Source organism: Isoptericola sp. GX10416, from assembly GCF_056590155.1.
This window is the reverse complement of sequence record NZ_JBWPVO010000016.1, coordinates 1-57,671: the sequence shown is the minus strand read 5'-3', so window position 1 is coordinate 57,671 and position 57,671 is coordinate 1. Positions and strand designations below refer to the sequence as shown.

Annotated in this window: 47 protein-coding genes and 1 pseudogene; 34 read left to right on the top strand and 14 right to left on the bottom strand. The window is 72.8% G+C overall.

What is annotated here, in order from left to right:
• Positions 1-12 precede the first annotated feature (12 nt).
• Positions 13-732 (top strand): FadR/GntR family transcriptional regulator, encoded by a 720-nt coding sequence (locus ACWAT2_RS17780; protein WP_402377742.1) that lies wholly within the window; start codon positions 13-15, stop codon positions 730-732.
• An 18-nt stretch (positions 733-750) separates the two neighbouring features.
• Here the strand turns inward: ACWAT2_RS17780 and ACWAT2_RS17775 are convergent, their stop codons facing one another.
• Both ACWAT2_RS17775 and ACWAT2_RS17770 read right to left on the bottom strand, forming a co-directional pair.
• Complete coding sequence (locus ACWAT2_RS17775; RefSeq protein WP_402377740.1) at positions 751-1,974, bottom strand: AGE family epimerase/isomerase; 1,224 nt, start codon at positions 1,972-1,974, stop codon at positions 751-753.
• 145 nt (positions 1,975-2,119) lie between these two features.
• Positions 2,120-3,136, bottom strand: a complete 1,017-nt coding sequence (locus ACWAT2_RS17770; RefSeq protein WP_402377737.1) for a LacI family DNA-binding transcriptional regulator — start codon at positions 3,134-3,136, stop codon at positions 2,120-2,122.
• Between the two features lie 317 nt (positions 3,137-3,453).
• On the opposite strand from ACWAT2_RS17770, the gene ACWAT2_RS17765 reads away from it, so the two are divergent.
• The 4 genes from ACWAT2_RS17765 (at position 3,454) to ACWAT2_RS17750 (ending at position 13,007) form a co-directional block, all read left to right on the top strand.
• Positions 3,454-8,868: a rhamnogalacturonan lyase family protein gene (locus tag ACWAT2_RS17765; protein ID WP_402377734.1), complete on the top strand. Its 5,415-nt coding sequence runs from the start codon at positions 3,454-3,456 to the stop codon at positions 8,866-8,868.
• 94 nt (positions 8,869-8,962) lie between these two features.
• On the top strand, positions 8,963-9,988 hold the full coding sequence (locus tag ACWAT2_RS17760; protein WP_402377731.1) for a 3-oxoacyl-[acyl-carrier-protein] synthase III C-terminal domain-containing protein: 1,026 nt from the start codon (positions 8,963-8,965) through the stop codon (positions 9,986-9,988).
• Between the two features lie 59 nt (positions 9,989-10,047).
• Positions 10,048-11,403, top strand: coding sequence for a Gfo/Idh/MocA family protein (locus tag ACWAT2_RS17755; protein ID WP_402377729.1), 1,356 nt, complete (start codon positions 10,048-10,050; stop codon positions 11,401-11,403).
• A gap of 224 nt (positions 11,404-11,627) precedes the next feature.
• Positions 11,628-13,007: a Gfo/Idh/MocA family oxidoreductase gene (locus tag ACWAT2_RS17750; RefSeq protein ID WP_402377726.1), complete on the top strand. Its 1,380-nt coding sequence runs from the start codon at positions 11,628-11,630 to the stop codon at positions 13,005-13,007.
• Between the two features lie 93 nt (positions 13,008-13,100).
• On the opposite strand, the gene ACWAT2_RS17745 is transcribed toward ACWAT2_RS17750, so the two are convergent.
• Entirely contained in the window at positions 13,101-14,249 is a 1,149-nt protein-coding gene (locus ACWAT2_RS17745; protein ID WP_402377723.1) for a Gfo/Idh/MocA family protein, read from the bottom strand.
• Between the two features lie 25 nt (positions 14,250-14,274).
• Positions 14,275-16,212 (bottom strand): DUF6807 family protein, encoded by a 1,938-nt coding sequence (locus tag ACWAT2_RS17740; protein WP_402377720.1) that lies wholly within the window; start codon positions 16,210-16,212, stop codon positions 14,275-14,277.
• 290 nt (positions 16,213-16,502) lie between these two features.
• Between ACWAT2_RS17740 and ACWAT2_RS17735 the strand changes: the two genes are divergently transcribed.
• From ACWAT2_RS17735 to ACWAT2_RS17720, 4 genes are all read left to right on the top strand, one after another.
• A complete protein-coding gene (locus ACWAT2_RS17735) occupies positions 16,503-17,417 on the top strand; it encodes a carbohydrate ABC transporter permease (RefSeq protein WP_402377800.1) in 915 nt (304 codons plus the stop codon).
• Positions 17,410-18,366, top strand: coding sequence for a carbohydrate ABC transporter permease (locus ACWAT2_RS17730; RefSeq protein WP_402377718.1), 957 nt, complete (start codon positions 17,410-17,412; stop codon positions 18,364-18,366). The genes ACWAT2_RS17735 and ACWAT2_RS17730 overlap by 8 nt, the downstream gene beginning before the upstream one ends.
• A gap of 81 nt (positions 18,367-18,447) precedes the next feature.
• Positions 18,448-19,785 (top strand): ABC transporter substrate-binding protein, encoded by a 1,338-nt coding sequence (locus ACWAT2_RS17725; protein WP_402377715.1) that lies wholly within the window; start codon positions 18,448-18,450, stop codon positions 19,783-19,785.
• Between the two features lie 147 nt (positions 19,786-19,932).
• Positions 19,933-21,537 carry a UxaA family hydrolase gene (locus ACWAT2_RS17720; RefSeq protein WP_402377712.1) on the top strand — a complete coding sequence of 535 codons (1,605 nt, stop codon included), beginning with the start codon at positions 19,933-19,935 and terminating at the stop codon, positions 21,535-21,537.
• Between the two features lie 105 nt (positions 21,538-21,642).
• Here ACWAT2_RS17720 and ACWAT2_RS17715 read toward each other — a convergent pair whose 3' ends face one another.
• Together ACWAT2_RS17715 and ACWAT2_RS17710 are read right to left on the bottom strand one after the other, a co-directional pair.
• Positions 21,643-22,449: a MerR family transcriptional regulator gene (locus tag ACWAT2_RS17715; RefSeq protein WP_402377709.1), complete on the bottom strand. Its 807-nt coding sequence runs from the start codon at positions 22,447-22,449 to the stop codon at positions 21,643-21,645.
• 74 nt (positions 22,450-22,523) lie between these two features.
• Positions 22,524-23,006: a MarR family winged helix-turn-helix transcriptional regulator gene (locus tag ACWAT2_RS17710; RefSeq protein ID WP_402377706.1), complete on the bottom strand. Its 483-nt coding sequence runs from the start codon at positions 23,004-23,006 to the stop codon at positions 22,524-22,526.
• Positions 23,007-23,099: 93 nt separating this feature from the next.
• Between ACWAT2_RS17710 and ACWAT2_RS17705 the strand changes: the two genes are divergently transcribed.
• A complete protein-coding gene (locus ACWAT2_RS17705) occupies positions 23,100-25,367 on the top strand; it encodes an LLM class flavin-dependent oxidoreductase (RefSeq protein ID WP_402377703.1) in 2,268 nt (755 codons plus the stop codon).
• Between the two features lie 9 nt (positions 25,368-25,376).
• Here ACWAT2_RS17705 and ACWAT2_RS17700 read toward each other — a convergent pair whose 3' ends face one another.
• Positions 25,377-25,661, bottom strand: a complete 285-nt coding sequence (locus ACWAT2_RS17700) for a hypothetical protein (protein WP_402377700.1) — start codon at positions 25,659-25,661, stop codon at positions 25,377-25,379.
• A gap of 262 nt (positions 25,662-25,923) precedes the next feature.
• On the opposite strand from ACWAT2_RS17700, the gene ACWAT2_RS17695 reads away from it, so the two are divergent.
• The 4 genes from ACWAT2_RS17695 to ACWAT2_RS17680 are packed head-to-tail and all read left to right on the top strand — an operon-like array spanning position 25,924 to position 29,965.
• Entirely contained in the window at positions 25,924-27,390 is a 1,467-nt protein-coding gene (locus tag ACWAT2_RS17695) for an AAA family ATPase (RefSeq protein ID WP_402377697.1), read from the top strand.
• A gap of 12 nt (positions 27,391-27,402) precedes the next feature.
• The gene (gene mgrA / locus ACWAT2_RS17690; protein WP_402377695.1) at positions 27,403-28,464 is read left to right on the top strand and encodes an L-glyceraldehyde 3-phosphate reductase; all 1,062 of its coding nucleotides are present in this window, start codon (positions 27,403-27,405) and stop codon (positions 28,462-28,464) included.
• 14 nt (positions 28,465-28,478) lie between these two features.
• The gene (locus ACWAT2_RS17685) at positions 28,479-29,339 is read left to right on the top strand and encodes a PfkB family carbohydrate kinase (protein ID WP_402377692.1); all 861 of its coding nucleotides are present in this window, start codon (positions 28,479-28,481) and stop codon (positions 29,337-29,339) included.
• Positions 29,336-29,965, top strand: a complete 630-nt coding sequence (locus tag ACWAT2_RS17680; protein ID WP_402377689.1) for a nucleoside/nucleotide kinase family protein — start codon at positions 29,336-29,338, stop codon at positions 29,963-29,965. Before ACWAT2_RS17685 ends, ACWAT2_RS17680 begins: the two co-directional genes overlap by 4 nt.
• A gap of 360 nt (positions 29,966-30,325) precedes the next feature.
• On the opposite strand, the pseudogene ACWAT2_RS17675 reads toward ACWAT2_RS17680, so the two are convergent.
• The 3 genes and pseudogenes from ACWAT2_RS17675 to ACWAT2_RS17665 form a co-directional block, all read right to left on the bottom strand.
• A pseudogene (locus tag ACWAT2_RS17675) lies at positions 30,326-31,272 on the bottom strand (IS5 family transposase).
• Positions 31,273-31,318: 46 nt separating this feature from the next.
• Positions 31,319-31,654, bottom strand: a complete 336-nt coding sequence (locus ACWAT2_RS17670; RefSeq protein WP_402377686.1) for a hypothetical protein — start codon at positions 31,652-31,654, stop codon at positions 31,319-31,321.
• A gap of 332 nt (positions 31,655-31,986) precedes the next feature.
• Positions 31,987-32,460: an Lrp/AsnC family transcriptional regulator gene (locus ACWAT2_RS17665; RefSeq protein ID WP_402377683.1), complete on the bottom strand. Its 474-nt coding sequence runs from the start codon at positions 32,458-32,460 to the stop codon at positions 31,987-31,989.
• Between the two features lie 101 nt (positions 32,461-32,561).
• Between ACWAT2_RS17665 and ACWAT2_RS17660 the strand changes: the two genes are divergently transcribed.
• From ACWAT2_RS17660 to ACWAT2_RS17610, 11 genes are all read left to right on the top strand, one after another.
• The gene (locus ACWAT2_RS17660) at positions 32,562-33,362 is read left to right on the top strand and encodes a GNAT family N-acetyltransferase (RefSeq protein WP_402377680.1); all 801 of its coding nucleotides are present in this window, start codon (positions 32,562-32,564) and stop codon (positions 33,360-33,362) included.
• A gap of 175 nt (positions 33,363-33,537) precedes the next feature.
• Complete coding sequence (locus ACWAT2_RS17655; RefSeq protein WP_402377678.1) at positions 33,538-34,827, top strand: thiamine pyrophosphate-dependent enzyme; 1,290 nt, start codon at positions 33,538-33,540, stop codon at positions 34,825-34,827.
• The gene (locus ACWAT2_RS17650; RefSeq protein WP_402377675.1) at positions 34,824-35,852 is read left to right on the top strand and encodes an alpha-ketoacid dehydrogenase subunit beta; all 1,029 of its coding nucleotides are present in this window, start codon (positions 34,824-34,826) and stop codon (positions 35,850-35,852) included. The genes ACWAT2_RS17655 and ACWAT2_RS17650 overlap by 4 nt, the downstream gene beginning before the upstream one ends.
• Before the next feature lie 46 nt (positions 35,853-35,898).
• Complete coding sequence (locus ACWAT2_RS17645) at positions 35,899-37,338, top strand: dihydrolipoamide acetyltransferase family protein (RefSeq protein ID WP_402377672.1); 1,440 nt, start codon at positions 35,899-35,901, stop codon at positions 37,336-37,338.
• On the top strand, positions 37,335-38,990 hold the full coding sequence (locus ACWAT2_RS17640) for a carboxyl transferase domain-containing protein (protein ID WP_402377669.1): 1,656 nt from the start codon (positions 37,335-37,337) through the stop codon (positions 38,988-38,990). Before ACWAT2_RS17645 ends, ACWAT2_RS17640 begins: the two co-directional genes overlap by 4 nt.
• A gap of 17 nt (positions 38,991-39,007) precedes the next feature.
• On the top strand, positions 39,008-41,095 hold the full coding sequence (locus tag ACWAT2_RS17635) for an ATP-binding protein (protein WP_402377666.1): 2,088 nt from the start codon (positions 39,008-39,010) through the stop codon (positions 41,093-41,095).
• Positions 41,092-42,285, top strand: coding sequence for an acyl-CoA dehydrogenase family protein (locus ACWAT2_RS17630; protein ID WP_402377664.1), 1,194 nt, complete (start codon positions 41,092-41,094; stop codon positions 42,283-42,285). Before ACWAT2_RS17635 ends, ACWAT2_RS17630 begins: the two co-directional genes overlap by 4 nt.
• Positions 42,286-42,306: 21 nt before the next feature.
• Positions 42,307-42,801 carry a MaoC family dehydratase gene (locus ACWAT2_RS17625; RefSeq protein WP_402377661.1) on the top strand — a complete coding sequence of 165 codons (495 nt, stop codon included), beginning with the start codon at positions 42,307-42,309 and terminating at the stop codon, positions 42,799-42,801.
• Positions 42,798-43,679, top strand: a complete 882-nt coding sequence (locus ACWAT2_RS17620; RefSeq protein ID WP_402377658.1) for an HpcH/HpaI aldolase/citrate lyase family protein — start codon at positions 42,798-42,800, stop codon at positions 43,677-43,679. Before ACWAT2_RS17625 ends, ACWAT2_RS17620 begins: the two co-directional genes overlap by 4 nt.
• 50 nt (positions 43,680-43,729) lie before the next feature.
• Entirely contained in the window at positions 43,730-44,335 is a 606-nt protein-coding gene (locus ACWAT2_RS17615) for a thymidine kinase (RefSeq protein WP_402377655.1), read from the top strand.
• A gap of 52 nt (positions 44,336-44,387) precedes the next feature.
• Positions 44,388-45,137 carry a ThuA domain-containing protein gene (locus ACWAT2_RS17610; protein WP_402377652.1) on the top strand — a complete coding sequence of 250 codons (750 nt, stop codon included), beginning with the start codon at positions 44,388-44,390 and terminating at the stop codon, positions 45,135-45,137.
• Here the strand turns inward: ACWAT2_RS17610 and ACWAT2_RS17605 are convergent.
• Positions 45,124-45,795: an AIM24 family protein gene (locus ACWAT2_RS17605; protein WP_402377650.1), complete on the bottom strand. Its 672-nt coding sequence runs from the start codon at positions 45,793-45,795 to the stop codon at positions 45,124-45,126. The genes ACWAT2_RS17610 and ACWAT2_RS17605 overlap by 14 nt on opposite strands.
• A gap of 81 nt (positions 45,796-45,876) precedes the next feature.
• On the opposite strand from ACWAT2_RS17605, the gene ACWAT2_RS17600 reads away from it, so the two are divergent.
• Positions 45,877-47,043: an MFS transporter gene (locus ACWAT2_RS17600; RefSeq protein WP_402377648.1), complete on the top strand. Its 1,167-nt coding sequence runs from the start codon at positions 45,877-45,879 to the stop codon at positions 47,041-47,043.
• On the opposite strand, the gene ACWAT2_RS17595 is transcribed toward ACWAT2_RS17600, so the two are convergent.
• Both ACWAT2_RS17595 and ACWAT2_RS17590 read right to left on the bottom strand, forming a co-directional pair.
• Positions 46,930-47,871, bottom strand: a complete 942-nt coding sequence (locus ACWAT2_RS17595) for a helix-turn-helix transcriptional regulator (protein ID WP_402377646.1) — start codon at positions 47,869-47,871, stop codon at positions 46,930-46,932. The genes ACWAT2_RS17600 and ACWAT2_RS17595 overlap by 114 nt on opposite strands.
• Before the next feature lie 81 nt (positions 47,872-47,952).
• Positions 47,953-48,444, bottom strand: coding sequence for a tRNA (cytidine(34)-2'-O)-methyltransferase (locus tag ACWAT2_RS17590; protein ID WP_402377643.1), 492 nt, complete (start codon positions 48,442-48,444; stop codon positions 47,953-47,955).
• Positions 48,445-48,523: 79 nt separating this feature from the next.
• Between ACWAT2_RS17590 and ACWAT2_RS17585 the strand changes: the two genes are divergently transcribed.
• Complete coding sequence (locus ACWAT2_RS17585; RefSeq protein ID WP_402377641.1) at positions 48,524-49,636, top strand: alcohol dehydrogenase family protein; 1,113 nt, start codon at positions 48,524-48,526, stop codon at positions 49,634-49,636.
• Positions 49,623-50,690, top strand: a complete 1,068-nt coding sequence (locus ACWAT2_RS17580) for a proline racemase family protein (protein ID WP_402377640.1) — start codon at positions 49,623-49,625, stop codon at positions 50,688-50,690. The genes ACWAT2_RS17585 and ACWAT2_RS17580 overlap by 14 nt, the downstream gene beginning before the upstream one ends.
• A 45-nt stretch (positions 50,691-50,735) precedes the next feature.
• Here ACWAT2_RS17580 and ACWAT2_RS17575 read toward each other — a convergent pair whose 3' ends face one another.
• Complete coding sequence (locus ACWAT2_RS17575; protein WP_402377637.1) at positions 50,736-51,812, bottom strand: hypothetical protein; 1,077 nt, start codon at positions 51,810-51,812, stop codon at positions 50,736-50,738.
• 151 nt (positions 51,813-51,963) lie between these two features.
• Between ACWAT2_RS17575 and ACWAT2_RS17570 the strand changes: the two genes are divergently transcribed.
• From ACWAT2_RS17570 to ACWAT2_RS17545, 6 genes are all read left to right on the top strand, one after another.
• Positions 51,964-53,244 carry a hypothetical protein gene (locus ACWAT2_RS17570; RefSeq protein WP_402377634.1) on the top strand — a complete coding sequence of 427 codons (1,281 nt, stop codon included), beginning with the start codon at positions 51,964-51,966 and terminating at the stop codon, positions 53,242-53,244.
• An 84-nt stretch (positions 53,245-53,328) separates the two neighbouring features.
• Positions 53,329-53,547, top strand: a complete 219-nt coding sequence (locus ACWAT2_RS17565; protein ID WP_402377632.1) for a hypothetical protein — start codon at positions 53,329-53,331, stop codon at positions 53,545-53,547.
• Entirely contained in the window at positions 53,544-53,849 is a 306-nt protein-coding gene (locus ACWAT2_RS17560; protein ID WP_402377629.1) for a DUF7455 domain-containing protein, read from the top strand. The genes ACWAT2_RS17565 and ACWAT2_RS17560 overlap by 4 nt, the downstream gene beginning before the upstream one ends.
• 106 nt (positions 53,850-53,955) lie before the next feature.
• Positions 53,956-56,208: a chemotaxis protein CheA gene (locus tag ACWAT2_RS17555; RefSeq protein ID WP_402377626.1), complete on the top strand. Its 2,253-nt coding sequence runs from the start codon at positions 53,956-53,958 to the stop codon at positions 56,206-56,208.
• Entirely contained in the window at positions 56,205-56,615 is a 411-nt protein-coding gene (locus tag ACWAT2_RS17550; protein WP_402377624.1) for a chemotaxis protein CheW, read from the top strand. The genes ACWAT2_RS17555 and ACWAT2_RS17550 overlap by 4 nt, the downstream gene beginning before the upstream one ends.
• Positions 56,616-56,665: 50 nt before the next feature.
• On the top strand, positions 56,666-57,671 hold a 1,006-nt coding region (locus ACWAT2_RS17545; protein WP_480049161.1), incomplete at its 3' end, for a HAMP domain-containing protein.

The window sequence follows — 57,671 nt, the reverse complement described above, 5'->3', positions numbered from 1 at the left end:
TAGGATCGGTCCGTGCGCACTCACGAGAAGGTCCTCGCCAGCATCGAGTCCGACCTCGCCGCCGGTCGCTGGGCGCTCGGCGAGCGGCTGCCCGCCGAACGCGCGCTCGCCGAGGAGCTCGGCGTCTCCCGCCCGTCCGTGCGCGAGGCCATCCGCATCCTGGAAGCGATGGGCATCATCCGCACCGCCGTCGGGTCCGGGCCCGACGCCGGGGCTACCGTCGTCGACCGCCCTGCGGCCGGGCTCGGCGCGGCCGTCCGCCTGCACGTCGCCTCCGGCACGCTGCCCGTGCACGACGTCGTGGCGACGCGGGTGGCGCTCGAGAGCTGGGCCGTGCGGGAGGCGGCGGACGCTGCCGACGGGGCCGGCGCCGGGGACGCCGACGGCGGTGCCGCGGCCGAGGCCGACCGGCTCGTGCGCGAGATGTCGGTGCCCGGGCTCGCGGTCGACACGTTCGTCCGGCTCGACCAGGACTTCCACCTCGCGATCGCCCGGCGGGCGGGCAACCAGCTCGTCGAGGCGATCCTCACCGGCCTGCGCAGCGCGGTGCACGACTACGTGGCGCGCGGGATCGACGGGCTGCGCTCCTGGCCGGACACCGCCCACCGGTTGTGCGCCGAGCACCGGCAGATCCTCGAGGCCGTGACCGCGGGCGACGCGGACGGCGCGGAGCGGGCGACGCGCGACCACATCCTCGGGTTCTACCGCGAGACAGGGCTCGGCGCGGGCTGACCGGGCTCGCCCGGAGTCCTAGCCGAGCGGTCCTGCGCGGCGCGCCGACTCGGCGAAGGAGCCGGTCAGGGGCAGGTCTGGGACCAGCAGCGCCTGGACGGCGTGGTAGATGTCGGGCTTGCCCGCCCAGACCTCGGCGGCGGGGCGGTTCCGGGCATCGAGCTCGTGCCGCCACGACCCGCGCTCCTGGTCGACGAACCGCTGCCGGACCAGCTCCCACCAGGCCTCGGCCTGCTCGGCGTACCGGGGCGATCCGGTGACCGCAGCCAGGACCTCCGCCGCGGCGACGGCCTCGGCCGCGACCCAGTGGAACCGGCGGCTCTCCACCGGTCGGCCGGACCAGTCGACCGTGTAGACGAACCCGGTGCCGTCGAACCCGTCGGCCAGCGCGCGCTCGAAGAGCCGCTCGGCCGCCTCCGTGCGCCGTCCGGCCTGGTCGGCGGCGACGTCGAGCTGCAGCATCAGCCGAGCCCACTCGAAGCCGTGGCCCGGCGTGGAGCCGTAGGGCTTGAAGGGGTCGCGTGGCCGGTCGGCGTTGTACTCGAGCTCGGGGGACCAGTCGGTGGTGAAGTGCTCCGGGATCCGCCACGCGTTCCCCGCCGCCCAGCCCGCCGTGCGGTCGACGATCGCGGCGGCCCGCTCTCGCCACCGCGGGTCGCCGGTCGCGTCCGACGCGGCGAGCAGCGCCTCGACCCCGTGCATGTTGGCGTTGATGCCGCGGTACGGCGACACGGTGGTCCAGGCGCCGTCCTGCTCGTCGGCGAGCATCCCCGTGCCGGCCTCCCAGAACCGCCGGTCGAGCACGTCCAGCGCCTGGGCGAGCAGGGCCGGCGCGCCGGGGCGCCCGGCCTGGGTCGCGGAGGCGGCCGCGAGCACCACGAACGCGTGGGCGTAGGCGGCCTTGGTGTCGTCGACGTCGTCGCCGGGGCCGCGCGAGGCGAACCAGCCGCCGTGCTCGTCGTCGTGGAGGAGCCCCGCGAACCCGGCGAGCGCCTGGTCGGAGAGCCTTCCGCAGCCCTCGACGCCGAGCAGGTCGCCGAGGGCGTAGGTGTGCGCCATGCGCGCGGTGACCCACGTGTGCACCGGCCGTGCCAGGTCCGGGCGTCCGTCGTCGTCCAGCCAGGCGGCGCCGCCGTCCGGGAGCACGGAGGGTGTGCCGAAGTCCAGGAGCCGCCGGACCTCCTCCGCGCGCCAGCCGACGGCGTCGGACGTGCTCGCGGTGCGTGCCTGGTCGTGGGGCATCGTGCATCCTCTCCCGGGACCGACGTCGTGCGTGGGCCCCTCGATCGTCCACTCTGACAGCGATGTCATGTCGGGCGGCGAGAATCTCACGCCGGCAGGCCGGGGTTCAAGCGCTGCGGGCCGGACGGCGGGTGGGGCTCCGCGCTCAGGCGGGCGGCACCTCGCCGGAGCCCCGCGGGACGAGCCGGGTCGGGACGGTCCGCCGCCGCGCGGGCAGCGTGGGGTCCGCCGTCCGCTCCAGGGCGAGGAACGCCGCCTGACGCCCGATCTCGGCCATGTCGTAGGCGACCACCGTGACGCCGAGCAGGTCGGCGAGCTCGAAGTCGTCGAACCCGACCAGCGCAGGGATGCTCGCCCCGGTCGTGCGGCGCGCGTGCAGCACGTGGAGGGCGCCCACGGTGATCCGGTTGTTCGCGGTCACCAACGCCGTGGGCGGGTCCGCGTCGTCGAGCAGCTCGGCCACCAGCCGTTGCGCGGCTGCCGCGTCGTGCGCACCCTCCCGGAGCCGGCTCCCCGGCACGGCCAGACCGTGCTCGGCCATCGCGCGCAGGAAGGCGAGGCGTCGCTCCTGCGCGGTCCAGAGGCGGGCATGGTCGCCCACCAGGGCGATGCGCCGGTGCCCGTGCGCCACGAGGTGGTCCACCGCCTGGCGCGCGCCGCCCTCGTTGTCGATGACGACGGTGTCCGCCTCGATCCCGGGTGCGGGGCGGTCCACCAGGACGACGGGCGGGCCGTCGTCCACCTCGCGCGCGAGGTAGCGGTGGTCGACGTCCGTCGGCGCGATGACGAGCGCGGCGACCCGCCGTTCGAGGAACGCCTCGGTGAGCTGCCGTTCGCGCACCGCGTCCTCGCCGGAGCTGGCGGTCACGAGCTGGTAGCCGCTGCCCTGGAGGCCCTGCTCCATCCCGGCGCCGACCGAGGCGAAGAAGCGGTTCGCGATGTCCGCCGTCACGAACCCCACGAGGGGTGCTCGGCCGCCGCGAGCCAGGTCCGCGGCGGCGGCGTTGCGGCGGAACCCGAGCTCGAGCGCGGCGGCGCGGACCCGCTCGCGCGTGCCCGGCGCCACGTGCGGTTCGTCGTTCATCACCCGCGACGCGGTCTTGAGGCTGACCCCGGCAGCGCGGGCGACGGTGGCCAGCGTGGGGCGGTGGTCGCTCGCCATCCGATCCTCCTGTGCCGTCGCCGCTCGCGGTCGCCGCTCGCGTGGGCACACGCTATCGCCCCCCGGGTCGGCGGACTCGTTCCCCCTGGACACCGCGGCGCGGAGCAGGCATCATGGCGACGACGCGCGATTGAATCCATTCATTAAATCCATCCAACAGGCCTCACCGACGAGGCGCGCGCCCCCGGCCCCGAGCCGGACTCAACGACGAGACGACGAGGTGAACCGTGCAGCAGCCCGCCAGGCTCTCGCGTACCGAACGTGAAAGCGCTTACCGGCACCGATCGACCACTCCACCACCGCCACGGGCCCGCTGGGTGGCCGGCGCGGCCGCCGCAGCGCTCGTGCTGCCGCTGCTGCCCAGCGCGGCCCAGGCCGATGAGGCCCCTGCGTGGGCCTTCGACTTCGGGACACCCGACAGCCCGGTCGCAGAGGGCTACGACCGAGTCGACCCCACCACGGCCTACGCCGAGGAGACCGGGTTCGGCATCACCTCCGGCGACGTCGACGCCCGGGACCGGTCGACCGACGTCGACCCCCTCGCCGGCGACTTCGTGCTCGGGGCTGACTGGGCGTTCGCCGTGGACGTGCCGGACGGCACCTACGACGTCGAGGTCTGGACCGGCGACACGCTCGCCGGCACCTCCAGCGTGCGCACCACCGTCGCCCCGGAGGGTGGCGAGGGTACGAACATCACCGCCGACGCCGAGCAGACGAACAGCGGCACGCTGACGGTCGAGGTCACCGACGGCCGCCTGGACCTCGGCATCACGGGCAAGGGCTACGGCTACGTCAACGGCATCGTGGTCACCCAGGTCGCCGACGACGCGGGCGACGGCGACGACGACGGCGGCACCACCGACCCGGGCGAGGGCGACGGCACGCCCGGCCCGCAGAACCTGCGCGTCGCGGCAGCGGACGACGGCGAGCTCGTCCTGCGCTGGAACGAGGTCGACGGCGCCACCGGCTACGTCCTGACCCGCGGCGACGCCGTCGACGGCGAGTACACCGAGGTCGCCACGACCGGCGCCCGCGAGGTCTACGCCGCGGACCCGGGCGCCGACGCCTCCGCCGTGAGCTACTACCGCGTGCACGCCGTCACACCTGACGGCACCACCGACGCGTCGGCGCCCGCCGTCGGCACCCTCGCGAGCGAACCGGACTTCCCCGAGAGCGGCACGCTGCAGATCGACCTGGGCTCCGGCGCCGTGGCCGGTGACGCCGTCGGCGTCGACGCGGACACCGCCTACGACGCCGAGAACCGGCTCGGGTTCGTCGACACCTCCGTGGTGACGGCGACCGACCGTGGCGGCGACGACCTGCGGGGAGACTTCGTCACGGCCGACGGCGGCGAGCTCGTCGTCGACCTGCCGAACGGCGACTACACGGTCAGCCTGGTCGCCGGAGACACCGAGGGTGCCACCGACGTGGCGGTCACCGCCGAGCAGATGGCCAAGGTGCAGCAGACCGAGAAGGCCGCGGGCGAGCTCCTCGAGATGGAGTTCGACGTCGCGCTCGTCGACGGGCAGCTCAACCTGCAGATCGCCGGGGGTGCGGCGAACCTCAACGCGCTCACCATCACCCGCGCGGACGAGCGCGAGGCGGCCGACCGGCCGACGGTGTTCGTCACCGGCGACTCGACCGTCCAGACGTACGACCAGTACTGGGCACCGCAGGCCGGCTGGGGGCAGATGATCGAGCGCTACCTGTCCGACGACGTCCTGGTGGACAACCACGCCATCGGCGGCCGGTCCTCGAAGAACTTCATCAGCCAGGGACGTCTCGACGAGGTGCTCACCCAGATCCGCCCGGGCGACTACCTGTACGTGCAGTTCGGCCACAACGACAACAGCTACGGCGTCGACGACCGCTGGGCCGCGCCGGGCGACTACTACTGGTACCTGCAGACGTTCATCGACGGCGCCGTCCAGCGCGGCGCGCAGCCGATCGTCGTCACGCCGGTCTCGCGCCGATCCTTCGACGCGGACACCGGGACGTTCGACGTCTCCTTCCCGGACTACGTCGACGCCGCGACCCGGGTCGCGGCCGACACCGGCACGCCGCTCGTGGACCTGTCCGCCTCGTCGCGGGCCTACCTGGACGAGATCGGACCGGAGGAGGCCAAGAGCGTGTTCCTGCACGTGCCCGCCGGCGTCTACCCGAACCGGCCGGACGGCACGACGGACGACACGCACTTCCAGGAGTACGGCGCCATCCAGATGGCGCGCCTCGTGGCCCTGGACACCGCCGCGCTGGACGTCCCGCTCGCCGACGAGGTCGCCGACGCCGAACCGCCGGCCGAGGTGCCGGGCCTGCCGGCCGGCGTCGTCGCCGGGAACGTCTCCGCGTCCAGCGTCACCCTCAGCTGGACCGAGGTGGACGGGGCGGACATCTACAAGGTGTACGCCAAGGCGTCCGCCGCGCCGGACGAAGACTTCGACCTGGTGACCACCTCCACGATCGGGGTCGCCGAGGTGACCGGGCTCGAGGAGGGCACGGCCTACGACCTGCGCGTCGTGGCCGTCAACGGGAGAGGCGACTCCGCGCCGTCGGCCACCGTGAGCGTCACCACCAAGGCGCCGCTCATGAAGTTCGACGTGCAGCTCGCCGGGAACCCGACGAAGGACGGCTACACGGCGTTCGACGAGACCACGCTGTACACCGAGGAGCTGGGCCACGGCTTCACCTCCGACGCCGGACCGGGCGGCCGCGACCGCGGCACCGGTGACGGCGCGCTGGACGACCTGCAGCGAGACTTCCTCCTGCCGGGTCCGGACCACCCGATGCGGTTCGACGTCCCGAACGGCACCTACGCCGTCGAGGTCGTCTGGGGCGACCTGATCGGCACGGCACGCCTGGGCGTGACGATCGAGGGCACGGACCACGGCTCCTCGAACGCCGGCCGCGGCGGCACGTCCAGCAAGATCGTCCAGCCCGTCGTGGTCACCGACGGCACCATCGACGTGGTCGCCGACGGCTGGCTGAACGGCCTGGAGATCACGGCCCTGCTCTACGCGCCCACGGACCTGACCTCCGGCGACGTGACGATCGACGGCTCGGACGTCTCCGTGCCGCTGGCGTGGGAGCCCGCGCAGGACGTCGCCGGCTACCGCGTCTACCGCCTCGCGGAGGGCGCCGCCGAGCCGACGGCGCTCGACGACGTGAGCGACACGTCCTACGTCGACACGACGGCGGACGTCGGCCTGCGCTACACCTACACGGTCGTCGCGCTCGACGCGGCGGGCAACGAGTCGGTCGCGTCCAACGCCGTCGAGCTCACCACGGTGGACGACGACGTCGCGACCGCGGCGACGCCGTCGGGCCTGGCCGTGGGCGAGATCGAGAAGAACTCCGTGGCGTTGAGCTGGGAGCCGGTCGACGACGCGCTGTTCTACCACGTGTACCGGGCCGACCCCGCCGGTGAGATGGTGCTGCTCGACCGCGCCGCGGACGCGCAGCACGTCGACACGGACGTGCTCACCACCGTCGGGTACACCTACGCCGTGGCGTCGGTGAACGCCGGCGGCGTCTCCGCGCTCTCCGAGCCGGTGACGTCCGAGGCCGTCACCCAGCTGGCGCGGCAGACCGAGCGCACCGGGCGTCAGCCCGTGGCGGCCGTCTCCGAGGACGGTGTCTACGTGGGCTGGCGCATGCTGGGCGACGACGCCGACGACGTCGCGTTCCACGTCTACCGGGACGGCGAGCGCCTCACCGACGAACCGGTCGCCGGGTCGACCAACCTGGTGGACGCGGACGGGGCCACGGACTCCACGTACCGGGTCTCCGCTGTCGTCGACGGCACCGAGCGGTGGGCCACCGACGAGTTCGCCGTGCGGGACGCCCAGACGCTGGACATCCCGCTGGACAAGCCGGAGGACGGCTACACCGAGGACGGCCAGCCGTACACCTACTCCGCGAACGACGCCTCCGTGGCCGACCTCGACGGCGACGGGGAGTACGAGTACGTCGTCAAGTGGTACCCGTCCAACGCGAAGGACAACTCGCAGGGCGGCTACACCGGCAACACCTACCTGGACGCCTACGAGCTCGACGGCACCCGGCTGTGGCGCATCGACCTCGGGCACAACATCCGCTCGGGCGCGCACTACACCCAGTTCCAGGTGTTCGACTACGACGGCGACGGCCAGGCCGAGGTGGCGACGAAGACCGCCGACGGCACCACCGACGCGGACGGCACGGTCATCGGGGACGAGCGGGCGGACTTCCGCACCTCGGGCGGCTACGTGCTCTCCGGTCCCGAGTACCTCACGGTGTTCGACGGCGCCACGGGCGTCGCGCTCGACACGATCGACTACGTGCCGCCACGCGGCGACGTCGGCTCGTGGGGCGACACCTACGGCAACCGCGTGGACCGGTTCCTCGCGGGCACCGCCTACCTGGACGGTGAGCGCCCGTCGATGCTGTTCGCCCGCGGCTACTACACGCGGACGGTGGTGGCGGCCTTCGACTGGGACGGCGCCGAGCTGACCCAGCGGTGGGTCTTCGACTCCGACGTCGCGGGCGACGAGCACCGCGGGCAGGGGAACCACTCCCTGGCGGTGGCCGACGTCGACGGCGACCAGAAGGACGAGGTCCTCTACGGCTCGATGACGCTCGACGACGACGGCACGGTGCTCTACAACACCGGGCTCGGGCACGGGGACGCACAGCACGTCTCGGACTTCGACCCCTCGCGCGACGGGCAGGAGGTGTTCTCCGCCCACGAGGACCTGGGGAGCTCCGGCGACGTCGGGGCGACCCTGCGCGACGCGGGGACCGGGGAGATCATCTGGTCGATCCCGGCCGAGCAGGACACGGGCCGTGCCGCCATGGGCGACATCGACCCGCGCCACGACGGCGCGGAGGGCTGGGCCGTCGGCGGGGACGCCGCGTGGGACTCGCCGGTGGGCCAGCTGAAGTCCGCGTCGGGCGAGCTCGTCGCTCAGAGCATCCCCGCGGCGAACTTCCTGACCTTCTGGGACGGGGACCTGCTGACCGAGATCGGCGACCACGACTGGGACGCCGACACCTCCACCGGGGTGCCGACGATCTCGAAGTGGGACTACGAGAACGCCGAGGAGGTCGAGATCTACCGGGCCGAGGGCACGCTCTCGAACAACGGCACCAAGGGCACGCCGGCGCTGCAGGCGGACCTGTTCGGTGACTGGCGAGAGGAGCTGATCACCCGCACCGAGGACTCGACCGCGCTGCGGATCGCGACGACGGTGATCCCGACCGAGCACCGCCTGCGGACGCTCATGTCGGACTCCCAGTACCGCACGGCGGTGGCCTGGCAGAACACGGGCTACAACCAGCCGCCGCACACCTCGTACTTCATCGGCGAGGGCATGGAGACGCCGGACGCGCCGCGCCTGGTGTACACCACGGACGCCGAGCCGGGCGACGTCGTCGTCGAGGTGCCGGACGCCTGGACCGCGGACGCGACCTACACGGCGGGCGACCGTGTGGAGCACGACGGCGTCGTCTTCGAGGCGTTGTGGTGGACGAAGGGCGAGGAGCCCGGCTCGTCCCCGTGGGGTGCGTGGCAGGAGATCGGCCCGGCCGGGGAGCCCGCCCCGGAGTGCGGGGCGCCGTGGACGGCCACCCGCATCTTCACCGAGGGCGACCAGGCCGTGCACGACGGCACGCTCTGGCAGGCGAAGTGGTGGACCCGGAACCAGGAGCCGGGCGCGAGCCCGTGGGGCCCCTGGGAGGAGGTCGGCGAGTGCTGACCTGATCGCCTCCGCACGGCCGGCGGCCGGGTGGCACCGGGACGATGTCTGTCCCGGTGCGGCCCGGCCGCCGGTGCGTGGAATGATCGGTGGCATGCTCACGCTGCCCGCCGGTGCTGCCGGCTCCCGCATCGTCGGCCTGGGGCACCACCAGCCCGCGAAGGTCATGACGAACGACGACATCGCCCAGTTCGTCGAGACGAACGACGAGTGGATCCGGTCGCGCACCGGGATCGTCACCCGGCACGTCGCCGCCGACGACGTCACGGTCGCGGACATGGCGACCGCCGCGGCCGAGCACGCCCTCGCCGACGCCGGGGTGGCCCGCGACGACGTCGACCTCATCGTGGTCGCCACGGCCACCGCAGCCGACCGGTCGCCCAACACGGCCGGGCGGGTGGCGTACGCGCTGCGCACCGGCGTGCAGCCGGGGGCGAGCACGCCCGAGGGCGAGGAGGAGCCGGACCTGCGCGACGTCGTCGGGCCCGGCGTCATCGACGTCAACACCGCCTGCTCGGGATTCTCCTACGCGGTGGGGCTGGCCGACCAGGCGGTCCGTGCCGGGACCTCGCGGACCGCCGTCGTCATCGGTGCGGAGAAGCTGACGGCCGTCACCGACTGGACCGATCGGTCCACCTGCATCCTCACGGCCGACGGCGCGGGTGCGGTGGTGCTGCAGGCGGCGGACGAGCCCGCCGTCGGCCCCGTGGTGTGGGGATCGGAGCCCGAGATCACGCCCGCCGTGCGCATCGAGGCGCCGGCCGACCGGTTCGCACAGGACGGCCGGGCGGTGTTCAAGTGGGCGATCACGCGGGCGGCGGACCGGGCGCGTCGGGTCGTCGAGGCCGCCGGGCTGGGCCTGGACGACATCGAGGTGCTCGTGGCGCACCAGGCGAACCTGCGGATCATCGAGCCGCTCGCCAAGTCGCTGGGGCTCGAGGACCGCGTGGTCGTCACCGACATCACGGAGTCGGGCAACACCTCGGCGGCGTCGATCCCGCTCGGCATGTCCAAGTGGTGGCACGCCGGGAAGCTGCCGGCCGGAGCGCCCGCGCTGCTGTTCGGGTTCGGCGGCGGGTTCACGTGGGCCGGCCAGGTCGTGCTCACCCCGCAGCGGTAGCGGCTCGGGTAGAGTGGCGGGAAACCGCTTTCTGCCCCGGAAGACACAGGAGTCCGACGTTGCCCTCCACCACCTCCGACCGCCTCCGCTACGCCGTCGTCGGGACCGGTCACCGCGCCGGGATGTACGTCTCTGCGCTCGTCGACGCCCACGCCGACACCGGCGAGATCGTCGCGTGGGTCGAGCCCAACCCGGTCCGTGCCGCCGTGCACGAGGCGCGCGTCGCCGCCGCTGTCGGCGGCGAGCGACCCGTCTACGGCCCGGAAGACCTCGAGAAGGCCATCGCCGACCAGCGGGTCGACCGCGTGATCGTCACCAGCATCGACAACACCCACGCGGACCTGGTGTCCCGCGCGCTGCGGGCGGGCGCCGACGTCGTCGTCGAGAAGCCGATCGCCGCCACCGCCGAGGAGGCGCGCCAGATCACCGACGCCGTCGCCGAGACCGGCCGCGACCTGACGATGACGTTCAACTACCGGTACTCCCCGCGCAACTCCGCCCTGCGCGAGGTCATCGCCTCGGGCGAGATCGGCACCGTCCTGTCCGTCCACTTCGACTGGGCCCTGGACACCGTGCACGGCGCGGACTACTTCCGCCGCTGGCACCGCGAGAAGGTCAACAACGGCGGCCTGCTCGTGCACAAGTCCAGCCACCACTTCGACCTCGTCAACTGGTGGATCGGCGACGTGCCCACCCGCGTCTTTGCGAGCGGCGGACGGCGGTTCTACGGCGACGACGCGGCGCACGCGCACGGATACGTGCCCACGGAGGGCGAGAAGGCGCTCAACGTCGACGGCGTGGACCCGTGGGCCCTCGACCTGGCCAAGGACCCGTACCTCAACGAGCTCTACGGACCCGAGGCGCAGGCCCACGACGGCTACGTGCGCAACAGGTCGGTGTTCGACGTCGGGATCACCACCGAGGACACGCTCGGCCTGGTCGTGGAGTACGCGCGGGGCGCGATGCTCACGTACTCGCTGACGGCGTCGGCCCCGTGTGAGGGGTACCGCGTGGTGGTGAACGGCTCGTGCGGACGCGCCGAGCTCGAGGTCGTCGAGCGCGGCTCGGTCGTGTTCGGCGACGACGGCAGGGCGATCCTCGACCCGAGCTTCACCGACGCGTTCGCGGACGACGCGGTGCGACCGGCCGGCGAGCGCCTGCTGGTGCAGCGGCACTGGGAGCGCGCCGAGGAGCGCGAGATCGTCGCGCTCGGCGCCGGCGGTCACGGCGGAGGTGACGCGTTGCTGCTCAGCGACGTCTTCGTGGGCCGCGACGACGCCGACCCGCTCGGCCGGGCCGCGGGGTTCCTCGACGGGCTGCGGGCCTCCGGGGTCGGCTACGCGGGCAACCGGTCGCTGGAGTCCGGCGAGCCGGTGCGACTCGCCGACCTGGGCCTCGGCGTCGACCTCGGCTGACCGTACACGACCCCGTCGCCCCGGGCGCGCTGTGCCCCGCGGACGTTGTGGGCGCGATTCTTGGCCCGAAATGCCCGAGGTGCCGGGTTCTACGGACCAGAAATCGCGCCCACAACGGGGTCTGCGGGTCGAGCGGAGGTGGCGAAGGGGTCTTGGCCGGGCGCTTCGGAGCAGGTAGTCTCCTTGCTAGAAAGCGCTTTCCTCGCCTCTCCGGGAGATAGACGATGACGTCCACCACCTTCGCTGCGCCCGCCCCCGCCCCCGGGCCCGCTACCTCGCCGCCCGCCGGGACGACTACCCGCCGCCGCTACGCCGTCGTCGGGGCGGGGCACCGAGCCCGGCTCTATGTCGACGCGATGACGGGCGAGCACGCCGACGTCGCCGAGCTCGTCGCGCTGTGCGACACCAACCCGCACCGGCTCGCCTTCCACGCCGACCGGGCACGCACCGACGGCGGCACCGAGCCGGCCCGCTATGCCGCGCACGACGTCGACCGCATGCTCGACGAGACCCGGCCCGACGTCGTCGTCGTCACCTCGCCCGACCGGACGCACGCTGCGCACGTCGCCGCGGCGCTGCACCACGGCGCCGACGTCGTCGTCGAGAAGCCGCTGACGATCGACGCCGAAGGGATGTACACGATCCTCGACGCCGCACGCAGCAGCGGCCGTGACGTCACCGTGGCGCACAACTACCGGTATGCCGAGCAGAACGCCGCGATGCGTCAGGTCGTCGCGGAGGGGCGCGTGGGCGACGTCGTCTCGGTGCACTTCGAGTGGCTGGTCGACACGGCGCACGGCGCGGACTACTTCCGCCGCTGGCACCGGGACAAGGCGGCCTCCGGCGGGCTGCTCGTGCACAAGGCCAGCCACCACTTCGACCTGGTGAACTGGTGGACGCAGGACGTCCCCGAGTCGGTGTACGCCCGCGGCGGCCTGCGCTTCTACGGCGAAGCGGCCGGGGACGGCGGGTCGCGCTACGCGCTCGACCTCACCGCCGACCCGGAGCTGCGCGCCCTCTATCACGACGCCGCGCACGCTGACGGCTACCGGCGCGACCAGGATCCGTTCGGCGCCGGCGCCACGATCGAGGACACGCTCAGCGTGCTCGTCGGCTACCGCTCCGGCGCGTCGATGACCTACTCGCTCACCGCTCACAGCCCGTGGGAGGGATATCGCGTCGCGATCAACGGCACGCGGGGCCGGGCGGAGCTCGACGTCGTGGAGCGGTGCCACTCCACGGCAGGGCTGCCAGCGGCCGACGGCGCAGCGGCCGACGGCGGCACTCCGGCCGACGGCGGCACGTCACGGTGCTGCGAGGTGCGGCGGACCGGAGGGCGGCTCGTCGTCCAGGAGCACTGGGGGCACGCGGTGGAGGTGCCGTTCGGCGGCCCGGCGGGGCACCGCGAGGGTGACGCCGCGATGCTGCGGGATGTGCTGCGCGGCCACCTGCCGCCGTCGGCCGGAGGTGTCGCGGGCGATCCGCTGGACCGGCGTGCCGGGGTGCGGGACGGGCTGCGGTCGGTGGCCGTGGGCGTGGCGGGCAACCGGTCGTTGGCGACCGGGCAGGTGGTGCCGGTCGCGAGCCTCGGCATCCCCCTGTAGCCGCCGACCGGGTGCCGAGCCGGGGTGCCGGGTAGTCAGGTTCGGACCGTTATGGCGCCTCATAGCGGTCCGAACCTGAGTACTCGGCACGCCTCAGTGGGTCCAGGGGGCGCCGAGCTCGGTGAACGTCTGTTGCGTGCGGGCCACCTGCTCGCACCACGACTCGACGTCCTGGACCACCGGGCGCCGGGCGTCGCCCTCGCCGACCCAGGTCACGGCGCCGGCGGGCACGGCACGCGGGTCGGGCCCGGTGCGCACGGCCTCGAGCACCCGCATGAACGCACCGGTGTCCCGGACGTCGCAGAGCAGGGTGCGCTGGGGATCGCCGGAGGCGCGGACGTCCAGCAGGTCCTCCAGCAGCGGGGTGCGGCCGTACGACTTGTCCATCGTCACCCGGCCGCTGCGCAGCACGAGCCGGTCGTGCTCGTACTGGAGCTCGATCTCGCCCTCCGTGCCGATCACCAGCACGTGGGCGGTGCCCCGCTCGGACGCGCACAGCGTCAGCCCGAACCCGTAGCGCGTCCCGTCCGCCGCCGTCACGCGCACCGACGACGTGTCGTCCGACTCGATCGGGTTCGCGCGGTACAGGTCGGTGTCCACCCAGGCGACGTCCTCGGCCCGCGTCACCCTGCCGATGCGCAGCGTGGTGGCCACGGCGTGCGCCAGCGGGTTGGTCACGACGCCGTCGACGACGTCGCGCCCGTCGAGGCGGCGCCGTCCGGCCCAGGACGAGCGGGCCCAGTACGCGGTGTCGCGCACCCAGGTCCCGACCGCGCCGTAGCCGACGACGTCGCCGATCTCACCGCGGGCGACCAGCTCGCCGACGGCGTCGAGCGCGTGCGAGCCGAACGTCTGGAAGCCCACCTGGCACAGCCGTCCCGTGCGGTCGCTGATCGCGACGAGCTCGGTGAGCTCGGCGAGCGACGCCGCCGTCGGCTTCTCCAGCAGCACGTCGATGCCCGCCTCCATCGCGGCCTTGGCCAGCGGCAGGTGCGTCGGGATGGGCGTGCACAGGACCACGACGTCGGGCCGGACGTCCGGGTCGGAGGAGGACAACAGGTCGCCGAGCGTGGGGAACCAGGAGGTCCCCGTGCCGTGCGCCGCGTGCCCCTCGACGGGCTCGCGCGGGTCGACGACGGCGCACAGCCGCGCTCGTCCGGTGTCCCCGAGCTCGAGCGCGTGCCGGACGTGCTTCTCGCCGTGTCCGTGTATGCCGACGACGGCGATGCGGGCGTTCGTCATGAAGGTCTCCGAGGATGGTGGGGCGTCAGCGCAGGCCGGTGGCGAGCGTTGCCGCCTCGCCGGCGTCGAGCTCACGGTCGATGATCGCGGCGACGACGCCGGTCTCGACGGTTCCGCCGGCCGGGACGTGCAGCGGCGTGTCCCAGGCCAGCGCCGGGCAGGCGCCGGGGTACTCCTCCGACCGGAGGAACCAGTGGCGCGCGGGGGAGGTCTGGGTGAGCAGCGTCGTCGTGGTCCGTTCGCCGCCACGGGCGTCGCGGTGCCGCTGGACGAAAGCCACCCACGGCGACGTCGACCCGTGCGCCTGGTCCTGGCCCTCGCCGTCGGCCGACAGCACCCGCGTGGACTCCGCGATCGGCAGCCGCCAGAACACCCCGCCGTAGCCGGCGCCGGGGCGCCCGTTCGTGGCGGGGGAGCGGATCTCCAGCGGGCCGTGCGCGGCGTGCAGCGTCGAGCGCCACTCGAGCGCCCAGCCGTCCTCGAGGAGCCGGGCGCCGATGCGGCGACGCTCGTCGAGCTGCGGCTCGCCGTGCTCGTCGGTCCACACGACGGTGTCGAGCAGCAGGTTCGGCGACAGGGGGTCGACGACGGTGCTGGTCGACGTCTGCCGGCCGTGGTTGGGCAGGAGCGTGGGGCCGACGTCGGTCACGTACGTGCGCCCGCCCCAGTGGCTGGTGCCGTTGACGTCCGCGACGGCGATGCTCACCCCGTAGTGGTGGCGGTGGTCCACGGGGCCCGACTCGGTCAGCGGCACCCCGGCCAGCGAGTGGACCGGGTGCAGGTAGGGCCGCGGGGAGTGGATGGTGGGGAGCCCTTTGCCGGACTCGTAGCGGGAGAGCGCCACGTGGTCGGCGGCGCGGCGGAGCACCGGCACGCCGTTCTCCAGGGTCCAGGCCGGCGCCTGCTCGGCCTGCCGCTCCGGGGTCTCGTGGGGCGCCGGGGCGGACGGCGTCTCCACCGGCGTCTCGGCGTGTGCGGCGGTCCGCGGCACCGGCCCGGTGCTGGACCGCACCTCGAGCCGGACGCCGAATCGCGTCGCCTCCGCGGCGCTCGCGGTGTTGTCGATCACGGCGTGCAGTTCCCTCCAGGCATGCCGTCCCAGCTCTTCCTGGGGGACGGCGACGGTGGTCAGTCCCGGTGTGGCGTACCGGGCGAGCTCGATGTCGTCGAAGCCGCACACGGAGATGTCCGTGGGCACGGCGACGCCCGCCTCGTTGAGGGCTGCGAGCAGCCCGAACGAGACGAGGTCGTTGAACGCCACGGCCGCGGTGACGCGGCTGGCGAGGACGGCGGGCGCGGCGGCGTGGCCTGCCGCGATGTCGGAGCCGGCCGTGAGCTCGACGATCTCCAGGTCCGGGTGCCGCTCGCCGCAGACGGCGAGCCCGCGCCGTCGGGCACGGTCGGAGACGGAGGCCACGGGTCCGGCGAGGTAGGCGATCCGCCGGTGGCCCAGCTCGACGAGGTGCTCGACGACCTGGACGGCCGCGTCGACGTAGTCGACGACGAGGCTGGGCGCGCCGCCGGCGACCTCGCGGTTGATGACGACGGCGGGGGTCACCTCCGGGAGCAGGGCGTCGAGGGCGGCGTCGGGCATCCGCGGGGAGACGAGGATGAGGGCGTCGCAGCGGTGCCGGGCCTCGCGGGCGATCGCCGCCTCGGCGCTCGGGTCCTCGGCCGAGTCCGCGACGAGCACGCGGTAGCCGTCCTCGCCGGCGGCCGACGAGACGCCGCCGAGGATCTGCTGGAACACCGGGTTGCCGAGGTCGGGGACGACGAGCGCGACCGTCGTCGTGCGCCCGAGCGAGAGACTGCGCGCCACGATGCTCGGCCGGTAGCTCAGGTCGATCGCGGCCTCCTGCACGCGGGCCGAGATCGCGGGATCGACCGTGCTGCGGCCGTTCATCACGCGCGACACCGTCGCTCGGGAGACGCCGGCCGCTCTCGCGACATCGGCGATGGTCACCGCAGGACGGTGTGTCTTCGCGCCGGGCATCTTTGCCTCCGTCCTCGCATCACGCGTAGATCACGCGTGGATCACGTTCTGATCACCGCCGACGCCCTGATGCGGGGTCGGTCCAGGAGATGACGGTACACCATGGGAAACCGGTTCCTCTTGTGGTAACTTCCTCAGCAGCAACCGGTTTCCCGGCCACGAGCACTCGCTCCTGACCGGTCACCGCGATCGACGACGATCAGGAGGACGACGATGGTGTCCACCACGGCAGAGCACGGGGAGGTGCGACCGTGTCCGTGATGCAAGAGGTCGCCAAGACCCGCGGTGCGAGCCGCGAGACGCGCAAGGGCGACGGCAAGGCTGCTGCGATCTTCCTTGCCCCCTGGTTCGTGGGGCTCGGGCTGATCACTGCATTCCCTCTGCTCGCCTCGCTGTACCTGTCGTTCACCGACTACAGCCTGCTCGAGTCGCCGAGCTGGATCGGGATCGAGAACTACCAGCGGATGTTCGACGACCCGCGGTGGATGCAGTCCCTGAGCGTCACGCTGCGCTACGTGCTCATCTCGGTGCCGCTGCAGCTCATGGCGGCGCTCGGCCTGGCGATGGTCCTCGACCGCGGCCTGCGCGGCCTCGCGATCTACCGGTCGGTCTACTACCTTCCCTCGCTGCTCGGCAGCTCGGTGGCCATCGCGCTGCTGTGGCGCCAGGTGTTCGGCGCGGACGGCCTGGTGAACCAGGTCCTCGCGTACTTCGGCATCGAGGGGTACGGCTGGGTGTCGCACCCCGACTACGCGCTGGGCACGCTGATGGTCCTCAACGTGTGGACGTTCGGCGCACCGATGATCATCTTCCTGGCCGGTCTGCGGCAGATCCCGGCCATGTACTACGAGGCCGCGTCCATCGACGGCGCCTCGAAGCTCCGGCAGTTCTTCAACATCACGATCCCGCTGCTGAGCCCGATCATCTTCTTCAACCTGGTGCTCCAGCTCATCGGGGCGTTCCAGTCGTTCACCCAGGCGTTCATCGTCTCCGGGGGCACGGGAGGGCCCGTCGACTCGACGCTCTTCTACACGCTGTACCTGTACCAGAACGGCTTCAAGTCGTTCGACATGGGGTACGCCTCGGCGATGGCCTGGTTCCTGCTCCTCATCGTCGCCGGCATGACCGCCGTCAACTTCCTCGCCTCCAAGTTCTGGGTCTTCTACGATGACTGACACCCCGGTGCGCCCCGACGCACACACCGAGCCGACGGCGACGCGGACCCCTGTCCGGGAACGCCGGTCGCTGTCCGAGGTCGCCGCCCAGGTGCCCGACGCCCCCCACCGCCGCAAGGCCGGCCCCCGGGTCCGTCGAGTGCTCAAGCACGTCATGCTGATCGGCTTCGGGCTGATCATGCTCTACCCGTTGCTGTGGATGCTCTCGAGCTCGTTCAAGCCGAACGAGATCATCTTCCGCGAACCGGGCCTGATCCCCAGCGCGATCGACCTCTCGAACTACGGCGAGGGCTGGAACGCGCTCCTGCACCCGTTCCACCACTACCTGCTCAACTCGGCGATCATCGTGCTGGGCTCCGTGGTGGGGAACCTGATCTCGTGCTCCATGGCGGCCTACGCCTTCGCCCGGCTGAAGTTCCGCGGCCGCCCCATCTGGTTCGCCATCATGCTCATGACGATCATGCTGCCGATCCACGTGATCATCGTGCCGCAGTACATCCTGTTCTCCGAGCTGCAGTGGATCAACACGTTCCTGCCGCTCATCGTCCCCAAGCTGCTGGCCACGGACGCGTTCTTCATCTTCCTGATGGTCCAGTTCTTCCGTGGGCTGCCGAAGGAGCTGGACGAGGCCGCCCGCCTGGACGGCTGCGGGCACGGCCGGATCTTCCTGCAGATCATGCTGCCGCTGTCGTTGCCGGCGCTGGCCACCACGGCGATCTTCACCTTCATCTGGACGTGGAACGACTTCTTCAGCCAGCTGATCTTCCTGACCAGGCCCGACATGTACACGGTGCCCATCGCGCTGCGGACCTTCATCGACGCCACGAGCAACAGCTCGTGGGGCCCGCTGTTCGCGATGTCGATCGTGTCCCTGGTCCCGGTCTTCATCGTCTTCCTCTTCGGCCAGAAGTACCTGGTCAAGGGGATCGCCACGACAGGTATCAAGTAACCGCTCCCACGAGGTCCCGACGGTGGGACCTCCTGCTAGATGACAACGACGACGTTTCGTCACGCACACACAAGGAGAATCATGCGAGCAACGACCACTCGACGTGGACGGACCCGCGCCGCATTCATCGCCATGACGGCAGCCGGTGCGATGGCCCTGGGCGCCTGCGCAGGGGGATCGAGCGGCGGTCCCGGTTCCGACAGCACGCAGGCCGAGGAGGGCGGCGACGGCGACGGTGTCGAGATCCGCTTCTCCTGGTGGGGGTCGGACGACCGCCACCAGACCACGCAGGAGATCATCGACCTCTTCGAGGAGAAGAACCCGGGCATCACGGTGGTCCCGGACTACACCGACTGGGGCGGCTACTGGGACAAGCTGGCCACGTCGACGGCCGGTGGGGACACCCCGGACGTCATCACCCACGAGGAGCGCTTCATCGCCGACTACGCCAACCGTGGCGTGCTCGCCGACCTGGAGTCCCTGGACATCGACACCTCCGAGATCCCCGAGACGATCATCGACGGCGGTCGGGTCGAAGGCACGCTCTACGGCCTGGCCACCGGCGTGAACGCCTACGCGATGATGGCCGACCCGCAGATCTTCGCCGACGCCGGCGTGGAGGTCCCGGACGACACGACGTGGACGTGGGAGGACTTCGTCAAGGTCTCGGCCGAGCTGTCCGAGGCCGCCGGTGACGGCGTCTACGGCACCCAGGACATCGGCTTCAACGAGGCCGGCCTGAGCGTCCTCGCGCGCCAGAAGGGCCAGAGCCTCTACAACGAGGACGGCTCGCTCGGTGTCGACAAGGAGACCGTCGAGGAATTCTTCCAGATCGGGCTCGACCTGCAGGAGAGCGGCGGTTCGCCGGACGGCAGCCGCACCGTGGAGATCCAGAACGCCGGCCCGGAGGGCTCGCTGCTGGGTACCAACGCCGGTGGCCTGGGCGTGTGGTGGTCGAACCAGCTCGGCGCGCTGAGCTCGGCCTCGGGCAACGACCTCGAGCTGCTGCGCATGCCGGGTGAGACGGAGCACGAGCGGACCGGCATGTACTTCAAGCCGGCCATGTTCTACTCGGTCTCCGCGACCTCCGAGCACCCGGAGGAGTCGGCCATGTTCGTCGACTTCCTGCTCAACGACCCCGAGGTCGCCGCGCTCCAGCTCACGGACCGTGGTCTGCCCTCGAACCTGTCGGTGCGCGAGTCCATCCTCGGGGACCTCGAGGCCGCGGACGCCAAGGTCGCCGACTTCATGGCCGAGATCGAGGACGAGATCCCGGACGCCCCGTCGGTGCCGCCGAACGGTGCGGGCGACGTCCAGGACATCATGATCCGTATCAACTCCGAGGTGCTCTTCGGCTCCATGACCCCGGACGAGGCCGCCGACGCGTTCCTCTCCGAGGTCGAGGCAGCCACCTCCTGAGCCACCTCGGTCCCGAGCTGATGCCTCAGCTCACCTGACCCGAAGGGTGCGGGGTCGCCGACCGGAACCTCCCGGCGGCCCCGTACCCGACGGTCTCAGCCCCGCCGCCCGGCGGGGCTGTCGCCATGTCGAGGACGGAACGACCTGATGAACGACCTGCTCGTGCTCCGCCACGGCGACGACGTCGCCGTCGCCACGCGTGACCTCACCGCCGCCGACCGCGCCGTCGCCCCTGACGGGACCGCCGTCGTCGTCCGCGAGGCCGTACCCCGCGGGCACAAGGTCGCGCTGCGGCAGGTCGCTGCCGGGGCGCCGGTGCACAAGTACGGGCAGGTCATCGGCGTCGCCACGGCGGGCATCGTCCCGGGCGACCACGTGCACTCGCACAACCTGGGGTTCGACCCGGGCGAGCGCGAGGCGCCGCTCGGCGGCACCCACACCGAGCTGACGGTGCCCGACGGCGTCCCGCGGCCCACGTTCCGCGGCTACCGTCGCGCGGACGGCCGGGTCGGTACCCGCAACTACCTGGCGATCCTGACGAGCGTGAACTGCTCGGCGACGACGGCGAAGATGATCGCGGAGCAGTTCCGCGGTGCGGCGCTGGACGAGTTCGAGAACGTGGACGGCGTCATCGCGCTGACGCACACCTCCGGGTGCGGGCTCGTACCGGACTCGGAGGGCGGCCAGATGCTGCTGCGCACCCTGCGCGGGTATGCGGCGAACCCGAACGTCGCCGGGGTGCTCGTCCTCGGTCTGGGCTGCGAGATGGTGCCCGGAGCTGCGCTGTCCGCGCGCTCCGGCTCCGTCGCCGACCTGGGCATGCCCGGCATGGGCGCGCCGGCCGGCACCGATGCGGGAGCCGGAGGGCTGCTGGCCGCGATCCCGGACGACACCGTGGTGCGGTCGATGACCATCCAGGAGACGGGTGGCGTGCGGGCCTCGGTGCGGGCGGGCGTCGAGGCGGTGCGAGCGATGCTGCCCGAGGTGGACGCGCGCCGTCGGACCGAGTGCGACGTCTCGGAGCTGGTCCTGGGCCTGGAGTGCGGCGGGTCCGACGGCTACTCCGGGATCACCGCCAACCCGGCGCTCGGCTGGGCGTCGGACCGGATCGTCGCCTACGGCGGCACGTCGGTGCTCGCCGAGACGCCCGAGGTCTACGGTGCGGAGCACCTGCTGACCGCGCGGGCCACCTCACCGGGCGTGGCGAAGAAGCTGCTGGACCGGATCGACTGGTGGCGCGACTACGTGGCCGCCGGCCAGGGCACCCTCGACAACAACCCGTCGCCCGGCAACAAGGCGGGCGGCCTGACGACGATCCTCGAGAAGTCGCTCGGCGCGGTGGCCAAGGGCGGCACCGCCGACCTGACGGCCGTGTACGAGTACGCTGAGCAGATCACCGACCGTGGGTTCACCTTCATGGACACCCCCGGCTACGACCCGGTGTCCGTGACGGGGATGGTGGCGGGCGGGGCGAACGTCGTGGTGTTCACCACGGGGCGCGGCTCGGTGTTCGGATGCCAGCCGACGCCGTCGATCAAGGTCGCCACGAACACGCCGATGTACGACCGGATGAGCGAGGACATGGACGTCAACGCCGGCCGGATCGTGGACGGCACGGCCACGCTGGAGGAGGTCGGCGAGGAGATCCTGGCGAAGATCCTCGCGGTCGCGTCCGGGGAGCAGACCGTGAGCGAGGAGCTCGGCATCGGTGCCGAGGAGTTCATCCCCTGGCACCTCGGCGCCGTCACCTGATGGTTGTGGGCGCGATTTCTGGCCCGATATGCCGGATACGTCCGGTCTCGGCGCCCAGAAATCGCGCCCACAACGCTCGGGCGGGGGGGGGCGGAGGCGCGCTGGTCAGGCGCGGGTGACGGGCTGCTGCAGCTCGGTGACCCAGTCGCTCTGGTCGTGGTCCGGCTCGGCACGCACGTAGAGCTCCCGGCACGGCCCCGAGGGCACGTAGCCCCGCTCGGTCATCTCGGTGTGCAGCGCCTGCCACGACCCGGCGATCTGGTCCATCGGCCCGTGGTGCACGGCGCACATCGCGGTGCCGACCGCCGGCAGGTCGACGACCTCGAACCCGGGCCGTGCCTCGCCGTCGTAGGCGTACCCCACGACGACCCGCAGGCCGTCCTCACCCATGTCGTACTGGGCGATCGGCGTCTCGAGCAGCCCCTTGTTCGGCTCGAGCGCCCGGGCGACGGCGTCGAAGGCGGGGCCGACGACGCCGGGCATCTCGGGCTGGGCGCCCACGACGGCGGTGCGCGCCGCGAGCCGGACGGCGGGCAGGGACTTCTGGACGATCTCGATGCTGGTCATGACCTTCTCCTTCTCGATGAGCCGGAGCCTGCGCTCCACGTCGACGAGCCGCGCCGTGGCCCGCTCGTGCTCCTCCTCGACCTCCGCCCGTCGGACCTGCAGCAGCTCGGCGAGCCGCTCGACGTCGGCGCCGTCCGCCAGGATCAGCGTGATGTCGTTGAGGCCGAAGCCGAGCTGGCGCAGGGCGACGATGCGGTGGAGACGGTCGAGCTGGGACGGGTCGTACGAGCGGTACCCGGTGAACGCGTCGACGTGGGCGGGAACGAGCAGGCCGGCGGTGTCCCAGTGCCGCAGCATGCGGTGGGTCACCTGGCCGATCTGCGCGAACGCCCCGATGGACAACATGACACCGTTCTCCCGTCTCTCACCGTGTCAGGGTCAAGCGTGGCCCGGCGGCCTGCTCCACCGGGAGCCGATCGTCATTCGAGGCGGGACGTCATCACGTCGCCGACGACGGCGCAGCGGTCGTCGGCGGGAGCGGCCCCGGACGCCGCGCGCGCCAGGAGGCCTCGCAGTGCCGTGCGTTCCGCGGGCTCGAGGGCTGCGAGCAGCTCGTCCTCGGCCCGCGCGACCTGGGCGTCGAGCCCGGCGACGATCTCGGCGCCCCGCGCGGTGGCGACGATCCGTCGTGCGCGGCGGTCCGTCGGGTCCGGCTCGCGCCGCGCCAGCCCGGCGGCGTCGAGCTCGTCGATGAGGTAGGTCATCACGGTCCGGTCGATCCCGAGGCGCGTGGCGAGCGCCGCCTGCGTCGGCGGTCGGTCGTGCACCACGGCAGAGAGCACCTCGTAGCCCCGGGAGCCCTGCGGCAGCTCGTCGCAGGTGGCGGCCACCCGGTGCTTCCACTCGCGCAGGAGGGCAGCGAGCGACCAGCCGAAGGGTGAGGGCGCAGCGAGCGTGGGCATGTCGCCATCGTACCGCGGAATGCGATGTCATCCAGATGAGTTGCCGGGTATATCATCTGCAGCACAGATCATCTCTCGTCACCTGGAGCGCCCATGACCGACTACGGCCACGACCTGGTCTTCGGCACCTTCGTCACCCCGTCCAACCGTGACCCGCAGCAGCCCGTCTGGCTGGCGCAGGCAGCCGAGGCAGCCGGCCTGGACCTCGTGACCTTCCAGGACCACCCGTACCAGCCAGGGTTCCTCGACACCTGGACGCTGATCTCCTACGCCGCGGCGGTCACCGAGCGCATCCACCTGGCGGGCAACGTGCTGAACCTGCCGCTGCGCCAGCCGGCGGTCCTCGCCCGCTCGGTGGCGAGCCTGGACCTGCTCAGCGGCGGACGTATCGACCTGGGCCTCGGCGCAGGTGGGTTCTGGGACGCCATCGAGTCCATGGGTGGCCGCCGCCTCACCCCGGGAGAGTCCGTGACGGCGCTCGCCGAGGCCGTCGACATCATCCGCGGCATCTGGGACGCCGGCGAGCGCCGCGTGCTGCGCACCGACGGCGAGCACCACCGCGTCACCGGCGCCAAGCGCGGACCTGCGCCGGCGCACGACGTGCCGATCTGGCTCGGCGCGTACAAGCCGCGCATGCTCCGCCTCGTCGCGCGCCAGGCCGACGGCTGGCTGCCGTCCCTCGCCTACATGAAGGACGGTGACCTCGCCCGCGGCAACGCGATCATCGACGAGACGGCCGAGGAGGCGGGGCGTCACCCCGCCGAGATCCGCCGCCTGCTCAACGTGCAGGGCGCGGTCACCGCCGACCGGCGGGGCTTCCTGCAGGGGCCCGTCGAGCAGTGGGTCGAGGAGCTCGCCGCGCTGGCGCTGGACGACGGCGTCGGCTCGTTCATCGTGGCCTCGGACGATCCGGGTATGTTCTCGGTGCTGGGCGAGGAGATCGCCCCGGCCGTGCGCGAGCTGGTCGCCCGCGAGCGGGCCGCGCACGGGACGGCTCCTGCCGCGACCCGCCGTGGCCGGGCCGCGATCGCGCTGCGGCGCGACGGGATCGACTACGACGGCGTGCCGCCCACGCTGGCGACCACCGCCGTCGAACCTGGCGACCGCTCCTACGACGTCGTGCGGCACAACTACCTGCGCTCGGGCGCGCCGGGCCTCGTCCTGCGGCCGCGCAGTGCCGCCGAGGTGTCCGACGCCGTCACCTACGCGCGGACGCAGGAGGTTCCCCTGGGTGTCCGGTCGGGCGGGCACGGCATCAGCGGCCGGTCCACGAACGACGGCGGGATCGTCGTCGACCTCGGGGCGCTGGACCAGATCGAGGTGGTCGACGAGGCCACTCGCCGGGTGCGTCTCGGAGCCGGGGCGACCTGGGAGAAGGTCGCCGAGGCGCTCGCCCCGCGCGGCTGGGCGATCAGCTCGGGCGACTACGGGGGCGTCGGGGTCGGAGGGCTCGCGACCGCAGGTGGTGTCGGGTTCCTCGGGCGCACGTACGGGCTGACGATCGACCACGTCGTGGCGGCCGAGGTCGTCACGGCGGACGGGCGGGTCGTGCATGCCTCCGCGGACGAGAACCCCGACCTGTTCTGGGGGCTGCGGGGCGCCGGCGGCAACCTCGGCGCGGTCACCTGGGTGGAGGTCGAGGCGATGGATCTGGGCGACGTCGTCTTCTCCCAGATGACCCTCGACGCCACCGACACCGCGGGGCTGCTCGAGCGGTGGGGTGCCGCGGTCGAGACGGCGCCGCGCGAGCTCACGAGCTTCCTCATCCTCTCGCCGCCCCGGCGGGGCCAGGGGCCGGTGGCGCAGCTCATGACCGTCTACGCCGGTGACGACACGACAGCGGCGGTCACCCAGCTGGAACGTCTCGCCGACGCAGGTCCGCTGCTCGACCACCAGGCGTACCTGCTGCCGTACGCCGGCGTCGTGCAGGCGGGGGACAAGCGCCACACGGGAGGTGGCGACCCCTCCGTGCGATCCGCGCTCGTCACGCACCTCGACACCGCGACGTCCCGCGGCTTCGAGCGCGTGGCGGCGTCGGGCTCGGCGACCTTCCTGCAGGTCCGCGCCACCGGCGGGGCCGCGCACGACCTGCCCGACGCGGCGACGGCGTACGCCCACCGGCACCAGAACTTCCTGCTCTCGGCGATGTCGGCCTCTCAGGAGGCGCTCGACACGGTGTGGGACGCCGAGATGTTGCCGCACGCCGACGGGCTGTACCTCTCCTTCGACACCGACACGCGCCCGGAGCGCCTCGCCGACGCGTTCCCCGAGCCGACCCTGACTCGGTTGCGGGAGGTCAAGCGGGACTGGGACCCGACGAACCTCTTCCGCGCCAACTTCCCGGTGCCGCCCGCCGCATAGCGCCGGCCGTCAGCCCGTGTGGACGATCCCGGCGGCCAGCGAGAAGAGCACCACGCCCAGCGCGACCACGCCGATCATCGCCCCGACGAGCCCGCGGGCCGTGCCGGGCCGACCGTCTCGCTCGGCGACGTGGATAGCGAGCGAACCGAGCGTGATCGACGCGACGGCGAGCGGGGCGGCCACCCAGTCCCCGACCACGGGGACGACGGCGCAGGCCAGCCCGGCCACACCGAGCGCCACCGACCACTCGGCCGACCGTGGCGTGCCCGGGCGCGTCGTGCCACCGTCGTCCATGTCTCGCTCCGTTCCGCCGGTCCGGCTCTCGTTCGGGTCAAGTGTGACCGGCATCAGGCAGGCCACGCGCAGATCAGCTGGTCCGGGCCGAGCACTGGGATGTCGCGGACGGTGCCGCCGGCCCGTGAGATGACGCGCTTCGTCGCCCTCTGCGGACCCGAGCCCCCTTGAATGAAGTCAGGTGCACTCGACCCTCCCCCTTGAATGAAGTCAGGTGCGCTCGACCCTCCCCCTTGAATGAAGTCGATGCTACCTTCTTGACATGCGCGACGACTCCATCCGGCAGCACCTCGGCGAGCGAAACCCCTGGTGGAAGGCGCAGGTGCTCGGCGAAGAGGCTACCGCTTGGACCGAGCGGCACCCGGTGCTCCAGGGGTTGGCACGTTACGACATCGGGTATCGGACGGAAGTGCTCGACGACGTCGCGACGGATCCGCTCGGCGATCGGGTGATCGTCCTGTCGGGGCCGCGGCGCATCGGCAAGTCCGTCGCGATGCTGCAGCTCGCCGCGGCGCTCTGCGAGCGGGGTGATGTCGATCCCCGCCAGATCATCCACGTCCCGTGTGACACGTTGACGCTGCAGGACGTCCGCCGAGTACTCACACTGGCGCGCAGCATGACCGAGTCGGTCGATCTCGACGGGGCGCGGCCTCGGGTGTGGCTCTTCGACGAGATCACCTCGGTGCGTGGGTGGTCGTCGGTCTTCAAGGACGCGCGGGACAACACGGCGTTCGCACACGACACGGTCATCGCCACGGGGTCCCGATGGGATCCGGACGAGGATGTCGAGGGCAACCTCATGGCTGGCCGGGCAGGTTCTGAGACACGCCGCCGCCGAGTTCTCCTGCCGATGAGCTTCCGCGAGTTCATCGGCACCACGCGCGAGAACCTCCCTGCTCTGCCACGCGTTCATCCCGGTCACCTCCAGAGCGACGAGACGCGGGCCCAGCTCGCCGAGACGGGATTGTTCGTCGACGAGTTCGATCTGGCTTGGCAGCAGTTCCTGAGCGTGGGTGGGTTTCCGCGCGCCGTGGCCGAGTACGTCCGGAACGGTGCCGTCTCGGATGCATACCTGCAGGACCTTCAGGCGTGGCTGCATCGGGACATGGACCCGGAGAGCACACCAGAATCTGTGCCTCTGCTGTTGGAGGCCCTGTCGGAGCGCGCGACGAGTCCGCTGGCGGTCAACCCGACGGCGATCATCATCGGTCGGACTCGGGCGGCCTTGGAGACACGGCTGACGCGGATGGTGTCGTCGCACGCTGTGCTGCGCTGTCCTCAGCGAGACGACTCCGGAGCGCTGGTGCCTCGAACGCAGTCCAAGCACTACCTCACCGATCCGGTCCTCTCATGGTTGCCGTCACGTCTACGTGCCGGGTCGAAGGCGCCCGCCATGACGTCGCTGACCGAACAGACCATCGGCGTGCACCTCGCGCGCGCGGTGGACGCCCACTCCGAGGGGCGATGGCTGGCTGGTGACACCATCGGATACGTACGGACGAGCAACGACCGGGAGATCGACCTGTCATCGATCTCATTGCCGTCCGACGCAGGGACCGTCATGACTGTGCCGATCGAGTCGAAGTGGGTCTCGCGCGGCTGGAAGAGCGAGGCCCGCGTGATCGTGGGCAAGTACCAGCGCGGGATCCTCGCGACGAAGTCGATCCTGGACACGAGCGGTGAGGTGTGGGCCGTCCCGGCGCCGCTGCTGGCGATGGCGCTGCTCTGACAGGATGCTCTTATGCCTCTCGCACCTCGCTACCTGGCCGACGACGCCCGCTACGACTCGATGACCTACCGTCGTACCGGCCGCTCCGGGCTCGACCTGCCGGCGCTGTCGCTGGGCCTGTGGCACAACTTCGGCCACGTGAACCCGCTCCAGACGCAGCGCGCCATCCTGTGCCGCGCGTTCGACCTCGGCGTCACGCACTTCGACCTGGCGAACAACTACGGCCCGCCCTACGGCTCGGCCGAGGAGAACTTCGGGCGGCACCTCGCCAGCGACCTGCACCCGTACCGCGACGAGCTCGTCATCTCCACCAAGGCGGGTTACGACATGTGGCCCGGCCCGTACGGGGACCACGGCTCGCGCAAGTACCTGCTGTCCTCGCTCGACCAGTCGCTGGCCCGCATGGGCCTGGACTACGTCGACATCTTCTACCACCACCGCCCGGACCCCTCCACGCCGTTGGAGGAGACCATGGGTGCCCTGGCGTCGGCGGTGCAGCAGGGCAAGGCGCTGTACGTCGGGGTGTCGAACTACTCCCCGGCGCGCACCCGCGAGGCGGCACGCATCCTGGCGGACCTCGGCACGCCGATGCTCATCCATCAGCCCAGCTACTCGATGTTCAACCGGCACATCGAAGACCCGGAGCGCGAGGACCCCTACGACGGCCGCCAGAGCGAGTCCCTGCTGGACGCCGTCGGCGACCTGGGCGTGGGCACCATCGTCTTCTCCCCGCTGCAGCAAGGGCTGCTCACCGGCCGCTACCTGAGCGGTGAGGCGCCTGCGGGGTCGCGGGCGGCCCGCTCCGACTCGCCTTTCCTGTCCAGCGACGCCCTGAGCGAGACGTACCTCGAGCGTGCACGCGCATTGAACGAGATCGCTGCCGGCCGCGGGCAGAGCCTCGCCCAGCTCGCCCTGAGCTGGGTGCTGCGCGACCAGCGGGTCACCTCGGCGCTGATCGGCGCCTCGAGCGTGGCCCAGCTCGAGGACAACCTCGCGGCGCTCGCGGCGGGGCCGCTGACGGACGACGAGGTCACTGCGATCGAGCCCTACGCCGTCGACGGCACCGGCCGCTGAGCACCTGGAGAGCGATGCGCACCTGCTGGTTCGTGGGGCTGACCACGCTCGACGTCGTGCACCGCGCGGACGGACGGCCCGGCCGCGACGAGAAGGTCACTGCCTCCCGCCAGGACGTCGCGGCGGGCGGCCCGGCGGCCAACGCCGCGGTCACGGCGGCCGCGCTGGGGGTCCGTGCCGTGCTGGTCACCGCGCTCGGCGACGGCCCTGTCGCGATGGCGGCCCGTGGCGACCTGGCCGCCCACGGCGTCGAGGTGCACGACGTCGTCGGCGGCAAGGCGTTCCCGCTCGCGGTCTCGGCGGTGCTGGTCGACGACGCCACGGGGGAGCGGTCCGTCGTCTCGGCGGACGCGGCGCTCGCCGACGCCCCCGCACCGGCGAACCTGCCGCAGCTGCCCACGCCCGACCTCGTCCTGCTCGACGGGCACCACCCGGCGATCGCCCGCGCCGTCGTCGACCACTTCGACGGCAGCACCCGGCGCCCGCCGGTGGTCCTCGACGCCGGGCGGTGGCGGCCGGTCTTCGCGGACCTGCTGCCCGCCGCCGACGTCGCCGCGCTCTCCGCGGACTTCACCGTGCCCGGGTACGACGACGGCGCGTCCGGCGCGCGGGAGCTCGGTGCGGCTTCCGTGGTGGTCACCCACGGCGGCGGGCCGGTCGAGTGGTTCAACCACTCCGGCTCGGGCACGGTCGACGTCCCGGACGTCGAGGTGCGCGACACCCTCGGCGCGGGCGACGCGTTCCACGGGGCGCTGGCCGCCGCGCTCGCCGACGGCTCGCCGCTGCCGGAGGCCTGCACCACGGCCGCCCGGGTGGCGACCACCCGGGTGCAGCACGTGGGCCCGCGCGCCTGGCTCGCGCAGGTGCCCCGGTGAGCACGACGGCGGAGCTCGTCGAGCGTGCCCGCGGCCTGGCGGTCCCGGGTCGGCGGGCTGTCCTGGGCATCGTCGGGGCGCCCGGGTCGGGCAAGTCGACGCTGGCAGCCGAGCTGGTCGCGGCGCTCGGGCCGGAGCGGGCCGTGGGTGTCGGGATGGACGGGTTCCACCTGTCGAACGCCGTCCTGGCGGCGCACGGCTGTGCCGGGCGCAAGGGCGCGATCGACACCTTCGACGACGCCGGGTACGCCGCGCTGGTCGCGCGCCTCGCCGACGCGCGTCCTGGTGACCCGCCGGTCTATGCGCCGGCGTTCCGGCGCGAGATCGAGGAGCCGGTCGCGGCCGGGGTCGAGGTGCCCGCCGAGGTGCCGCTCGTGGTCACCGAGGGGAACTACCTGCTCGCGCAGTCGGGAGCCTGGCCGACCGCCCGGGCTCGGATGGCCGAGGTCTGGTACGTCGAGGTGCCCGACGGCGTCCGGCTCGCCCGCCTCGAGGCGCGGCACCGGGCGTTCGGCAAGAGCGTCGAGGAGGCGCGGCACTGGGCGCGCGGCTCCGACCAGGTCAACGCGGAGCTCATCGCGGCGACGCGAGGTGCGGCTGACCTGCTGGTCGGGCTCGCGGGCTGACCCTGCGTCCGCCGTCGTCCGGAACTAGTCGTGCGTGTCTCCCAAGTGGCGCGCCCAGCAGGTCCTCTTGCATCCGCCCCGGATGCTCACTGCCCTCTACCCTGGATACGTGGGTAGCGAGTCAGCGAAGGGGCCATGGGTTGCGGCGCTCCCGAAGGGCGAACCCAGCAAGACCTCCCTAGGTCGCCTGGTCGAAGCGGACGGTGGGCGCGACGGCGCAGAAAGCGAGTACTACGAGTGGGCAGCAGACCCGTCCGCCGACCGCATCGAAGCCGCTCAACGGCGATTTAGGGCGCAGTTCCGTCGCCGTCAACGCCACCGAGAAGCACGAGCGCGGAGAGACAAGATCCAGAACTGCGACTAGGGCGTGTCTCCTAAATGCGCATCCAGGTGATGCAGGCTGAGAGCACGACCGCGGCGCGGTAGGTGATGGCGAGCTTGTCGTACCGGTGGCCAGCGCGCGCCACTGCTTGGCCAGGGCAAAGGTGCGTTCGACGACGTTACGGCCCTTGTATGTCACGGTGTCCAGCTTCGGCGGGCGCCCACCGGCCGACCTCTTGCGGCGCCGGGCGGCGATCTCGTCACTCTTTTGCGGGATCACGGCCTTGATGCCACGGCCCGCGAGCATGCGGCGGGTCTTTCCGCTGGTGTAGGCCCGGTCCGCGATGACGGCGTCCGGTGTGGTGCGCGGGCGGCCGGGGCCCAGCCGCGGCACGTGGATGTCTGCCAGGACCTGCTCGAGCATCGCGCCGTCGTTGCGCTGCCCTCCGGTGACCACGATCGCGAGCGGGCGCCCGCGCCCATCGACCGCGGCGTGGATCTTCGTACTCAGCCCACCGCGCGAACGACCGATGCCATGACCGGCCGGCTCACGCTTACCCCCGAGGGTGCTGTGGACGAACCCGACCGGCCTGGGCGTGTAGTTCGATGTCGCCCCCTGTGTCCTGCTCCGGGCGCGTCGTGTTCGTGCCGTGCTGGTGGGCGCGGTTGATCGTCGCGTCCACCGACACGTTCCAGTCGATCTGCCCGTTCGCGTCGGCCTGCGCCAGTAGGCGCGAAAGCACGCGGTCCCAGGTCCCGTCACCGGCATAGCGGCGGTGCCGCTTCCAGACCGTCTTCCACGGACCGAACTCCTCGCGCGGCAGGTCACGCCACGGAATGCCGGTCCGGTACCGGTAGATGATCCCCTCGACCACCCGCCGGTTGTCCCCGAACGGGCGACCCCTGCGCCCCACGTTCGAGGGCAGCACCGGCTCGATCCGTTCCCACTGCTCGTCGGTCAAGACCCGGTACCGCGAAGACGTCACCGCGCCAGTCTGCCGCGCGCCTCACCGTCCATAGAGGAGACACGCCCTAGTCGGGCGTCCGCAGCCTCAAGCGCTCAGCCGCGCCCTCGCGGTCATACCGACGGGCGAGGATGCGCCGCGCGATCTTGAGCTCCAGCCAGAAGGTCGGCGGGGCGACGATGAGCCAGGCTAATGATCCGAAGGACCAGATCACGGCATTGCCGACGACGAGGCATGCGCCGAGGTAGCACCACCACGGGCCGAGTGGTTCCGGTCGTGTTCGTTCGAGGACGCCCGGCCCCCACCACTTGTCGGCGTAGTAGACCAGCCCAGGGAGCACGCTGGTGGCGCTGGCCGCCAGGAGGGTGATCGAGCCGAACCGAGAACCAATCGCGGCGGCCATCAGTCCCATCGCCGGGACGAGCCACACGGCCGGGGCGCAGCGACCCCAGAAGGTCCAATGTTTGCTGTATCTGTTCGTCGGCCCGCTCACCGTTGGTCGAAAGGTCGAGGTCGCTGCCACCAGTCGACACTAGCAACAGCATGAAGCCGGAACGAGTGTTGGCAGGGTTCCTACGCTGGCAACGGCAAATCTGCGACCTCGCAACGGCAGCCGATCCGGACGGGCCAGGTTCCTGGGGGACCAGCCGGGCGCTGAGAACGGCGGCCGGAGCCAGCCGCGCCGGGTGCAAACCTGGCGATGGAGAGGGGCCCCCAGGATTGACCCTGAGGCCCTCACAGCTCGCGACGCAGCTTCTCCACGAGCGGCTGGATGCGGTACGGCACGAGCTCGCCCATCGACAGCGAGGTCTCGGTGCGCTGCACCCCGTCGATGCGCAGGATGGCGGCGTCGATGCGGAACAGGTGGTCGGTGTCGCGGCAGACGACGTGCACGCGCAGGTCGGCGACGCCGCTGTGCCCGTAGGCCTGGACCACCTCGGGGATCTCGGCGAGCTCGGACACGATCCGGGCGAGGTCCTGCTGGTGCACGGTGACCTCGATGAAGGCGGTCAGCGGGTGGCCGAGCACCGCCGGGTCGATGCAGCGGTCGAACTCGCGGAAGGCGTCTGCCTGCTCCAGGCGGGCGAGGCGGGCGGCCACGGTGTTGCGGGAGATGCCCAGCCGCTGGGCCAGGGCGACCGTCGTCGCACGCGGGTCCTGCGAGAGCGCCCTCAGCAGTGCGAGGTCCACGGCGTCGATGCGGTGCACCTGCCCAGCCTATCCGGGCGCGGAGGCTGGCGATCGACCAGATCCGGGCGGGCGCGAAAAGTGCTGGCAGTGCCGGACGCAGCGGCCGATCATGGGTGGCCATGACCTCGCTGACGCGGCACCGACTGGCCAGCTCCGAGACCGGTCCGGCGCTGCGCGCGCTGTGCGGCTGGACGCCGCGGGACGTCCCGGGCGGTGGCCTGCACCCCGGTGACGTCGGGTGGTACCTGCGGTCCGACGACGCGGCCGTCCTGCTGTGGACCGACGGCGCAGCGCCGACGGCGGTCGGGTTCTTCGACGGTCCCGTCCTGCGGGTGACCGCTGCGCCTGCGGCCGACCTCGGTGCGCTCGCGGCCGACGCCGAGCTGCTCGTGCCCGCCCACGACGCCACCGACGGCCTGCCGGTGCCCGGGTGGGAACCCGACGCGGAGGCCTGGTCGGTCATGTCGTGGACGCCGCGGCCGGTGTCGAGCCGTGCCGAAGCCGTCCGAGAGGCCGACGTGGCCGCCAGGGTCGACGTCCAACGGGCGGCCTTCCCGGGATCCACGTTCACCGCGGCCAGGTGGCGCACGATGATGTCCTCGCCGGCGGGCGGCGCGGCCGTCGACGTGCTGGTACGCACACCCGAGGGGGAGCCTGCGGCCGCTGCGACGGGCTGGTTCGCGGGAGCGGGCCGTTGCGGGCTGCTGGAGCCGGTGGGCACCGCCCCGGAGCATCGCGGGCGCGGCTACGGGCGCGACGCCGTGCTGGGAGCGAGCGCGGCTCTCGTCCGCCGAGGAGCGAGCGCCGTCGCCGTCGTGACGCCGTCCTCGCTCACCGCTGCGGTGGCGCTCTACCGGTCGGCCGGGTTCGAGCTCGTGCGCGAGACCCACGACTGGGTGCGCCCGGACCGCGAGTCCTGAACGGTTCCGCACGCGAGCCTCGCGACATCGAGCACTGTGCACGGCAACACCCGGCGCCCGTTGAGCATCCTGCTCAATAGAACAGGTGCTGGTGGTGCGACCTGGATCACAGAGATACGTTCGGGACCAGGCGCTCGACGAGGAGCGCCGGCTCCGATGCGAGGTGAGGCCACCCATGCCCAGCACCACGGATCCGAGGACCCGCGACCGCCTGTCACGAGCAGGGACGTCGCACGAGGCCTCGGTGGACAGCGCCCACGGCGGCGCGCGGGACCATGTGCCCGCGCCCACCTCCCTGGGCACGACGCCCGAGGGCGTCGACCCCGGTCACGGGACCGTCCGGCTGATCGATGCCGACGGGGTCCGCCACCCGGACGCGACGTACGACCGCTGGGTCGAGGACGTCGACCACGCTGCCCTGCGCGACCTGTACGAGGACATGGTCGTCGTGCGCCGCATCGACACGGAGGCCACCGCCCTGCAACGGCAGGGGCAGCTCGCGCTGTGGCCGCCGCTGCTCGGCCAGGAAGCCGCCCAGATCGGCTCCGCCCGCGCCCTGGAGTCCGACGACTTCGTGTTCTCCAGCTACCGCGAGCACGGTGTCGCCCACGTGCGCGGCATCGCCGGGGCGGACCTGCTGCGCGTGTGGCGCGGCGTCACCGGCGCCGGATGGGACCCGCACGTGGCACGCATGGCGCCCATGCAGGTCATCATCGGCGCGCAGGCGCTGCACGCCGTGGGCTATGCCGTCGGCATCCTCGCGGACCAGGGCGCCGACGCCGAGCGGGACGCACGACCCGCGCCCGACGCCGGGACCGCCGTCGGGCAGGGCCGGACCGAGGCCGTCATCTCCTACTTCGGTGACGGCGCCATGAGCCAGGGCGACGTGGCCGAGGCGTTCACGTTCGCCTCGACCTGGACGGCGCCGGTCGTGTTCTTCTGCCAGAACAACCAGTGGGCGATCTCCGAGCCGGTGTCGCTGCAGTCCAAGGTGCCGCTGGTCGAACGGGCCCGCGGCTTCGCCATGCCGGGCGTGCGGGTGGACGGCAACGACGTGCTCGCCGTGCTCGCCGTCACACGCGAGGCGCTGCACCGCGCCCGCACGGGCGGTGGACCCACCCTCATCGAGGCCGTGACCTACCGCCGCGGTCCGCACACCACCGCCGACGACCCGACGCGCTACCGCACCTCGGCCGAGAGCGAGCACTGGGAGGCTCGCGACCCGCTGAGTCGCGTCGCGGCACACCTGCGCAGCGAGGACGCCCTGGACGACGACGGCGAGGCCCGCGTCCAGGCGGCCGCCGACGCCGTGGCGGCCGAGCTGCGCGCCGGCGTCACGTCGATCGAGGACCCGTCGTGGCAGGACGTCTTCGCCGACGTGTACGCCGCGCCGCACGCCGAGCTCGCCGCCGAGCGGGACGCCTACGCCCGCTATCTCGACGGCTTCGAGGAGGGGGACCGATGACCGGCTCGACCACCCAGATGACGCTGGCGCAGGGCCTCAACGCGGGCCTGCGGCAGGCGCTGAGCGACGACGACCACGTGGTGCTGCTCGGCGAGGACATCGGCGCGCTCGGCGGGGTGTTCCGCGTGACCGACGGGCTGCAGCGCGAGTTCGGCCCGCGCCGGGTGGTGGACACGCCCCTGGCGGAGTCGGGGATCCTCGGCACGGCCATCGGGATGTCGTACCGCGGGTACCGGCCGGTGGTGGAGATCCAGTTCGACGGGTTCGTGTACGTCGCGTTCGACCAGATCGTCAGCCAGGTCGCCAAGATGCACGCCCGCACCCGCGGGAAGGTGCCCATGCCGATCACCATCCGCATCCCCGTGGCGGGCGGGATCGGCGCGGCAGAGCACCACAGCGAGTCGCCGGAGACGTACTTCGTGCACACGGCCGGGCTGCGCGTCGTGTCGGTGTCGAACCCGCAGGACGCCAGCACGGTGCTGCGGCAGGCCATCGCCTGCGACGACCCGGTGATCTTCTTCGAGCCCAAGCGGCTCTACCACGTCAAGGGCGACGTCGACCCCGCCGTTGACCTCGCCGACGCCCCGCCCATGAGCTCCGCGCACGTGGTGCGCCCGGGCCGTGACGTCACGGTGGTGAGCTGGGGCTCGCACGTCGCGACCGCGATCGACGCGGCCGAGGCCATGGCCGACGACGGCGCGTCCGTCGAGGTGATCGACCTGCGGTCGCTCTCGCCCTGGGACGCCGACGCCGTCACGGAGTCGGTGCGCCGCACCGGGCGCCTCGTCGTGGTCCACGAGGGTCCGCGGCAGGTGGGGGTCGGCGCGGAGGTCTGCGCGACGGTGACCGAACGGTGCTTCGAGCATCTCGAGGCGCCGCCGGTGCGGGTCACCGGCCACGACGTGCCTTACCCGCCGGCCAAGCTGGAGGGGCACCACGTGCCGGACCTGGACCGGGTGTGCCACGGCATCGACCAGGTGCTGGGCCGGGTGCCGCTGGACGTCCTGACGGGGGTGGCCGCATGAGCGCGAGGAGCGGGGCACCGCAGCGGTCAGGCACGGAGGTGATGGCATGAGCACCCAGGAGTTCCTGCTCCCGGACCTCGGTGAAGGTCTGACCGAGTCGGAGGTGGTCGAATGGCGCGTGGGCCCGGGCGACACGGTCACCCTGAACCAGGTGATCGCGGAGGTCGAGACGGCCAAGGCGCTGGTGGAGATCCCCTCGCCGTACGCGGGGGTCGTGGCCCGGCTGCACGCCGAGGAGGGGCAGGTCGTCGAGGTCGGTGAGCCGCTGGTCACCTTCGACCTGGACGTGGCGGGCGGCGGCTCGGCCGCAGGCAACGGGACCGGCACCGGCGGCGCGTCGGCGGCCCCGGCGAGTCCCGCGCCCCGTGAGGAGCCCGCCGGATCGGACGCGACATCGGCGGACTCGTCGGCGTCGTCGGCCTCAGCGAGCTCGTCGGCCTCGGCGGCGTCCCCCGAGGAGGAGTCCCGCCCCAACCTGGTCGGCTACGGTGCCCGGGCAGCCCGGCGCGGCCGCCCGACCCGACGCCCGCGCAAGCCGGTCGCCACACCCGGTGTCCCGCCGTCGGACGGGGTGGCGCCCCGTGCCACCGCGAACCGGCGCGCCACCCCGGGGGTCCGGGCGACGGCGAAGCGGCTGGGCGTCGACCTGGCCCAGGTGACGGGCAGCGGCCCGGACGGACGGATCACGCGCGACGACGTCACGGCGGCCACGGGGGGCAGCACCCTCGGCACCCGGCCGGTACGGGCCGAGACCCGCGAGCCGGTGCGGGGCGTGCGCAAGCACACCGCCGCGGCGATGGTCGCCAGCGCGGCGATCCCGCAGGCCACCGTGCACCTGACCTGCGACGTGACGGCGCTGAAGGAGCTGCTGACCCGGCTGCGGGAGCACCCGCGCACCGCGGGCACCCGGCTGACGGTGCTCGCCCTGGTGGCCCGCGCGGTGCTGGTGCTGCTGCCGGACCATCCGGCGCTCGTCACGCGCTGGGAGGATTCCGACGACGGCCCGCAGCTGGTGCGCCCCGCGCACGTGAACCTCGGCATCGCGGTGGCGACCGACCGCGGGCTCGTGGTGCCGCACGTGCCGCACGCCGACGAGCTGTCCCTGGTCGGCCTGGCCCGAGCGCTCGGGGAGCTCGCCACGACGGCCCGCGCCGGGCGGACCCGCCCGGAGCGGCTCGCCGGGGGCACGCTGACGCTCACGAACGTGGGCGTCTTCGGGGTCGACTCGGGCACGCCGCTGCTCAACCCTGGCGAGTCCGCCATCCTCGGTATCGGGCGGCTCGCCCGGCAGCCGTGGGAGCACCACGGCGAGATCGCGCTGCGCGAGACGCTGACGCTCAGTCTCACGTTCGACCACCGGGTGGTCGACGGCGAGCAGGGCGCCCGGTTCCTCGCGGACCTCGGCGGGCTCCTGGCCGACCCGGGGCTGGCGCTGCTGCTCGGCGGCTCCGACGGCCCGGACGACGGCGAGGGGCGGGGCGCATGACCGTCCTCACCTCCGCCGTCGACCCGGCGAGCGACGCCGCCCGTGCGAACGCCGAGGCGCAGGGTGCGCTCGCGGCGACCCTGCGCGAACGGACGTCCGGGGCGGCACGGGGCGGCTCGGACGCTGCCCGCGAGCGCCACGTGGGGCGCGGCAAGCTGCTGCCGCGGGACCGGGTCGAGCGGCTGCTCGACCCGGGCAGCCCGTTCCTGGAGATCTCCCCGCTGGCCGCGTACGGGGTCGACGCCGGCCCGGGCGAGGTGGGCGCGTGGCCCGGTGCGGGCGTGGTCGCGGGCGTCGGCCGGGTGCGCGGGCGGCAGGTGATGGTGGTCTGCAACGATCCGACGGTCAAGGGCGGCACGTACCACCCGCTGACGGTCAAGAAGCACCTGCGGGCGCAGGAGATCGCGCTGGAGAACCGGCTGCCGTGCGTCTACCTGGTGGACTCGGGCGGGGCGTTCCTGCCCCGGCAGGACGAGGTGTTCCCGGACCGCGACCACTTCGGTCGGATCTTCTACCACCAGGCGCGGCTGTCGGCGGAGGGGATCCCGCAGATCTCCGCCGTGCTGGGCTCCTGTACCGCAGGCGGCGCGTACGTCCCGGCGATGAGCGACGAGACGGTGATCGTGCGGGGCCAGGGCACGATCTTCCTCGGCGGCCCGCCGCTGGTGAAGGCCGCGATCGGTGAGGTCGTCACGGCCGAGCAGCTCGGCGGGGGTGAGCTGCACGCGCGGCGCTCCGGCGTCGTCGACCATCTCGCCGAGGACGACGAGCACGCCCTGGACATCGTGCGCGACATCGTCGCGACGCTCCCGCCGGACCCGGAGCCTGCGTGGACCGTCGCGGAGGCCGAGGCGCCCGCCGTCGGCCCCGACGCCCCGGACGGGTCGGGTGGCGCGGGTCTGGACGCCGTGGTGCCCGCGGACGTCCAGCAGCCGTACGACCCGCGCGAGGTGATCGCGCGCGTCGTGGACGGCAGCAGGCTGCACGAGTTCAAGGCCGGGTACGGGACCACGCTGGTCTGCGGGTTCGCGCACGTGCACGGGCACCCGGTGGGGGTCCTGGCCAACCACGGCGTGCTCCTGCGCGAGTCGGCGCTCAAGGGTGCGCACTTCATCGAGCTGTGCGACCAGCGCGGCATCCCGCTGCTGTTCCTGCAGAACATCTCGGGGTTCATGGTGGGCACCGACGCCGAGGCGGGCGGCATCGCGAAGGACGGCGCCAAGATGGTCACGGCCGTGGCCACGGCCCGGGTGCCGAAGCTGACCGTCATCGTGGGCGGGTCGTTCGGCGCCGGGAACTACGCGATGTGCGGGCGGGCCTACTCCCCGCGGTTCCTGTGGACCTGGCCGGGCGCGCGGGTCTCGGTGATGGGCGGCGAGCAGGCCTCGGCCGTGCTGGCCACCGTCAAGCGCGACCAGGCGGACGCCCGGGGCCAGGAGTGGGACGCGCAGGACGAGTCGGAGTTCCGGCGCGAGATCCGCGACTCCTACGAGGCGGCAGGCAACCCGTACCACGCGACCGCCCGGCTGTGGGATGACGGCATCATCGAGCCGGGCGACACCCGCCGCGTGCTCGGCATGGCACTGGCGGTGTGCGCCCGCACGCCGCTCCCGACGACCGAGGGCCCGCGCTTCGGGCTCTTCCGGATGTGAGGACGGTGCCCACGGAGATGTTCAGCACAGTGCTGGTAGCCAACCGTGGCGAGATCGCCTGCCGTGTGATCGGCACGTTGCGCCGGCTCGGCGTCCGCTCGGTCGCGGTCCACACGGACGCCGACGGCGGGTCGCGGCACGTGCGCGAGGCCGACGTCGCGGTGTCCCTCGGCCCGGCCCGCGCGTACCTGGACGTCGAGGCGGTGGTCGCGGCCGCCGTCGGCGCCGGTGCCGAGGCGATCCACCCCGGCTACGGCTTCCTGTCGGAGAACCCGGAGCTCGCCCGCGCCTGCGAACGCGCCGGGCTGGTGTTCGTCGGTCCGCCGGCCGCGGCGATCGAGGCGATGGCCGACAAGGTCGCGGGCAAGCGGCTCGTCGCCGGCCGGGGCGTGCCCGTGCTGCCCGGCACGCTGGACGCGGGGCCCGACGACCGAGGGCTCGACGACCCGGAGCTCGTCGCGGCCGCGGCCGACGTCGGTTACCCGCTGCTGGTCAAGCCGGTGGCCGGGGGCGGCGGCAAGGGCATGGTGGTGGTCCGGGAAGCCGACGGCCTGCCCGCGGCGCTGGCCTCCGCGCGCCGGGTGGCGACGTCGGCGTTCGGCGACGACAGGCTGCTGCTCGAGCGGTTGGTGGAACGTCCGCGGCACGTCGAGGTGCAGGTGCTCGCGGACACCCGTGGCGCCGTCGTGCACCTCGGCGAGCGGGAGTGCACGCTGCAGCGCCGCCACCAGAAGATCGTCGAGGAGGCTCCGTCGCACGCCGTCGACGACGCGACGCGCGAGCGGCTCGGCGCGGCGGCCTGCGAGGTGGCCCGGTCGGTCGGCTACGTCGGTGTCGGCACGGTGGAGTTCCTCGTGCCGGCGGACGCTCCCGACGACTTCGCGTTCATCGAGATGAACACCCGCCTGCAGGTGGAGCACCCGGTCACCGAGATGGTCACCGGTCTGGACCTCGTGGCGGCCCAGCTCCGGGTCGCCGCCGGCGAGCCGTTGTGGTTCGCCCAGCAGGACGTGCGGCTCACCGGCCACGCGGTCGAGGCCCGGGTGTACGCGGAGGCGCCCGCCCGCGGGTTCCTGCCGTCGGTGGGCCGCGTGGACGTGTTCGACGACGCGGGGGTGGGCGCCGGTCCCGACGCGTTCCCGCTCCGGCTGGACGCGGGTGTCGCGAGCGGCGACGAGGTGTCGGGGGACTACGACCCGATGCTCGCCAAGGCCGTCGCGCACGGCACGGACCGCGACCAGGCCCTGGCGCGCCTCGACGGGCTGCTCGCCCGGACGGCGGTGCTCGGTGTCGAGACGAACGTCGGGTTCCTGCGCGACCTGCTCGCCGACCCGGACGTCCGCGCGGGCAAGCTCGACACGGGCCTCGTGGACCGGTTCGTGGAGCCCGCGGAGCAGCCCGGAGCCGGTGCACAGCCGGCCGAGCCCGACGGGACCGCGCTGGTGGTCGCCGCGCTGCTCGCCGGTACATCCGCGCCCGGCACCAGCACCGGCAGCGGGACCCGCGACCCGTGGGCGCCGGACGGCTGGCGGCTCAACGCCGCGCCCGTATCCCGCCCGGTCGCCCTGCGCGACGCGGCCGGCACCGTCCTCGACCTCGAGGTCACCGGCTCCCGCGACGCCGCCACGGTGGCGGGTGGCGGCGTGGACGACGGCGGCAGCCCGGTCCGGGCGTCCCTGCGGCCGGCCGGTGGTCCGCCGCACCGGCGGCTGCTCACGGCCGAGGGGCGCACGGTCCTGGTGCACGTGCTGGAACGGGACGGCGCCGTGTGGGTCGCCGTCGAGGGCCGCACCAGCGTGCTCACCGTCCTGGACCGCACCGAGCGCGCCGCGGTGCGCCGGAGCGGGAAGGCCGCCACCGCCGAGCCGGGCGCGCCCGCCACGGGTCCCACCGAGATCCGGGCGCAGATGCCCGGCACGGTGACCGCCACCCATGCCGAAGGTCCCGTCGATGCCGGCGCCGCCGTCGTCGTCGTCGAAGCCATGAAGATGGAACACCCCCTCACCGCACCCGCCGCAGGGACCCTGCGTCTCGTGGTGCACCCGGGCGACCAGGTCCGCCTCGACCAGGTGGTCGCCGTCGTCGAACCCGAAGGAGCGTCATGATCGCCGATACCGCCGCGACCGTCCTGACCGACGGGCAGCGCAAGCTCAGCCAGACGGTGCGTGAGTTCGCCGACGAGGTCGTCGCGCCGGCCGCCTACCGGTACGACACGGAGCGCCGCCTGCCGATGGAGATCATCGCGCAGATGGGTGAGCTCGGGCTGTTCGGGCTGCCGTTCCCGCGTGACGTGGGCGGCCAGGACGAGGACTACGTCTCGCTGTGCCTCGCCGTCGAGGCGCTCGCCCGGGTGGACCAGTCCATCGCGGTGACGCTCGAGGCCGGGGTCGGGCTCGGCATCATGCCGATCTTCCGGCACGGCACGCCCGAGCAGAAGGAGCGCTGGCTGCCCGACCTGGTGGCCGGCCGGGCGCTCGCGGCGTTCGGGCTCACGGAGGCCGGCGCGGGGTCCGACGCGGGGGCGACGCAGACCCGGGCGCGGCTCGAGGAGGGCCCGGACGGGGACGAGTGGGTGATCGACGGGACCAAGCAGTTCATCACCAACTCCGGCACCCCGATCACCAGCGTCATCACCGTCACGGCCGTGACGGGGGAGCGGGTCGGCAGCGACGGCGTCGTGCGCCCCGAGCTCTCCTCCATCCTGGTGCCTGCGGGGACGCGCGGCCTGACCGTGGGCGAGCCGTACGACAAGGTCGGCTGGCACACCTCCGACACCCACCCGCTGACGCTCGACGGCGTCCGCGTGCCGGCGTCGAACCTCCTCGGCGAGCGCGGCCGCGGGTACGCGAACTTCCTGCGCGTGCTCGACGAGGGACGGATCGCGTTCGCCGCGCTGGCCACCGGCGCCGCCCAGGGCTGTCTGGAGGAGGCGCTGCGGTACGCGAATGAGCGCACGGTGTTCGGCCACTCCATCGGGAGCAACCAGCACGTCGCGTTCACTCTGGCGCGGATGCAGGCCCGCGTGCACGCGGCGCGGCTCTGCTGGTTGGACGCCGCGCTGAAGCTCACGCACGGCAAGCCGTTCAAGGCCGAGGCGTCGGTCGCGAAGCTCACGGCCGGCGAGGCGGCGATGGCGAACGCGCGTGACGCGTCGCAGATCTTCGGCGGGTACGGGTTCCTCAACGAGAACCCCGTCGCCCGGCACTACCGCGACTCGAAGATCCTCGAGGTCGGCGAGGGCACCACCGAGGTGCAGCTCATGGTCATCGCCCGGGACCTGGGGCTGACGGCATGAGCGCGGGAGCGAGGGGCAGCGATGCGTGACGAGATCCAGCGGGGCCTCTACCACGACGAGCTCGACGAGGGCGTGCGCTACGTGCACCGACCGGGGCGCACCCTCACCGAGGCGGACAACACGCTGTTCACGTCGGTGACGATGAACCCGCAGGGGTTGCACCTGGACGCGGCCTGGGCGGCGACCCAGCCGTTCGGCAGGCCGCTGATGAACTCGATGCTCACGCTCGCCACGCTCGTCGGGCTGAGCGTCGCCCACCTGACCCGCGGCACGATCGTGGCGAACCTGGGGTTCACGGAGATCCGCTTCCCCGCGCCGATGTTCCACGGCGACACCCTCTACGGGGCGACGACGGTGCTCGACAGGCGGCTCTCCGCCTCGCGGCCCGGCACGGGGATCGTCACGCTCGAGCACGTCGGGACCAACCAGGACGACGTCGAGGTCGCCCGGGCCGTGCGCACGGTGATGATGTGGACCCGGGCCGGGCACGAGCAGGCCGGGAAGGACGAGCCGTGACACCAGAACCCTTCACCCTCGGCCCGGCGCTGCTGTTCTGCCCGGCGGACCGGCCCGACCGGTTCGACAAGGCGGCACGGCGGGCCGACGGCGTGATCCTCGACCTGGAGGACGGCGTCGACCCGGCCGGACGCCCGGCCGCACGCCGGGCGCTGCTCGAGCACCCGCTCGACCCGGCGCGCACCGTCGTCCGCGTCAACGCCGTCGGGACGCCCGACCACGAGGCCGACCTCGCGGCGCTCGCGGGCACCGCGTACACCACCGTGATGCTGCCGAAGGCGGACGGGAGGTTCGTCGGACCCCTGTTGCGCGCAGACGGCGCCCCTTACGCGGTGGTGGCCCTGTGCGAGACGGCGGCCGGCGTGCTCGCCGCCCCGGCGCTCGCGATGCGACCCGACGTGGTGGCCCTCGCCTGGGGCGCGGAAGACCTCGTCGCGTCCCTCGGCGGGACGTCCAGCCGGCACCCCGACGGCACCTACCGCGACGTGGCCCGGCACGCCCGGTCGACCGTGCTGCTCGCGGCGGGCGCGGTCGGCAAGGCCGCGGTCGACGCCGTGCACGTCGACCTGGACGACCTCGACGGCGTCGCGGCGGAGGCCCGGGACGCGGCGGCGTGTGGGTTCACCGCCACGATGTGCGTGCACCCGCGCCACGCGGCCGCGGTCCGGGAGGCGTACACGCCGCCGGACCAGGAGGTCGAGCGCGCCCGCAGGCTGCTCGAGGGCGCCGGGGTGCCGCCGTCGGGCGGGGCCGTGCGGGCGGAGGGGCGCATGGTCGACGAACCGGTGCTGCGGCACGCGCGCACGGTGCTCGCCCGAGCGGCGAGGGCAGCCGGGGCCGCCGTCGTCGCCGCCGAAGGAGCCGGCCCCGAGCGTTAAGGTGCTTCCGGCGGGCGCCCGGCCCGCCGCGGACCGCAGGGAGGTGCCCGGTGGAGCTGTCGCTGGTGCTCGGCCCGATGAAGTCCGGCAAGTCGCTCGACCTCATCGCGCAGGTCGCCCCGCTGGCCTACTCGCGGCTGAGCTGCGCCGTCGTGCAGTCGGCGCGCCACGTGCGCGACGCGCGGATCGTCTCGCGCACCGGTGCCTCGCTGCCGACGCTCAAGCTGGAGACGCTCGAGCCGCTGCTGCACACCACCGAGGACGTCGTCGCGATCGACGAGGTCCACATGTTCACCCCGGCGGACGTCCGGGTCGTCGAGGAGCTGGTGCTGCGCGGCACCAAGGTGCTGGCGTGCGGCATCGACCTGGACCACCGCGGCGAGCTGTTCGCGACGATCCGTGCCCTGCTGGAGCTGGGCCCCACGGACGTCCGCTACCGCCGCGCTGTGTGCGACCGCTGTCAGGACCTGCACGCCGCGTTCACCCAGGTGCTCTGCGACGGAGTGCCGTTCCTCGAGCCGCTGGGCGCGTCCGAGCCGATCCCGGACGACGGCACCTTCACCTACGAGGCGCTGTGCCGCCGCTGCTTCGTGCTGCCCGAGACCGCGATCGTCACCGGGTCGCCGGGCGTGCCGCGGGCGACCGCGCACCCGTAGGGACGGTCCTGCGACCCCTGCCGGCATCCCGGGAACGTGGCACGATCACGTCGTGACGACGACGCCCGCCGAAGAGTCCGAGAACCCGCACCGCGTCCTGGTGCTGGCCGGTCGCGGCCGGTACGAGGACCCGTGGCACGACCATGCCGCGACCAGCCACCGCCTCGCGCTCGTGCTCGCCGAGCTGGAGCACGACGGCCGCCCGACCGACGTCGTCGTCCGCTCGGTCTTCCCCCACGCCCTGGCCGACCTGGAGGACGTCGACCTGCTCGTCGTGAACGCCGGGACGTCCTGGCCCGGCTACCTGGAGGCCGGCATCGGGCCCGACGACGACGCGTGGGCGCCGTTCCACGTCGACCTCGAGGCCTGGGCGCGCGCAGGCGGGCGGATCCTCGCCCTGCACCAGTCGGCGAACACGTTCCGCGACGCGCCGGGCTGGGAGGAGATCCTCGGCGGCCGCTGGGTGCCGGAGACGTCGTACCACCCGCCGTTCGGCCCGACCACCGTGACCCTGGCGACCGGCGGGCACGCCATCGTCGCCGGGGCCGCCGCGACCGTCGAGCTCCTCGACGAGAGGTACTGCGCCCTGCGCGTCGCGCCGTCGTCGGAGGTGCTCGGCTGGGTGCCCGACGAGGACGGCGAGCCGCAGCCGGTCGTGTGGGCCACCGAGGCGCACGGCGGCCGCACCGTGTACTGCGGACCGGGTCACGACGTGCGCGCCTACGACTCCGCGGGCTATCGACGCCTGCTCCTGCGGGCCGCCACCTGGCTGCTGGCCGGGGCCTCGATCAGTCGGTCTTGACCGGCGGGTGGCCCTCCGAGGCCTGCACGACGACGAACCCCTGACCGCTGAGCCCCAGCTGGTACGCCTCGCCGGAGCCGCGCCCGATGACGGCGCCGAGCTTGGCCGTCTTGCGGACCGAGCTGGACAGCGTGGTCGACCAGAGCACGACGGACTGCATGTCCACGAAGGTCGGCTCGTCGACGTTCAGCACCACCGGGGTGCCGTACGCCGTGACGGCGAGCGCCCCGGTGCCGGTGAACGTGGTGTTGAAGAGCCCGCCGGTGAGCATCGAGGCACCCTGGACCCGGTTGATGTCCCAGGTCAGCGTGCTCTCGAAGGCCAGGATGTTGGCACCGCTGACGGTGACGCTCTCGTTCTCCAGGTAGAGGACGAACACCTCGTCGGCGTCCTGCGCGAGGAACACGTCGCCGCGCCCCGAGACCTTCATCAGCGACATGCCCTCGCCGGTGAAGGCCTTCTTGAACAGCTTGGTCACGGACCCGCTGCCCTCGTAGTCGAAGCCGACGTCGCCCTGGTAGGCCACCATCGAGCCCTGCTTGGCGTAGAAGAACCCGCCAGAGCCGGTCAGGTCGACCTTGAGCATGTGCTTGTTCGCGAGCTGGAAGCTGCCGGGCTCGCCCTCGGGTTCGGTGTGCTGGAACAGGTGTGAGCGCATGGGCCCATCCTGCGGCATCCCGGTCAACATCGTGCGGCGATCGATCAACTTCTCCCGCTCGCGTCGGCACAGCATGGGCAGGTGACCACCTCGACACGCACCCCCACCCCGACCACGACGGCACGAGCGACCTGGACGCCCGTCCTCACGCTCACCTTCGGCATCGCGATGCTGGTCTCCAGCGAGTTCCTGCCGGCCGGGGTGCTGCCCGGCCTGGCCGCGGACCTCGGCATCACCGAGGGGACGGCGGGCCTGGCGGTGGCGGCCACCGCCGTCGCCGGATTCCTCACCGCCCCGACGATCGCCGTCGTCCTGCCCCGGACGGACCGGCGCACCGTGCTGGTCGCGCTGCTGGCGATCGGCGCGGTGGCCAACCTGATCGTCGCCGTCGCTCCCGTGTTCGCCGTGCTGCTGGTCGGCCGGCTGTTGCTGGGCGTGGCGGTCGCCGGCTACTGGGCGTTCGCGTTCGCCGCCGGCATCCGCGCGGTGCCGGGCCGGGCCGCCACGGTCTCGACCACGCTGGCCCTGGGGGTCAGCGTCGCCACCATCGCCGGGGTGCCGCTGGGCTCGCTGCTCGGCGACCAGCTCGGCTGGCGGGTGGTGTTCGGCCTCGCCGCGGCGCTCACCGCGGTCAGCGCCGCCGGCGTCTGGTTCGCGATGCCGAGCGTGCCCGCGCAGCCGGGCGCCGGTCTGGCGATGCTGCGGCAGGCGCTCACGCACCGGCGGCTCATGCTCGGCATCACGTTCCTGTTCGTGGCGGTGCTGGGCAACTTCGCCGCGTACCCGTTCATCCGCCTCGCGATCGAGCGGGTCGACGTCGCGATGGTCGCCCTGCTGCTGCTCCTGTGGGGGCTGGGCGGGCTCGCCGGCAACCTCGCCGCGGGGTCGTTGTCGCGCCGGCTGCGGCTCGCGACGACTCTCGGGCCGGCGTTGTTCGGCGTGGCGCTGGCGACGCTGGCCGGCGCCTCCTCGCTGTGGGTCGTCGTGCCGGCCGTGGTCCTGTGGGGCTTCGGGATGAACATGGTCCCGGTGGCGACCCAGCTCTGGGTCACGACGGCGGAGCCCCGGCGCACCGAGTCGGCGCTCGCTCTGCAGGTGACCGCCTTCCAGGCCGCGATCACGCTGGGCTCCGTGCTAGGCGGCCGGCTGCTCGACGGTGCAGGCCTGACGCCGGTGCTCCTGACCGGCGCCGTCCTCGCGGTGATCGGCGCCGCCGGCTTCGCCACCCTCCGCGGTCGACCGGCATGACCCGGCCCGCCAGCACCGCGGCGTCATGCCGTGCACGGCGGTGAAGGCCCGGCTGAACGCGGCGACGGACCCGTAGCCCACGGCGAACGCGACGTGGGTGACCGAGTGGTCGGCGTCGGCGAGGAGCTCGCGGGCACGGCGCATGCGGACCTCACGGACGAACTGCAGAGGGCTGTTGGCCAGCGCCTCGCGGAACCGTTCGCCGAGGCTGGACCGGCTCAGGTGCGCCAGGCGCGCGAGCTCTTCGAGCGTCCACGGGTGAGCCGGGTCGCGCAGGACGGCGGCCACGACCCGGCCGACCTCGGGCGCGAGGCCCGCCGGGACGATCGGGTCGCCGGCCCGCTCCAGCCGGTGCTTGCGCATCGCCGCGGCGATGAGCTCGCCGTAGCTCGCGGCGAAGTGGTTCAGGTGCTGCGCCGTGGACACGGGGCAGAGCTCGACCAGGGCCGTGACCCCACGGTTCGCGGTGCCGAACCCGCGGGCGACGTAGTGCTCCGGCAGGGGCGGTTCGCCGCCCGCCTGGCGCACCGAGGCCAGGACGAGCCGCGCGGTGGTCGTCGCGGCGACGCGGTAGGCGTGCGCGCGGCCGAGGAAGGCGGCGTCGTGCGGGCCGAGCACCTCGGTGGACTGCCACGACTCGACCGCGAGCTCGCCGTCGAGGACCAGGAGCCATGCGGACGGCCCGGGCAGATGGACCGTGGCACCGGCCTCCACGGTGCGGACGCTCGATCCGGTGAGCTCCCAGCGGGCGGTCGGTGCGCCGTCGTCGACGACGGCGTGGAGCTCTCCGGCGCGGGCGGCGGGCGGTGCGGGCTCCAGGGCGACCATGACCGGGTCAGCGCGGTCCGGGGCAGGTCTATTCCGAGAGCCTGCGTCCGGGCCGGACGCCGGGGCCGGTCCCGGCGGGACTCACGCGCCGACGAACCCTGTCTGGCGCCAGGCCTCGTAGACGGCGATCGAGGCGGCGTTCGTCAGGTTGAGCGAGCGTCGCCCGGCCAGCATCGGGATCCGCACCTGGTCGGTGACCCGTGGGTGGGCCAGCACGTCGTCGGACAGCCCGGTGGGCTCGGGACCGAAGAGCAGCACGTCGCCCGGTGCGTACTCGACGGAGGTGAACGGCGTCGTCGCCTGGGTGGTGAACGCGAAGACGCGCGCACCGGGGAGCGTGTCGAGGACGGCGTCGAGGCTCGGGTGCACGTCCATGACCGCCAGGTCGTGGTAGTCGAGCCCGGCGCGCTTCAGCTTCGCCTCGGAGAGGTCGAACCCGAGCGGCTCCACGAGGTGCAGGCGCGCCCCGGTCACGGCGGCGAGCCGGATCGCGGACCCGGTGTTGCCGGGGATGCACGGCTCGAAGTACACGACGTGGGCGAACGGGGACGACGGCTGGTCTGGCTGGGGCACGACGCCGATTCTCCCACCCCCGCGAATCCGATCGGCGCTTCGCGGAGCGGACGCCAGGGGGCGCCCCTAGTGTCGAAAGATGGAACCGATACCGGACCTGATGAAGGCGGTGCAGCTCGTCGGTCACGGCGGGCTCGACCAGCTGGTGTATCGCGACGACGTGCCCACCCCCGCGCCCGACGCGGGTGAGGTGCTGATCGACGTCCATGCCTGCGGCATGAACAACACGGACGTCTGGGTGCGCGAAGGCGCCTACGGCTCCGAGACCGACGCCGCGGAGGTGTCCACGTGGCGGCGTGGCCGGTCCACCCTCGAGTTCCCGCGCATCCAGGGCACGGACACCGTCGGGGAGATCGTCGCTGTCGGTGACGGCGTCCCGCCCGAGCGGGTCGGGACACGCGTCATGGTCGACTTCTCGATCTACAACCGGCCCGAGGGCGACGACTCGCTGGCCGACATCGACTACATCGGCCACGGCCGTGACGGCGGGTACGCCGAGTACGTGGCCGTGCCGGCCGAGAACGCCTACGAGATCACGGCCGACATCTCCGACGCCGAGCTGGCGACGTTCTGCTGCGCCTACTTGACCGCCGAGCAGATGCTCGACCGTTCGCGGCTGGCCGACGGCGAACGCGTCCTGGTGACGGGTGCTTCGGGAGGAGTGGGCTCGGCGATCGTCCAGCTCGCGCGGGTCCGGGGCGCGATCCCGTACGCCGTGACCAGCGCCGGCAAGGAGGAGGCCCTGCGGGAGATCGGCGCCGAGGGCACGATCCTGCGCGACGTCGAGGACCTCGTCGCCGAGGTGGAGCGCGTGGTCGACGGGCCGGTGGACGTGGTCGCGGACCTCGTGGCCGGGCCGATGTTCAACGACCTGCTGCGCATCCTGCGCCCCGAGGGCCGCTACAGCACGGCGGGCGCCATCGGCGGGCCCGTGGTCGACCTCGACCTGCGGACCATGTACCTCAAGCAGCTCGAGCTGCACGGCTCCTCCCAGGGCACGCGGACCGCGTTCCGCCGCCTGGTCCGCTACATCTCCGACGGCGAGATCAAGCCGCTGCTCGACCGCACGTTCCGGCTCTCCGACTTCCACGAGGCGCAACGCACCTTCATGAGCAAGACGTACATCGGCAAGCTGGTCGTGGTCCCCGACCGGCACTGGGACACCGTGGGAGCGCCGCATGTCGCCTCGTGAACGCACCCTGCACCTCATCGACACCCAGTCCGGGGGTGACGTCAGCCGGATCGTCACCGAGGGCGTCGAGCTCATCCCGGGCACCAGCGTGCTCGAGAAGGCACGCTACCTGGAGCGTGAGGGTGACGGCCTGCGACGGCTGCTGCTCTCCGAACCGTACGGCGACCCCGCCATGTCCGTGGACCTGATCGTCGAGCCGAGCCACCCCGAGGCCCAGGCCGGCTACATCATCATGGAGGCGATGGGCTACCCGCTGTACTCCGGGTCCAACACCATCTGCACCGCCACGGCGCTGCTGTCCAGCGGGATGATCCCGATGCGCTCCGACGACGGCCTGCAGAGCGTGGTGCTGGAGTCGCCCGCCGGGCTCGCGCGGATCACGGCCCGGATCACCGACGGCCGCGTCGCCTCGATCACCACCCAGGGCGAGCCCGCGTACGTGGCCGAGGAAGGGCTGCGCGTCGAGGTGCCGCACTACGGCGAGGTGAGCTTCGACCTGGTGTGGAGCGGTGCCTACTACGCGCTGATCGACGCGGCCGCGTACGGGTTCCGCATCAACGCGGAGGAACAGATCGCGCTGACGGCGTTCGGCGACGCGTTCGTCCGGGCCGCCAGGCCAGGTCTGCTGCAGGAGCATCCCGAGCTGGGCGACGTCGGCCCGCTGCCGTTCGCCCACTTCATGGGGGAGGTCCGCGGTGCGGGACCGGGTCGTCTCGAGTCGCCGTCGGCCACGTACGTCCACCCGGGAGTGATCTGCCGGAGCCCGACCGGGACCGGGACGTCCGCACGGTTGGCCCTCATGGTGCAGCGCGGAGAGATCGCGGAGGGCGACGCGCTGGAGACGATCTCACCGCGCGGCAGCAGGTTCGTCGGCACGGTGCTGGGCGAGGCTCACGTGGGTGCGTACCGTGCGCTGCACTCCACGATCACCGGGTCGGCGCGGCTCATGGCGCACTCGCAGATCACGGTCGACCTGGACGACCCGCTCGTGGACGCCTCCGACCTGGAGCACGTGCTCGCCGTCCAGGAGGCCACCGCAGCCCCGGAACGGTGAGCCGGGACGGGGTGGCCGGCCGGACCGGCAACGGGTGGCCGTCGGTCAGGCGATCTGTCTCGCTGCGGCACCGATGGCGGCGATGCGGTCGCGTACCTCGGCGGTCTCGATCGCGACGCGCAGGCCGAGGCGCTCGATCCCGAGCGCCGAGGTCTCGGCGACGGTTCCGAGGACGGCACGCAGGACGTCGGCGGCGGCCCGCGCCTGCTCGGTGGTGGTGGCCCGGTCCGCCCGTGCTGTGGCGAGCCCCAGCGCCATCCCGACGTCGTCCGCACCCTCGGTGCCGGGCGACATGAAGGTCGAGGCCAGTCGGGCGAGGAGGCCGAGCCGCCGGGTGGTCTCCCGCGTCGTCAGGCGCTCGCCCATGAGGCGGACCGTCGCCTCTCCCAGCTCGCGAGCCACGAGGGCGCACGAGGCGTCGAGCAGGTCGTCGACGTAGGTCCGTGAGCCGCCCGGCGCGACGAGGGGGCGTCGAACCCGGTCCGAGGCCCAGCCCGGGTCACGGCCGTGGGCACGCAGGAACCGATCGAGGTCGACGGCGTCGAGAGCGTCGTCAGGCTCGCCGTCGAGCCATTCCTGGATGCGGACGACGTCCGCGGGGTCGTCGACGTCGAGGCCCACCGTGGCCAGCACGTCGAGCCAGCTTCCCGTCGCGGGGTCGAACAACGGGACGAGATGGTCGTCCTGCGGGCCGGCCGGGCGCAGCACGTGCTCGCGTCCCGGGTCGTGCAGCAGCAGCCATCGCTCGCCGTCGACGACGACGGGGCTCGCCTCGGTCATCTCCAGCACCACCCGGGTGGCCCACTCGTCGTAGGTCTCGCCCTCCAGGTCGCCCGTCACCGGGTCACGACGGGCGACGGGTGAACCGAGGCGTGCGGGGAGCCACAGCAGCGGGTGCCACATCGCCTCCGGACGGAGCCGTGGCCACCGGCGGCGACCTGCGGGGACGGTCCACGGCATCGGCAGCGGGCTCGCCGACAGGGGGGACAGCAGCAGGTCGTGCTCGTCGAGTCCGGAGAAGGCCTGCCACACGGGGAGGCGCTGCGCGGTGTCGATCACCGACGCGGGCAGGAGCAGGTGCTCTGCCGGTACGTCGTCGAGCGCTCTGCGCCTGTGCTCCACGGTGGTCCTCTCCTCGAGCGGGGTTCGAGGCACCTATGCCGGGCGGCGGTGCGCCAGCCGTGTGATCGGGAACCGGCCATGTGTGCGAGATCACAGCGTCGGGGGCGTCCAGCGGGCCGATTCTCGCGAGCGCCCCGCACACACGCATGTCATGCAGACCTTGACCGTCGCCTCCGACGCCTCCGCCGCCACCCCGAGCACCAACGACCGGGTGCAGGTCCACGACCATGCCAGCGACGAGCTGGACCACCTCACCGCCGACCTGGCACGCCGGGTGCGCGCCGGCTCCGTCGTCGAGAAGGACGCTCGCATGGCGATCTTCGAGGCCGTCTTCCGGACCGGCATCGTCGCCTCGGAGACGCAGCGCTACTGCCATCGACACAACGTGGCACGGTACCTGCACGACGACATGGTCGAGGCGGCCGTCGACTTCTACACCCGCAAGATCCTGGACCTGCCGAGCACCGAGGGCGCCGCGGACTCGCGGGGGCGCAACGGCACCAAGTTCTTCGACCTCGAGGTGTTCGCCGACGGAGCGAGCGCGGCCGGCTCGATCCGCCAGGCGCTCAGCGACTACACGCTGATGCACCGCACCCTGTTGCGCAGCGTCCGGTCCGCCCGTCGCGTCGGCCAGGTCGTCTCGACCGACCTGCTGGAAGGCACCGTCGACGCCGACGGCCGTCTCGCCGGACTGTTGCACGAGCTCCCCGTCGAGCCCGACCCGGCCGCCGAGGTCGTCGACGCCGGCCGCGCCGCCCGGCTCGACCACCTCTACGAGGTGCATGCCGGCGCGGCGGCACGCCAGCGGGGCGTGCTCCGGGCGCACATCGACGCCGCGGCGGTCCGCGCCGCCTTCGACCTGCCCGAGCTGGACCGCCCCGTCGACCCCGACGTGCGGGCGCGCCTGCTGGCGTGGGTGGACGTGGACGAGATGCTCGCGCTGCAGTCGGTCGTCGCCATCCTCCTGCCGGCTCGTGCGAGCGATCTGCGCGCCGAGCGGCTCACCCGGCTCTGGTCGGCGTTCAGCCTCGAGCAGCTGACCGAGCTCGCCGAGCACGAGTACGGCCGGCGGATGGCGCAGCTGCTCGTGCGTGACGCGCTGGCGGACCGGGCACGCCCGGGGCGCCCCGCTGTCTCGCGCACCCGCGTCGCTGTGAAGCGTGCGGTCGCCGGCCGCGGGGTCGACGCGTCGTGGGGCGCGGAGCTCACCGCCGTCTTCCTCGAGCACGAGCACGAGGCCCGCTCCGCCTGGGACCCCGACCGCGGGGTGGGTGGCCCGACCCGCGACACCGGCCGCTACCTGCGTGCGCTCGAGGCCGCGGCAGCGCTGCCCGGTGCGCCGCTCGGCCGCACGCCGGTCGAGGTGCGCGACACCCTGGCGGGACTCGTGGCCGACGCCCGCCAGCCGGCGCGGCAGGCCAAGTCCGTGTGACCTGAGGGGAGACCGGCGTGGACGCTCCATAGGACGTCCGGAGCGCCGGGCACCGCTACGGCGAGAGACGAAGAGGAGACGCTCATGGCTGCTAACCCCGCATCCCCACGGCGGACCATCGCGGAGCGCACCACTCCGCTGACCAAGGAGATCGCGCGACGTCGCTCCGGCGCCGCACTGACCCCCGGCGAGGTGCACGAGCAGATCTCGTCGCTGGTGGACGAGCTGGTTCGCCAGGGGATGACCCGCGTCCAGGCCGGCGGGCTCGTGAACCGTGCCGTGGCCAAGGCGCTCGGAGCGTGAGCACCCTGCGGCGCCCCTGGGAGTCGCTGCCGTCGCCCGTCATCGACGACCCGTTCGCGGCGTCGTTCGTCCGGGCCGGCGACGCCGGGCCGGCACCGGCCCGCTGTGATGCCTGCCACGCGATCGCACGGGTGCGTGTCGGTATCGCGGAGCACGGAGACCTCGACTTCTGCTGGCCCGACTTCCTGGCGCACGAGCAGGCGCTCGCCGACGGCGGGTACGTCGCGACCTCCTCCCGGACCGGGCACTGGTCACACGTATCGCCGCCCCACGACGGCGGCCCTGCTGCCGACAGTGGTTGATGACGACCTCCGGCCCGGAGGCGGACGGGGCACCAGTGCGGTGCCCCGTGGACACACCGCCCGCCAGGGCGCACGGATCGCGCCAGTGATGGCGGGGAGGGGCGAGATGGACGAGATGGACGAGATCGTCCACGAGTTCTTGGTCGAGTCCTATGAGAACCTCGATCAGCTCGACCAGGACCTCGTAGCGCTCGAGAGCGACCCGTCGTCGCGCTCCTTGCTGAGCAGCATCTTCCGCACGGTGCACACGATCAAGGGCACCAGCGGCTTCCTCGGCTTCGGCAACCTGGAGCGGGTGTCGCACGTCGGCGAGTCGCTCCTGTCCGAGCTGCGCGACGGCAAGCGGTCCATGGACCAGCCCACGGCCGACGTGCTGCTGGCGCTGGTCGACACGCTGCGCGAGATCCTCGCGAAGATCGAGGCCGGCAGCGGCGACGACGTCGACGTCGCGACGATGGTCGAGCGCATCGCCGCCGTCCAGGCGGGCACCGCCGCACCGGCCGCGGACACGCCGGAGCCCGAGCCCGCGCCGGAGCCCGTCGCGGAACCGGCGCCGGAACCCGTGCCTGCGCCGACGCCCGATGCCGGGCCCTCGGTGCCGTCCGTCACTGAGCCGCCGGCCGAGGCCACGGTCGAGACGCACGCACGCAACGCTGCCGACGGCTCGATCCGCGTGGACGTCGACCTGCTCGACACCCTCATGCGACAGGTGGGCGAGCTCGTCCTCGTCCGCAACCAGATCGACAGGATCGCGGGTGCACGGGACGACCAGGAGACCAAGCGCTCCGCGCAGCGGCTGAGCCTCATCGCCTCGGAGCTGCAGGAGGGCGTCATGCGTACCCGTATGCAGCCCATCGAGCACGTGTGGTCGAAGATGCCGCGCGTCGTGCGCGACCTGTCCCGCAGCCTGGGCCGCGACGTGCGGATCGAGATGACCGGTGGTGACACGGAGCTCGACCGCTCGCTGCTCGAGGCCGTCAAGGACCCGCTGACCCACCTGGTGCGCAACGCCGTCGACCACGGCATCGAGGACCCGGAGCGCCGTCGTGCCGACGGGAAGCCCGGACAGGGCGTCGTCACGCTGCGCGCGTACCACTCGAACGGCCAGGTCGTGGTGGAGATCTCCGACGATGGCGCGGGCATCGACCCCGCGCGCGTCGGCCGCACCGCCGTCGACAGGGGCCTGCGTACCGCGGCCGAGGTCGCGGCGATGGCGGAGCCCGAGCTGCTCGACCTGCTGTTCACGGCAGGCTTCTCCACCGCCGCCAAGATCACCAACGTGTCCGGGCGCGGCGTCGGCATGGACGTGGTGCGCACCAACATCGAGTCCATCGGCGGCTCCGTGGACGTCGAGTCCCGGGTCGGCGTGGGGACGACGTGGCGGATGCGCATCCCGCTGACGCTGGCCATCATGCCTGCCCTCACGGTCACGTGCGGGGGCTCGGTCTACGCGATCCCGCAGGTCAGCCTGCTGGAGCTGGTGGCCCTCGGCGACCAGCAGGGCCGGATCGAGCACGTGGGTTCTGCCCCGGTCTTCCGGCTGCGCGGCGCCCTGCTGCCCCTGATCTCCCTGGCGGAGGTGCTGGGCCTCGAGCCCGGCGACGACCGCGTGATCGCCGTCGTCGAGGCCGACGACCAGCGCTTCGGCGTCATCGTGGACCGCGTCCTGAACATGGAGGAGATCGTCGTCAAGGCGATCGCCAGCCGGCTCAAGCAGATCGGCATGTATGCGGGCGCGACCGTGCTGGGTGACGGCAAGGTGGCACTCATCCTCGATCTCCAGGCGATCGCGCGCCGGGTGCTCACCGCCGACGCCGCAGGCCTCGCCCGCGCGCACGTGCGAGACGTCGCCCAGGGCGCCGGGGCCACGGAGCAGATGCTCGTGGTCGGGGCGGGGGACCGCCGCGTCGCGATCCCGCTGGCCGCGGTCACCCGCCTCGAGCGGATCCGTGCGGACCGGATCGAACGGGTCGGGGCCCGCGAGGTCTTGCAGTACCGCGGGGCTCTGCTGGCCCTGGTGCGGCTGGACCAGCTGCTCGGGGCCGGGGGTGGCCTGTCGTCCGACGAGCTCGACGTCGTGGTCTACACGCGCGGCGGCCGCAGCATCGCGATGGCCGTCACCGAGATCGTCGACATCGTCGAGGACGACGCGCAGCGGCGCAGCGACATCGACGACCAGGGGCTGCTCGGCTCCACCGTGCTCAAGGACCGTGTCACCGAGCTGCTCGACGTCCGCAGCGCCGTCCAGGCGGCCGACCCTGGCTTCTTCGACGACCTCGAAGCCGGCGGCTTCGACGAGCTCACCGATCCCGACGACGCGACGGCCGACCACGGTCCGTCGCTGGCAGGTGCCCGATGACCACTCAGCTCGTGACGTTCACGCTGGCCGACCGGCTGTGCGGGATCCTCGTCGACCAGGTCCAGGAGGTCCTGCCGGGCCGGGCGCGCACCAACGTGCCGCTCGCGCCCGACGACGTGGCCGGTCTCGTCAACCTGCGCGGACAGGTCGTGCTCTCCGTCGACCTGCGCCGACGCCTCGGGATGCCGCCGCGCGAGGACGACCAGATGATGGTCGTCGTCTTCGTCGGCGACGAGACCGTGAGTCTCCTCGTCGACCGCATCGGCGACGTCCTCACGGTCGACGACGAGCAGTTCGAGGCCCCGCCCCAGACGCTCCCCGACCAGCTGCGGGCCGTGATCCGCGGCACCTACAAGCTCTCCGACCGGTTGCTGCTCGCGCTCGACGTCGACGCCGCCGCCTCGTGAGCACGCCCGCTAGCCCTCTCCTTCCTTCCTCGTCCCTGTCAGGAGCCCCCATGTCCGAGATCTCCACGCCGGGCGCCCGTCGGCGCCGCTTCACCGACCTCTCCGTCCGAACGAAGATCCTCACCGCACTCGGCGTCCTCGCCGCCGTGCTCGTCCTCGTCGTCGGCTTCGCGGTGCAGAGCCTTCGCTTCGCGTCCGCCGACACGGCATCGGTCGCGGGCGTGGCTGACTCGCTGCTGCGCGGCAACGCGATGGTGGACCACGGCACCCAGGAGGCGTGGCGGCTGACGTACCAGTACGACATCGTCGAGGGGGAGGCTCGTGCGGCGACGGTCGAGCAGATGGCCGAGACGGACTCCGGGGTCGCCGAGCAGATCGCCGCGATCGATGCGACGCTCGACGCGGCAGGGGTTCAGGAGCCGAGCTGGGACGAGTTCAAGAGCTCCTGGGCTCAGTGGCTCGAGTTCCGTGACTCGACGCTCTTGCCGGCCGTCGACGCCAACGACGTGACCGCGGAGATCCAGTCCGCGAACGACGAGATCATCGAGTCCTACCGTGCCGCGCTCACCGCCTCGGGCGACGGTGTGTACGCCTACCTCGACACCGTCGCGAACGACGCGGCCGACAACGCGTCGCGGACCCGCGTGCTGATGATCGTGTTCGCGGCCGGCGGTCTCCTGATCTCGGTGGTGTACGGCGTCCGTGTGGCGAACAGCGTCCGCCGCTCCGCCCGTCAGGTGCAGCACTCGCTCGGAGCGCTCGCCGCAGGCGACCTCACCGTGCACCCGGACGTCGACAGCCAGGACGAGCTGGGCCAGATGGCTCGTGCGCTGAGGACCGCGCAGGACAACCTGAGGGGGATCATCGCCGAGGTGGCGGGGACGTCCGAGGCCGTCGCTGCGGCGACGGCGCAGCTGTCCGCGACCGGGACCCAGTTCTCCGCCGGCTCTGAGGAGACCGCGGCCCAGTCGGGTGTCGTGGCGTCGGCGGCGGAGCAGGTGTCGCAGAACGTGCAGACGGTGGCTGCGGGTGCTGAGGAGATGGGTGCGTCGATCC

Bases quoted from the DNA above. Each gene is read 5' to 3' on its own strand.
- ACWAT2_RS17775 (WP_402377740.1), bottom strand. From the start codon at position 1,974: ATGCCCCACGACCAGGCACGCACCGCGAGCACGTCCGACGCCGTCGGC.
- ACWAT2_RS17770 (WP_402377737.1), bottom strand. From the start codon at position 3,136: ATGGCGAGCGACCACCGCCCCACGCTGGCCACCGTCGCCCGCGCTGCC.
- ACWAT2_RS17760 (WP_402377731.1), top strand. From the start codon at position 8,963: ATGCTCACGCTGCCCGCCGGTGCTGCCGGCTCCCGCATCGTCGGCCTG.
- ACWAT2_RS17750 (WP_402377726.1), top strand. From the start codon at position 11,628: ATGACGTCCACCACCTTCGCTGCGCCCGCCCCCGCCCCCGGGCCCGCT.
- ACWAT2_RS17745 (WP_402377723.1), bottom strand. From the start codon at position 14,249: ATGACGAACGCCCGCATCGCCGTCGTCGGCATACACGGACACGGCGAG.
- ACWAT2_RS17735 (WP_402377800.1), top strand. From the start codon at position 16,503: ATGCAAGAGGTCGCCAAGACCCGCGGTGCGAGCCGCGAGACGCGCAAG.
- ACWAT2_RS17730 (WP_402377718.1), top strand. From the start codon at position 17,410: ATGACTGACACCCCGGTGCGCCCCGACGCACACACCGAGCCGACGGCG.
- ACWAT2_RS17725 (WP_402377715.1), top strand. From the start codon at position 18,448: ATGCGAGCAACGACCACTCGACGTGGACGGACCCGCGCCGCATTCATC.
- ACWAT2_RS17720 (WP_402377712.1), top strand. From the start codon at position 19,933: ATGAACGACCTGCTCGTGCTCCGCCACGGCGACGACGTCGCCGTCGCC.
- ACWAT2_RS17715 (WP_402377709.1), bottom strand. From the start codon at position 22,449: ATGTTGTCCATCGGGGCGTTCGCGCAGATCGGCCAGGTGACCCACCGC.
- ACWAT2_RS17710 (WP_402377706.1), bottom strand. From the start codon at position 23,006: ATGCCCACGCTCGCTGCGCCCTCACCCTTCGGCTGGTCGCTCGCTGCC.
- ACWAT2_RS17705 (WP_402377703.1), top strand. From the start codon at position 23,100: ATGACCGACTACGGCCACGACCTGGTCTTCGGCACCTTCGTCACCCCG.
- ACWAT2_RS17700 (WP_402377700.1), bottom strand. From the start codon at position 25,661: ATGGACGACGGTGGCACGACGCGCCCGGGCACGCCACGGTCGGCCGAG.
- ACWAT2_RS17695 (WP_402377697.1), top strand. From the start codon at position 25,924: ATGCGCGACGACTCCATCCGGCAGCACCTCGGCGAGCGAAACCCCTGG.
- mgrA (WP_402377695.1), top strand. From the start codon at position 27,403: ATGCCTCTCGCACCTCGCTACCTGGCCGACGACGCCCGCTACGACTCG.
- ACWAT2_RS17685 (WP_402377692.1), top strand. From the start codon at position 28,479: ATGCGCACCTGCTGGTTCGTGGGGCTGACCACGCTCGACGTCGTGCAC.
- ACWAT2_RS17670 (WP_402377686.1), bottom strand. From the start codon at position 31,654: ATGGCCGCCGCGATTGGTTCTCGGTTCGGCTCGATCACCCTCCTGGCG.
- ACWAT2_RS17660 (WP_402377680.1), top strand. From the start codon at position 32,562: ATGACCTCGCTGACGCGGCACCGACTGGCCAGCTCCGAGACCGGTCCG.
- ACWAT2_RS17655 (WP_402377678.1), top strand. From the start codon at position 33,538: ATGCCCAGCACCACGGATCCGAGGACCCGCGACCGCCTGTCACGAGCA.
- ACWAT2_RS17650 (WP_402377675.1), top strand. From the start codon at position 34,824: ATGACCGGCTCGACCACCCAGATGACGCTGGCGCAGGGCCTCAACGCG.
- ACWAT2_RS17645 (WP_402377672.1), top strand. From the start codon at position 35,899: ATGAGCACCCAGGAGTTCCTGCTCCCGGACCTCGGTGAAGGTCTGACC.
- ACWAT2_RS17640 (WP_402377669.1), top strand. From the start codon at position 37,335: ATGACCGTCCTCACCTCCGCCGTCGACCCGGCGAGCGACGCCGCCCGT.
- ACWAT2_RS17635 (WP_402377666.1), top strand. From the start codon at position 39,008: ATGTTCAGCACAGTGCTGGTAGCCAACCGTGGCGAGATCGCCTGCCGT.
- ACWAT2_RS17630 (WP_402377664.1), top strand. From the start codon at position 41,092: ATGATCGCCGATACCGCCGCGACCGTCCTGACCGACGGGCAGCGCAAG.
- ACWAT2_RS17625 (WP_402377661.1), top strand. From the start codon at position 42,307: ATGCGTGACGAGATCCAGCGGGGCCTCTACCACGACGAGCTCGACGAG.
- ACWAT2_RS17605 (WP_402377650.1), bottom strand. From the start codon at position 45,795: ATGCGCTCACACCTGTTCCAGCACACCGAACCCGAGGGCGAGCCCGGC.
- ACWAT2_RS17595 (WP_402377646.1), bottom strand. From the start codon at position 47,871: ATGGTCGCCCTGGAGCCCGCACCGCCCGCCGCCCGCGCCGGAGAGCTC.
- ACWAT2_RS17585 (WP_402377641.1), top strand. From the start codon at position 48,524: ATGGAACCGATACCGGACCTGATGAAGGCGGTGCAGCTCGTCGGTCAC.
- ACWAT2_RS17580 (WP_402377640.1), top strand. From the start codon at position 49,623: ATGTCGCCTCGTGAACGCACCCTGCACCTCATCGACACCCAGTCCGGG.
- ACWAT2_RS17570 (WP_402377634.1), top strand. From the start codon at position 51,964: ATGCAGACCTTGACCGTCGCCTCCGACGCCTCCGCCGCCACCCCGAGC.
- ACWAT2_RS17565 (WP_402377632.1), top strand. From the start codon at position 53,329: ATGGCTGCTAACCCCGCATCCCCACGGCGGACCATCGCGGAGCGCACC.
- ACWAT2_RS17555 (WP_402377626.1), top strand. From the start codon at position 53,956: ATGGACGAGATGGACGAGATCGTCCACGAGTTCTTGGTCGAGTCCTAT.
- ACWAT2_RS17550 (WP_402377624.1), top strand. From the start codon at position 56,205: ATGACCACTCAGCTCGTGACGTTCACGCTGGCCGACCGGCTGTGCGGG.